The organism is Pseudomonas sp. FP215 (assembly GCF_030687795.1).
In the GTDB taxonomy this organism is placed as follows: domain Bacteria; phylum Pseudomonadota; class Gammaproteobacteria; order Pseudomonadales; family Pseudomonadaceae; genus Aquipseudomonas; species Aquipseudomonas salmasensis.
This window is the reverse complement of the sequence record NZ_CP117447.1, coordinates 3610884-3668554: the sequence shown is the minus strand read 5'-3', so window position 1 is coordinate 3668554 and position 57671 is coordinate 3610884. Positions and strand designations below refer to the sequence as shown.

Below are 57671 nucleotides of genomic sequence, written 5' to 3'. Positions count from 1 at the left end.
ATCGCAGGCAAGCCAGCTCCCACATTTGGATTGTGGGGTGTCAGGTAGATAAGCACCGGCTCTCAGGCCGTCGCGGGAGCAAGCTCCCTCGCCACAGGTTCGGCGTCATACCGAAGTATCACGGTGCACTACACCGTTACCGCGTTCGAATACGCCTGCGTGGTACTTCTTTTTGCCAGGCTCCCCCACCTCGGGTTTTGGAGCCCCAACGGACAAAAAGGACGTTTTCCATGCCTCGCAACCTACCGCTGCCACCCCCCGACACACTGATCGCCAGAGCCGTCGGCACGCAGTTCATGCATCACCCCACCTTGATCTCCGTCACCGGCCAATGGCTGGAAAAGGGCATCAAGGAGGCCTATCCCAACCTGGACTTCAACCTAGTGACCACCAAACTGGCCACCCCCAATGCATTGGGCGGGTGGGACCTGCGGGTTTTGCTCAATGTCGCGCTCGACTACCTGGGCAACGGTACTTCGCTGGATTTTTCGACACGCTACAACCGGGATCACTTCCTGACCAACCAGGCGCCCACACCGCTGGCCCTGGCGGACGAGGCGGCGCCGGCCGTGGATATGCGCGTGATCGAGCAGGTCATTCGCGAGCTTGCTGACGTGGTCCCGACGGCGTTTCAGCAGGCGTTGATTGCCTATTGGGACCAAGGAGGAGGGGATGGGACGAGCCGTTGGCGCGGGCTCAGCGAGCTGCTGCGCAGTAACTTGATCCACACGGCCATCACGACGGCATTTGCCGAGCCCGCCCGTGCCGTCATTCAGCAGGTCACCGACTACCCGGATCGGCTCGACCGTCAGGCGGCGATGAAAACCAAGGCCGTGCACATCTATGTCATGGAAACCACGCTGACCCGAGCGGGGGCCTCGTTTACCCTGTTATCGCCAGACCTGCTGCTGGTCAACGCCTCGCTGATCCTGCTGTGCCCGCTTTCGGGGGCGGTTGAGTCATTCACTTCCCATGATGCGTTCGATCAGTATTGGGCGGCGAAGCTCGACGCTGCTTTTGTCGCGGATGCGATGACGTGGAAGCGTTTTGAGCCCAACGGCAATGTGTTTCAGGTTCAGGCCGCGGCGGTGCTCAATCAGCAACTGCAGGACTTGGCGGCCATCGCGTTACCTTCTGGCCGGGGGCTGCATGCGCTGGAGCAGCAGTATGACGCCGTGAGCGATCCATCCCCCTTGTTTGTGAACCCGGCGCCGCACTCAGCGGGGCCGACCGACCTGATGGAAGACCGGCTGCCCGACTGGCTGAAGGACGCTGCGCAGAATCAACGCCTGGCTTATCGCACCCATGTGCTGGAACTCGCCAGTGCCAAGGCCCGAGCTGGCGGGCAGTATTTTCTCGACGGCGTGAGCGACCTGCGTACGTTTGCAGCGAAGGCCCTGCATGCGCAGATGCTGGTCGATCAACCGATAGCCCCCGGCTACAACCCTGACGAATTGGAACTGACCTTTGCCGTGGCGGCCGGGTACCCAGGCGGCGCGGGGATTATCCAGCGCCAAACCCTGTCATTGACCGACCTCGCCCTGTGCAACCTGGTGGGCAAGCCCAAAGGCCCGATGACCATTCGGCATACGGGCGGTCAATTGATCCAGGACTGGACCACCCCCGATTACCTCACGGATCTGGTCCAGCGCGTGGACATCGGCAAGGCCTACCCTGACTACCTCAAGCGCCTGCTGCTGGCCGATAGCGACGACACCTTGCAACGCCAGCGGCTATTTGGCGAGCAACTGCGGGCGCAGTTACCGTTGCAGGCGTTGACGCTGGCGATCCAGGGGCAACAAGGGTTTACGGTGTTGGGCTATCGCTATGTCGCAGCGCTGATGCAACGCAGCGCTGCTGAGCGGGTGGTCGAGGGGCGCAAGGTCGTCATCCGTGCGCTGGCCCTGCTGCGCAAACCGGGGGCCGAACCGGACAAGGCCGACAACCTGTTTGTGATCCAAGCCCAGGACCTTGAGCCGGGCCCGGTGATTCTTTATCGCCCGCTGTATGCTCAAGCGTTGACGCAGTACGCCAGCCGCGAGGCGTTGCTGGCGGCGATTGCCCAGCCTGGAGCCCTGCAGGACAGCGTGCTGATGTGGCTTGGCGAACCCGCGCGGCCGGTGTATGCCAACGGTGGGTTCACTGAGCCGCATATTCTGCGTTTCGGCCTGGGGGCTGAGTTTGACCGGCTGGAAACGCCCAGCCCCGCGACCTTGGCCGCCGATGAGGGCAGTGAGCAATTGCTGCAACACCAACGCAATGACCAGTTATTGGCGTACCTGTTTGGCGAGCATGTGCGCGCACTGGTGGACTTGGCTGAACGCGAGTCGGTGTCCAATGCCGAAAGTCGCTGGGCGCTGTTGCTCGAAGGTGGCGGGCTGTTGCTCAACACCTTGCTGTTGCCCTTGTTGCAAGGCTCGACGATGTCGATCGCATGGTTGCTGCTGCTGACTCAAAGCCTGCACCAGGACATTCCCGCCCTGCAGAGTAATGATCCGACTACCCGCGAGCTGGCCTGGGTAGACCTGCTGAGTAGCCTCAGCCTGGCGCTGTTGCACATCTCTGCGCGCGCCATCCCTGAACAACCCTTGATCGCCGCAGACCTGAGCAGTACGGCCGTGGCCCTGGCGCACTTGCGGCGTCCCGCTGGAATGCTGTCCAGCGCAGCCAAACAGCTGGCCGGCCCGGTTATGTTGCCTGCCGTGCCGATTGCCGAAGGTCGCACCGCCTTTGACTTCTCGTTCTCCAATGCGCTGAACGGCCTTAGCACCAGCCAGCGTGCCTATATCCAGCGTTTTAAAGTGCCGCGTCCCGCAAAACTGCCGATGCCGGTGATGACCGGGCGTCTCCAAGGGCTTTACCGCCTGGACAGCGGGCTGCACGCCTTGATCGGCAATGACGTGTACCGCGTCAGCCGCGAGTCGAATCGCGTATTTATCGTGGATGCGCTCGACACCTCACGCAGCGGCCCGTGGTTGAAAAACGATGGCAACGGCCGATGGAGCCTGGACCTCGCGCCAAAACTGCGGGCGGGTGCGCCGGGTGACCAGATCAAGGCGCAACAACAAAAAAATCGCGCTGCGAAAAAGCACATGAAAGCCGAACAAGCCCGGCTTGATCTGCAAACGGAGCGCGAGGCGGATGTAATGACCACCCGTTTCGACAGCGTGAAAGCGCAGCGCGATCTGTACCTCTCAGCCAGAAACAAACTCAGGAACTGGTGGGCACTGCTTGAGCAAAATACCGATGAGCGAAAAGTTGCCTTCCTGAAAAAACAGCACGAAGACGAACAGGCCAACTGTCAGGCACTGCTGCAATCCTTCAACCAGGCCCTGGAAGCGTTCGTCGTGCAGGCGGGACGTTTGATCGAGGCACGCCGCACGCTGATCAAGGCGATCAAACCCGCAACGGCGGCGTTGGAAACCAGCGACTTCGAGAAGGCTCGTTCCACTGAGTATGGCGCCATCAGCGCCACGCAATTGCTCATCCATAACCTGCACTTGGCGCTGGCCATGGACAGCAGTTTTTCACCACGAGGCGAGTCGGTAGGGGCGATCGCCCAGCGTATCGACGTGAATACGCCGGCGCGAACACCCGAGGCTTATCAAGACCTCATCGCGCGTATGGTGGCGATGAACGACCACGAGCAGCAATTGCTGGAAGACACCTACGCCCTGGAGGCCACCCTGAATGAGCACGCGCAGGACTCCACCCGAGGGCTGGGGGAGAGTCGGGCATTCATCCAGTCGCTGCCCACCCAGGAGATGGCCGACCCCTTCAACGTGGCGCTGAACAATCTCAACTTGCTCAGAACCTTGAGCATCGACAACCTCGCGCTGACCGACGCGCCCGCGGTCCAGCATTTTTACCAATTGCTCAACGAGCAGGGCCTGCGACTGGCGACGTCCTCCCACATCGCCCTGAGGACCTATGCGCATTTTTCGGTGAGCGAGCGCAAGGCGGTGCTGGCGACCTTGATCAACCAGTACGCGCGCCTGGCGAGTGCATCCGAAGCGCTGCACGAGCTTGACCCAGCGTTGAGCCGCCCGCTGTATCAGGCCCGCTTCCTGGAGCGGCTGGATCAAGCGCGCCAGAGCGCCGAGGCCGAGCTGGCGGCGCTGGTACGAGAGGAGGAGGGCATTGCCATGCCAAGCCGCGCACCTGCACTTCGAGCCCCCAGGCGTTCCAACCATCGAGCCTTTAAAACCCAGCGACGCGGCACGTTGATCGGCGATGTGCGGGCGGCGCAATCGGCCGAGCAGGTGGCGATCATGGAAATTCGCGACCCGTTCAATCAACAAGCGGTTGGCCGTTTTGTCGAGCATCCCAGCGAAGGGGTATGGAAGGACTTGGTGATCGCCCGCCCTGAAAAGCCGACGCCTGTGCCCCCTCAACGCTCTTTGGCAACGTTGAAACGCGCTGCCGATCAACTGACGGCGCAAAAGCAGGGCATCCGGCGCTCTATCCAGTTCCAGATGAAAAAGCTGCAGGACCAGACGCGCCGCGAACAGGTCGACCCAAGGGATTGGGAGGTCATGCTCACGCAGCACGCCAATAAGCTCAGCGACATCATCCGGGAAATTGAGGCGGACCATGCGGACAAGCCCGGTGTGCCGACGTCGCTCGATCACTACCGGGCCGAGGTTGCCAGCCTGCTCGAAGAGGGGCGCGACTACCGCAGCACCGGGTACAAGGCGCAACGCCCCTCCCAGGAAAACGTCGATTACCTGTGGACCCATCGCCAGGTCGATATCAACCTGGTGCATGGGCGCCAACTCACCGCCAGCGGTGACTATGTGGCGGAGTTCGCCGTGCGCGAAAAAAACGCCTCCACGGTGCTCTGGTATGCCCACTTTCATTATGCCGACACTGAGGTGGCGGACAGTGCCTACCGTGTTGCCCATCTCAAGTTGGCCCACCAGCGCTTCCTGCGGCAGAAGGATCTGGTGCGAGACGCGGGCGCCAACGACAGGGCAGTGTTGAAGGTGATCTATGCCGACGTGACACCGCCATTGGATCAAAAGCTGTTTCTGGGGTTGTTGGTGGGGGACTGAGTACCTGGCCGGTACAGCTTTGATGCATTACGTGCCCTCAGCCAACGGTGATGGGCAGGATAACTACCTATCTGACGGTCCACGGTCCAAAATGTGGGAGCTGGCTTGCCTGCGATGACGGCCTACCAGCCGACAGCTATCCACCTGACGCCCCACGGTCCAACTGTGGGAGCGGGCTTGCTCGCGAAGGCGGCCTGACAGGCGACACTGTTATACCGAGTAAATATCCATTCCTGCGGTAACGGCCACTTAGGGTTCCGCCTGACGGCGGCTCACTTTCGAAAAGCGCGAAAGTAAGCAAAGCGCTCTTGCCCCACCACTCGGCACCTCGCTTGGGCTCGGTGTGCCCGAACGCAGGCTTGAATCCGTACCCACGAATTCAAGCCTGCGTTCGGCCAGCGTGGTTTAACGGGGCGCCTAAGATCAAGAGCAGATCAAGATCAAGAGCGACTCGCTTCGCATCGTGGTTACCGGTGGTTGTGGCGAGCTGCACAGTGGGGTGAGTGCCTATGTGCATTCGCTCGACTGTCAGGCCGCCACAGGTGCGGGTTTGCCATGTATTCAAACCCGCTGCCTCATAGCCTCCGTTTACTTGAGCGTGACGTCGAGCATCGGCGGGATGTAGCCGTAGTCATACTCGGCGACCACGAACGTTTGCTGCCCTTTGATCTTGATGCCCACCGTCGGTGCTTCGGTGCCACCGATACGGATCTGCGTGCCGGTGTCGTCGGTCGGTACGCTGTCGATGAAGGAGGTCACCAGGCCGTTGGGCATGACGCAGTGCGAGTAGGTCTGGAACGGTTGGGAGGACGGGTTGCCCAGTACCAGGCCAGAGCCGTTCAACGGTACATACGGGCCGAACAGCGAGTCGGCGACGAAGCCGTACACGCCGTCCGGGCCGGTCACGCCGTCGGCGTAGGTAAAGGTGTGGCTGATGGTGAACAGGTAGTACTTGCCGTCCTGAAACACGAAGTGCGGGCGTTCGGTCTGGTCGTTGACGCCGACTGCGGTCAGCAGCGGCGGCAGCATTTCCCAGTCGTCGCCGTCTTCGTCACGGGCCACGGCGATCCCGACGCAGGCGGTCTGGAAGCGTGAGTTGCCGACGTCTTCATAGCCTGGCGGCACGTCGCCGATTTCGGCTTTACCGACCTTGTGCGAACCGCGTTCGCCGGCCACGTTGCCTTCGAACAGCATGTACAGCTTGCCGTCCTTCGGGTCGCGGAACGGCCATGGATCGCGAAAGCCCCAGAAGGCGTTTTGCGCTTCGGTCTGGTACATCTTGCCGTCCGCTTCGAACAGCGGCTTGACCTTCTCGAAGCCCACCAGGCTGACGCCATGCTCGGTGGTCACCACGCGGCCACGCACCTTGACGATGGTCGCGCCGGGCGTGACGGCGGTGTAGTACAGGTCCACTTCGCCTTGCTCGTTCAACAGGATCGGCGTGCCGGCCCACTCGCGCACGGTGGGCGAAACTCCTTCAGCCATTACCCGGCCGCCGAGCTTCCAGTCTTTGCCGGTGCGGGAGAACCAGTAGTACATCTTTGCCCGGCCATGGCGATCGTTCCAGTCGCGGATGACGTCGTAGTTGCCATTCTGATCGAGGTATTGCGGGTCGTTCGGGTGGCGATCCGCAGTGAGGGTGAAGATCACCGACCAGCCGTCAACGGAGGTGATGTTGCCGTCGATATCACGCAGCGGCATGGTGTCCCAGATAAAAACCTCGTCACTCAATACCGGGAAGTTCGCACTGACCAGTGGCTGGGTGGTGGTGGGGTCGTCCGCATGGACTTTGAGCGCATCGGCGCGGGTCCACAGGCTGGGTTGATGGGGTGTTTTACCAAATTTCTCAGGGGTGCTTTTCATAGTAAGCCTCGTCCATGAAGGGATTCAAAATACTGTATTCATATACAGTTATTTGAATTTAAAAGACTCGGCTTTCTCGGTCAAGGATAAAAATGCATTTATGCATAAAATGTGTTTTTTGTGAGACTGATACGTTTCATCTCGTCTCGTTTCTAGACGTTCTGTCCTCGAGCTATCGGCGTGGTCGGGTGGCGACCACTGGCGAGCGCTTGGTTAGATCAGGCCTCGCTTGAACTGGTCAGAGATCAAGTCAGCCAGTATCCGCACCGGTTCGGTGAGGCTTTGGCGAGAACGGTGTATGAGCCCGATATCACGATGAAAGGTGTGTATGCCCAGATCGAGTGTTCGAACACCCATAGGCCACTCCGGATCTCTGCACGTTTGCGGCACCAATGCGACGCCTACGCCCTTTTTAACCAACTGGAGGATGGCTTCCAGCTCATCCAGTTCGCACACCTCATGCAGCGCGAAATGCATTTGCCGCACAAATCGATCAACCTGCCGGCCGCCGAACGATGAGCGGTCATAGCGAATGAAAGGATGGCTGGACAGGAGCGCCGACCAGTCTTCACCCGGCACTTCGCTCGGTACTATCAGCCGGTAGGGCTCCCGCGCCAGCGTCGTCCAGTGCAGGTCACTCTGAAGCGAGAAGGGGGGGCGAATGATGGTGGCCATGTCGATCTCGCCAGCGTCGACGAGGTTGACCAATTCCATCGACAGCCCTGGAATGATTCGCGTGCGACATTGCGGGCATTGCTGGTGAAACCTAGCCAGCGATTCGGGCAAATATGAGCGCTGCACCGACGCGATTGCGCCGATAGTCACCCGCTCGTTGGTGGGTTGTCCCATCGTCGAGGAACCCAGGTTGTCGTAAAGATTGAGCAGCTCCTGAGCTTGCAAGAGTACCTGGTGGCCCATTCTATTGAGATGCGCAGAGCGTCCTTTTCTGTCGAAAATTTCGACGCCCAGTTCAGCTTCGAGGCGCTGGATTTGCGCGCTCACAGCGGCCTGGGTCAGGCCGATTCTGTTGCCGGCAGCGGCAAAAGTGCCTTCCCGCGCAACAGCGATGAGTGTCTTGAGTTCTTTGATCATTCATAAATATTAATTGTGTTTCTAAGAAATATATATTGATTTTTATGTTGGGTTTTCCGTCCTACGATGTTTTCCATCCCCGGCAACGGCTGAGCCAAGCGAGGCAATGACGGGGGAATGTTCGCCAAGCCCACAAAAAAAGCACTGGAGATCTGATGAGCCTCTCGCCATTCCACCTCGCAATACCTGTTTACGACCTGGCTTCAACACGGACCTTCTACGGTGAGGTTTTTGGTTTAGAAGAAGGGCGGTCCAGCACTCAATGGGTCGATTTCAATTTCTATGGTCATCAACTGGTGATTCACGAGCATCCCAAAACCGCCTCTCAAGAAAGTGTTCATAGCAATCCGGTCGATGGTCATGATGTTCCTGTTCCGCACTTCGGCATCATTCTGGGTTGGGAGCAATGGGAAGCGCTGGCCGAGCGACTGAAGTCGTTTGGTACCGAATTTGTGATCGAACCGTACATTCGTTTTAAAGGTCAGGTTGGCGAGCAAGCCACCATGTTCCTGTTTGATCCTTGCGGCAATGCCCTTGAATTCAAGGCGTTCAAGGATATGGGCCAGCTCTTCGCGAAATAAGAACACCCATGGCACAGCTGAGCTGTGCCATGGGTGCTCACGTGAGCTGCAAGCTCATGACTCTAGCAACTGCTGATAACGCAGACCTTTCATACCAACAAGAAGGCTAGACATGAAACGTATTCCCTTGGTGTGGCAAATCGTTGCCGGGCTGTTGCTTGGCGTGCTTGTCGGTTGGTACTTCAATACCCATCCGCACTATCAGGCATGGGTCAGCGTGCAGGTTCTGAAACCGCTTGGTGACATCTTTATCAAGATGATGAAGATGGTCGTTGTGCCAATCGTGTTCTGCTGCATGATTCTGGGCATTGCCGGTGGCCCAGACAGCAAGTCATTTGGCCGCATGGGTGTGCGCTCGCTCGGTTATTTCTTTGCGATTACCGCGCTGGCCGTCGTCATAGGCTTGTGTTTCGCAAATCTCTTCGAACCGGGAACAGGTACCGATATTTCCGGTGTTTCGCACGGTGCCGCATCCATCATGCTGGAGCCGCCGAAAGGAGCGCTGGTAATATTGCAGAACATCGTGCCCGATAACGTATTGGCTGCGATGTCCGAGGGGAAATTGCTGTCGGTGTTGTTTTTTGCCGTGCTGTTCGGCTTGGCATTGAACGCCTTGCCGAAAGAGAAAAACGCACCGGTCATCGCACTGCTTCAAAGTGTTTGCGATGCGATGTTCAAGGTTGTCTCCATGGTTATGGCTTATGCGCCTGTGGGTGTGTTCGGCATGATCGGCGCGACCGTGGCGACGTTTGGTTTCGCTTCTTTGTTGCCATTGCTCAAGTTGATTGGTGTTGTGTACCTGGCGCTGATTGTTTTTGCGTTGGTGGTACTTGGCGGTATTTGTTACTTGATAGGCGAAAACATTTTCAAGTTGATCCGGTACTTGCGCGATGAGTTGATGCTCGCGTTCTCAAGTGCCGCCTCGGCCGCAGTGATGCCGCAGTTGATGACAAAGATGGAAAGTTACGGCGTGCCGCGTCGGATCGTCAGTTTCGTGGTGCCGGTGGGGTATGCGTTCAACCTCGATGGTGCGTCGATTTTTCTTGGGGTGGCGACGATCTTTGTCGCGCAACTCCATGGCATCGACCTGTCGTTATCCCAACAGATGCTGTTGGTGGTGACCATGGTGCTGACTTCCAAGGGCGCAGCAGGGGTGCCAGGTTTCGCCATCATCATCTTGTCAGCGACATTGGCCTCAGCAGGTCTTCCACTGGAAGGCGTGGCGTTGATCGCTGGCATTTTCAGGATCATCGACAGTGGAACCACTACGTTGAACGTGTTGGGCAATGCCATTGCCCCGTTAGTCATCGCCAAGTGGGAAAAGGTCGAGCTCAGACCTTCAACGGATTATCCAGCCGCACGGGCTTAGTCGTTTGCAGGAGCAACGATAGGCGAGAACGCAGGAGGTCATTCGTCAGGTATTGCTAATGTTTTGTAGACGACCGGTCTAGTTTTGGATAGGCTCTCGTCATTATGAAAAAATCTAATCTGGACATGCGACAGCACATCATCGATGTAGCGAAGACACTGATGACCCACAAGGGCTATACCGCCGTCGGTCTTATGGAAGTATTGACGACGGCGGGCGTGCCCAAGGGCTCGTTTTATCACTACTTCCGCTCCAAGGAGGAGTTCGGCCAGGCACTACTGGAAGAGTATTTCCAAGAGTATATCGGTCGGGTAGACATCGTCATGGCAGCGCAAGGGACTGGCGCCGAGCGGCTGATTGGCTACCTGAGTTACTGGGCGAAGACACAGGCGTTCGATCATCCCGAGGAGAAATGCCTGGTGGTGAAGCTCGGCGCAGAAGTGTGCGACCTCTCGGAGGACATGCGCAGCGTACTTGAAGAGGGCACCGCGCTGATTATCCAGAGGATCACCCGGTGTATTGAACAGGGGATGGCCGATGGCTCCATCACGTCGACCCAGAACGCCGAGACATTGGCTGAATCGTTGTATCAACTGTGGCTTGGGGCTTCACTGTTAGTGAAGGTGCGAAACACAACGGCTGCTTTCGAAACAGCGCTGAACACGAGTAAGCGTCTGCTGGCATAGGGGCGTTTTTTTTTACCACTTTACTAGACGACCGGTCTAATTTATCGAGAGGCTTTATGACCGATATCACCACGGATACCGACCTTTTTTCTCCCATGCATCTGGGGGCGCTGCAATTGGCTAACCGGATAGTCATGGCGCCCGTCACACGTAGCCGGATGGCCGACGACGGTGTGCCAAATGAAATGCACGCCACTTACTACGCTCAACGTGCCAGTGCCGGCTTGATCATTGCCGAAGCGACGAACATTTCTGCCCAAGGACGTGGCTATGCCATGACTCCGGGAATCTGGTCGCAAGAACAGGTGGCCGGCTGGAAAAAGGTCACCGACGCAGTGCACGCGGCGGGCGGCAAAATTGTCAGTCAGTTGTGGCACGTGGGACGTTTTTCCAGTGTCGAGTTGCAACCCAACGGCGAAGCGCCGATAGCGCCTTCGGCGATCAAGGCTGAAGGTAGCACCTACACCGAAAATGGCTTTGTCGAGGTGTCGACGCCTCGTGCGCTGCAAACCTCGGAGATCCCAGGGATCATCGAGCAATACAAGCGGGCCGCCGAGAACGCCAAGCGAGCCGGTTTTGATGGCGTAGAAGTGCATTCGGCCAACAGCTATCTGCTCGATCAATTCCTGCGTGATTCCACTAACAAACGCACCGATCAATACGGTGGCTCCATTGAGAACCGGGTGCGACTGACCTTGGAAGTCACCGAAGCCGTGGTTTCGATATGGGGTAACGACCGTGTCGGTATTCGCCTTTCACCGGTGACCCCTGATGCCGGTAATACGCCTCCTGACAGCAATGTCATGGCGACTTATGGCTACCTGATCCAGCAGCTCAATCAATTGAACCTGGCGTACCTGCATTTTGTTGAGGGCGCCACGGCGACCTCCCGCACCGTGCCCGAAGGCGTGGACCTGGATGCACTGAGTGCCCAGTTTGAAGGGCCATTCATAGGCAATAACAACTATGACCTGGCGATGGCAATCGAACGCCGGGCGCAGGGCCGGATCGATGCGGTTGCATTTGGTCGCTTGTTCATTTCCAACCCCGACCTCGTCGAGCGTCTGCGTCGCGGTATTGAGCTGACCATCGCTCCACGCGAGAGTTACTACGGCGGGGGTGCAAAAGGTTACATCGATTGGCCAACCGCTGACGCCTCACTAGCAAGGTCCCGCGCTAATTAAGGCGCAGGCGTCGCAATAGCAGTCATTGCAAAAAGGTATTGAACATGAATTACCTGCAAAACAAGGTAGTCATCGTCACGGGCGCATCCTCAGGCATCGGCGCGGCAACCACCCGGGCGCTGGTAGCGCAAGGTGCGCGTGTGGTTGCCGCCGCCCTTGATGAAGAGGCGTTGGAGTCTTTCGTCGCTGACCTGCGCGAGGCCGCAAGTGAGGTGGTCGCGTTTACTACTGATGTGACTCAACCGGATCAAACCCAGGCACTTGCCAGGTTTGCCCGTGAAACATACGGCGCCATCGACATTCTGGTGAACAACGCTGGCCTGATGCTTTTTTCCCGTTGGGTTGATCTGGCCGTGCAAGATTGGGAAAAGATGATCGATGTGAACATCAAGGGTTACCTCAACATGACGGCTGCAGTATTGCCGTTCATGTTGGAACAGAAGTCCGGGCAGATTCTCAATATGGACTCTGTTGCAGGGCATCAGGTAGGGCCGTCTGCGGGTGTCTACAGTGCGACCAAGTTTTTCGTCCAGGCCATGACCGAGTCCATGCGCAAAGAACTTGGCGTGCAGCACGGTATTCGCGTTAACACGATCAGCCCTGGCGTCATCAATACAGGGTGGGCGGACAAGGTCAGTGATCCGCAGGGGCGCAAGGCTGCCCAGGCGCTGAACCGGATTGCAATTGGGCCTGACGATGTCGCCCGTGCAGTGATTTACGCGCTCAACCAGCCGGAAAACGTCACCGTCAATGACTTGATCATCTCGCCGACGCGCCAGGATTGGTAACGGGCGGCGGTCATTGACTCATTCAGCAAGACCCCTCGGCTATGTCAGGCGAGCGGTGTGGCATCTCATCCCCTATGAAAGGAAAAACAAGCATGTCAAAGAATATCAAGGCAGTACCCACCCACGCGTACGACGCTGTCATCGCCACAGCCAATCAGTACGTGGAAGGTCTGCGTACCGGTAATGCTCAAAGCGTTGCACAAGCCTTCCATCAAGACGCAGTGATGTATGGGTTCACCAATGGCGAGTTGCTCGGCGGCCCGATCAACAACCTGTTTGATTTCGTTGCGAAGAACGGCGGCGCCCCCCAAATCACCACTCGCCTTGACGTATTGGCAATTACGCCGAGCACCGCAGTAGTACGTGTCGATATGGAAAACGATGCGATTGGCGCCGATTACAACGACTACCTGACACTGATCAAAATTGAGGGTGTCTGGAAGGTGATTGCCAAGGTGTATCACCAGTTCGACGCGTAAGCATCAACCGATCCCGGCACGCCTGATGCCGGGATCGCCGGGCTGTCTATTCAAAGGGTCATACGATGCCAATGGTTGAATTCTCCGCTGTTTTGAACGCCGTGCACAACGCGCCTGGAGCGTGATGAAGAAGTTTGGTGAGATCCAGCAATGGCACCCTGCGATTGTCAAAAGCAGCCTCGAAGACGGCGAGTCCGATGGGGCTGTTGGGTGTCTACTTGCTCAGTGTCGATGAGTCCAACGGTAGGCCCTTAAAAATAATGAACCCTGCCTGCGCCTGTGCACCCAAAGTTACATAACCTGGAGGTGCATCATGCAAACCACTTACTTCTGGATAGGCCTGGCAGTGATCCTCGTACTGCTTGATGCGTGGATCATCAACAGCATCTGGCGCAGCGATAACGCCTCGGCGAGCAAGGCAGGCTGGAGTGCGGTAGTCGTGGTCGTGCCGTTCTTGGGCGCCGCAATATGGGCGATTGCCGGCCCAAGGGGTGTCACCAAGGGGCCGTCTTCTCCCGAGCACAGCAAGGGCTGAGTCCGGGCCGCGCTATGAACAACCCAGGCCCCGACGACTTACACAGCCGCAATTATCCGGTGCAGGAAAACATGGCCTTGCAGCGCAAGGTCTGGCGCTTTGAGCGGGTGGGTTGGTACGCGCTGCTGGCGCTGATCGGCTTGAGCTTGGCAGGCTTGTTTTCCAGCGGGCCGCTGAGCAACCGCGAAGTGCGCAGTGCCGATGGGCAGTTGCGCGTGGAGTACCAACGCTTTTTGCGCAATGGTGCCTCCGACGGGCTGGTGATTCATGTGCAAGGCAAGGCCCAAGAACCCCTGGAGGTCGAGTTGAGCGGTGAGCTGCTGCGCGGTTTCAATATCGAGATGCTGCAGCCTCAGCCGCTCAAGGCCAGGGCGGCCGGGGAGGGCGTGAGCGTCTGGATGCAGAGTGACAACGCCGGCCACGCCGTGTTGTACCTGACCTTGCGCAGCGACACGATGGGCAGTGTGGAGACCCAGGTGTCGCGACCAAAAACGGGCGCGTCCGTGCGCTTTTCTCAGTTCATCTACCCTTGAGCGCCTGCCCTACGCCTAAGGGCGTGAGCGGCACAGTTTTTCGATCAAAGTGATGAGCGAATCATGGCCTACGGGTTTGCTGACATGCGCATTAAAGCCCGATTCAGTCGCCTTTTTCTGGTCATTGCCAGCGCCGTAGCCGGTCAAGGCAATAGCCGGAGCCTGTCGAAGGTGGCCTACTTTGCGCAGCTTCTGCATCAGCTCATGGCCATTCATTTTCGGCATGCCGATGTCCGAAATAATCACGTCGTAATGGGCATCCCGGGCTGTTTCAAGCGCGCTCAAAGGGTCGCTGAAGGCGCTCACTTGGGCGCCTTCCATTTCCAGCAGCATATTCAGTACTTCAAGCACTTCGGCTGAATCATCGACCAGTAACACCTTGAGGCCATTGAGGCGCTGATCTTCGTGCTGGGTAGCGCCGCTATCCAGCAGATGATTCTGTTGTTCGCACAGCGGCAACCAGATCGAGAAGGTGCAACCAAAGCCCAACCCTCGCGAGTGCACACTCACCGAACCACCATGGGCCTCCACCAACTGCCGTACCAGCGACAAGCCAATGCCCAGGCCTTCACGCTGATGGGTCTGATGCTGGTTTTCCGCTTGCCCGAACAGGTCGAAGATTTTCTCCAGGCTGTCTGCGGCCAGGCCTGCGCCGCTGTCGATGACGTCCAGTTGCGCGCGCCCGTCCGTTCGGCTGACCACCAACTGCACCTGGCCGTCCTCGGGGGTGAATTTCAGGGCGTTGTTGACCAGGTTCCAGATCACTTGCTCGATGCGCGTGGGGTCTACGTCAACGATCAGTGGGCCCGGCACCGAAGGAGTTTGAAGGCTGACCTGGCGACGGTGGCCGTCGGCAAGCACCACGCTATGAATGTCCTTGAGGGTGCGAATCAGGTCGATCGGTTGCTTTTTCAGCTTCAGCTTGCCCGTGCGAACCCGGGCGACGTCCAGCAGGTCGTCAATGATCCGCGCCTGGCTGGACACCGCTTCGCAGATGGTATTGACCGCCTTGATGGCCGGGCCCGCAACCTTGGTGGCGGGCAAGCGCCGCAACAGTTCGGCGTTCAGCTGGATCAGGTTCAACGGATGCTTGAGTTCGTGGGACATCACCGCGAAGAACTCATCCTTGAGGTGGCTGTTGGTCTGGGTTTCCTTCAAGCGCTGATTCTGTTCATCTTGCGTGCGCTTGTGGCCGGTAAGGTCCCGGGCAATCTTGACGTAGCCGCGCAAACTGTTGCTCTTGAGCTGGGTGACCTCGCCACTGCAATAGAAGCGGCTGCCGTCCTTGCGCACGTGCCAGCGTTCATCTTCGCCACGCCCATGTTCGCGGGCGGTGCGCAGTTCGCTCTCCGGCACGCCAGCGGAGCGGTCTTCCGGGGAGAAAATCAGGTCGTAATAAGCGCCCAGCACCTCGTCCTTGGTGTAGCCGAAGATCAGTTCGGCACCGGTGTTCCAGTCGGTGATGGCGCCATGATCATCGAGGATGATGATGGCAAAGTCATGGGTGCTCTCGGCGACCAGGCGCATGCGTTCCTCGCCCAGGCGCAGTTCCTCTTCGGCCTGGCGCCGCTTGGTGATATCAATGAAGGTCAGCACGGTGCCGTCAATGTGATCTTCGCTGGAGCGGTACGGCAGTAACCGCGCAATGTACCAGCGGTCGTCGTTGCTGCTGATTTCCCGCTCGATCATGCTCAGCGACTCAAACACGGTGGTGGCGTCTTCGGTCATTTGCGGGTAATCGAGGCGGTGGGTGATGTCCAGCAGCGAACGCCCGGTGTCCACCGGCAGCATGCTGAAAATATCCGTGGCTCGCGGTGTGAACCAGCGAATGCGCATGTTGCGGTCGACGAAGACCGTGGCAATGTCGGTGGACGCGATCAGGTTGGTCAGGTAATCGTTGACCTTGTCCGTCTCTTCCACCTTGGTCTTGAGCTCGAAATTGACGGTCAGCAGTTCTTCGTTGATCGACTGCAGCTCTTCCTTGCTGGTTTCCAGCTCCTCGGTGGCCGAGCGCAGTTCTTCGTTGACGGCCTGCATTTCTTCGTTGGAGGCCTTGAGTTCCTCGCTGGAGACTTCCGCCTGTTCGATGGTGTCCTGCAGGTGCAACTTGGTGCGTTGCAGCTCGCGCTCCAGGTTGCTCATGATCGCGTTTTCGGCCTGGCTGACGGCGTCGATGTAGGGCAGCAACGGGTCGACGGCGGTTTCCTGGAAGATCACCAGCACGTAGTCGTTTTCGGTCGCTTCATCGCGGTAGGGGCGGGCGCTGATGTCCACCAGGAAGGGGCCTTGCTCGCGTTGGATGCGGATCTTGCGCGAAGACACCGGGTTATTCGATTGCTGGACCTGGAACAGCGTGGTGCGAATATCCAGGCGCAAATCGGGGTGCACCAGCGTCAGCAGGTTGTGCGTCACCTCGCCGGCCACGTAGCGCAGGAATCGCCCGGCGCCTTCACTCATGTGCAGGATATCGGCCTGCATATTCACGATGACGCTGGGCGGCGCGGCTTTTTCCAGGGCGCGCAGGTGGATATCCGCGAACGAGACCTTGTTGGGCGCCTTGGTTTCAATCGTCAGTGTCGTGGTGCTCGGGCGCAGATAGCCGCCACGTGGCATGGTTGGGGCGCGGCGTACGGCGGATGAGCCGGCACGCACCCTGAAAATGCGGTTGCGCTTGTCCACCGGTACGAACAGGTCCAGGCAGCCGTCGGCCGACTCCGAAGAGCCGAGGAACAGGTAGCCACCGGGGCGCAACGCGAAGTGGAACATTTGCAGGATGTCGCGCTGCACTTCGCGGTCCAGGTAGATCAACAGGTTGCGGCACACGATCAGGTCGATCTGCGAGAACGGTGGGTCGGCCAACAGGCTGTGTTTGGCGAACAGCACCTTCTCGCGAATTTCCTTGCGCACCCGGTAGTGCTGATTCTTCTCCTTGGCAAAGTACTGGCGCAACCGTTGAGGCGGTACGTCGGTGATGATCGCTTCGGGGTACACACCATTGCGGCCATGGGTAATGGCCCGCTCATCAATATCGGTGGCAAACACCTGCATCTTTGCGCCGCTGGCATCCAGCGCCAGTTGCTCGGCCACCAGCATCGCCAGGCTGTAGGCCTCCTCGCCGGTTGAGCAACCCGCCGACCAGATACGCACCTCCTCACGGTGCGGCACGCTGTCTTCCAGTGACTTCACCAGGTTGGGGATCACGTCTCGCTCAAGGGCTTCGAAGGCCTCGCGGTCGCGGAAGAAGTTGGTCACGCCAATCAGCATGTCGCCCAGCAACGCCTTGGTTTCGTCCGGGTTGGCCTGGAGGAAGTTGTAATAGGTGGCCAGGTCGGGTTGAGCCGTGACCTGCAAGCGCCGCTCGATACGACGCAACACCGTGGCGCGTTTGTAATGCTTGAAGTCATGCCCGGTACTGGCGCGCAGTTGGATCAGAATATCCAGCAACAGTTGTTCGGCCACGGCGGCATCGCGTTCGGAGCTGGGTGGGGTGGTCTTGATCTCCGGGTCGTTGGCGGTGGGCAGGACAATCGACTGGGCATTGCGCCACAGTTCCAGCAGCTTCTGCGGCATTTCCACCACAGGCAGCACCAGGTCGACCATCTGCGTTTCGATGGCCGCCAGCGGCATGCCATCGTACTCGGCGTCTTCCGGGGCTTGCACCAGGGTGATGCCGCCTTGCTCTTTGATCCGTGACAGCCCCACCGCGCCGTCTGAGCCGGTACCGGACAGGATCAGGCAAAACGCGCGTTCTTTATGGGTGTCTGCCAGGTCGCGAAAAAACAGGTCGATGGCAATGTGCGATCCACCATCGCGCACGGCAGGCGAGACCGCGAGGTAGCCATCGTTCATCTTCAACAACTGCGCCGGTGAGATGACGTACACGTGGTTCTTTTCGATGGGCGTGGCGTCATTGACCTGCGACACCGGCATGCGGGTCGTTTCCTGAATGATCTTGTCTGCCACGCTTTGATGGTCGGGCGAAAGATGCAGGACCACCACGAAGGCCATGCCGCAGTCTTTGGGCATGTGCTCAAAAAACGCTTTCACGGCTTGCAGCCCGCCCGCCGACGCACCGATACCCACCACCGGGAAACTCAGGTTGCTGGGGGTCAGATCTTTGCGTTGCGGTACGTTGGGGGACCGCGGGGGGGCAGACTTCATAAATACCAACCTTGGTTAACGGCGCACAGGAAGACGGGGTGTAGAGGGAAGAACTTGAACAACGAGGGCGAGGGCTGAACCGACAGTGAAATATAGCTGAAAACCTGCTGCCAACAAAAATGCCTTGAGGCCACCCGGTTATTCGACGGACCACTACGCCCCGGTTGAGACGCGTAACCGTCGGAAGGTTTAATCAAACTGACGAGTGGCCACCGTGGGTGCACGGTTATCCGATTTTCTGAAAATCCGTCTGAACTTCGCTTGCTGGCAAACCCTCGCAAAGAGAAACCCACCCAGGAGAAGCTCTGATGAACAGCTATCCAAAACCACCGTTCCAACCCCAGCAACAGTCCGTACCCGGTGAGCAGCGCAAGATGGACCCGATGCCCGATTGCGGTGAGCAGTCGTACCAAGGCTCGGGCCGGCTCGCCAATAAAATCGCCTTGGTCACCGGAGCCGACAGCGGCATCGGGCGGGCCGTGGCCATTGCCTTCGCACGTGAAGGCGCAGACGTGGCGGTGTCGTACCTGGATGAACATGAAGACGCCAAGGAAACCGCACGCTGGGTCGAGGCGGCGGGTCGTCAATGCCTGTTACTGCCCGGCGACCTGGGCAATGCGGATCACTGCACGGCCATCGTCAACGACACCGTGGAGAAGTTCGGCCGCATCGATGTGCTGGTCAACAACGCAGCGTTCCAGATGACCTATCAGTCGCTGGAAGACATCCCCGACGAGGACTGGGTGAAAACCTTCAACGTCAACATCACCGCGATGTTCCGCATCTGCAAGGCCGCGCTGCCGCACATGGCCGAGGGCAGTTCGATCATCAACACCAGCTCAGTCAACTCCGATATGCCCAACCCCAGCCTGTTGCCCTATGCGGCCACCAAGGGCGCGATTGCCAACTTCACCGCCGGCCTGGCGCAGATGCTCGGCGAGCGCGGGATTCGCGTCAACAGCGTGGCACCGGGGCCCATCTGGACACCGTTGATCGTCTCGACGATGACGCCGGACATGGTGAAAAACTTTGGCGGCAACACCCCAATGGGACGCCCCGGCCAGCCGGTGGAAGTGGCGCCGATCTATGTACTGCTGGCGTCGGATGAAGGCAGCTATATTTCCGGCGAACGCTACGGTGTGACGGGTGGCAAGCCGATACTTTGATCAGTGAGGAAGGAGGGGGATATGAGCGAAGCCTCGAAGCGCCACGAACCGAACCACTCCGAGCGAAAGGTGCGCCCGCCGGCGGCTAAGCGAAACGATAAATCGCAGTCACCGGCAGGCGGACAACACGGGAAGGAGCAAGGCGGTGTCGCCCCTGGAGGGCCTTCGAAAGATCCCGAGTCAGGGGCATGAACGCGAGGGGTATTCGCCGGGCCTGACATCCTGAGCGGCTGTCAGGCCGCTATCGCAGCATAGGTATCGACACAATTTTTTAGCTTGTAGCAGCACCCAACGGTAACCACGATGCGAAGCGAGCCGCTCTTGATCTTGATCTGCTTTTGATCTCAAGCGCCCCGTTAAACCACGCTGGCCGGAATTCGACAGGGATTTGGGGGGTAAACCGGCAGGGATGCCGGTTTAGCCGCCCCGCGCCATGGATGGCGCGTGGCGGCGGCCCCCCAAATCACTGGCGGATTACGGGCACACCGAGCCTAAGCGAGGTGCCGAGTGGTGGGGCAAGAGCGCTTTGCTTACTTTCGCGCTTTTCGAAAGTGAGCCGCCGTCAGGGCGGAACCCTAAGTAGCCGTTACCTAAATAACGGATATGTACCCGGCCCCACTGTGTTGACTGTTAGGCCGCCATCGCAGGCAAACCAGCTCCCACATTTGGATCGTGGAGTGTCAGGTCATGCGTGCCCACTGACGTTATTTTCGCTTGGAACGATGAATCCGCATCCACTCCCGATAAGCCACCGTACGCTGCGCATCCGCACGTTTCTTCGCCTCGGTAAAGCGCGCCCACGTCTGCGCATCGCCGCTGTAGGACTCGATAATCTCGTACGCCAAGGCATCCAATCGATCCGCTTCAAAAAACATCTCGGCGTTTCGCGCGACCTCATCGCCCCGCCTGTTTGTCGTTGTGTAACCAAGAGTCTGGCTGTTCATCCTCTGAGGCCCTCCGCCCATTGAATCTGTGCCGCGCCACTCCAGCGCACCTGGGTAATGCCGTATTTCTCCGCCATCGGTTTGGACACACGCTTGAAGGTGTGTTGCCCAAATTTGGGGATCACCGCCACACCAGCGTCACAACTGGCCCAATGCCAAGCCTCGGCATTGTCCATGCGCGGCGCGCGCACGATGAAAGACTTGGGCTCGCCGTGCAGCTGGTACTCGATAGTGAATAGGTCGTTGTGTTTCATGAGGCCTCCTTGATACTCATGAAGTACAGATATTTGACGTCAAAAATAATTCAAATAAGTTGTCCGACAATTCGATGACTGGGCGCAGGGCGTGGATGAGGCCTAGTCATCTACCGTAAAGGTGACCCATCCAGGCCCATCCGCCGGGCGTTTGAGCTCGGCGATAACCCCGCTGACAGAGGAACCGTCAGGCAAATTGACGGTAATAAAGTTGGGATTGCCGGGCCAATCCAATGGCGTGTCAAAGTCCAAGCGCGCGATGGTCGGTTTACCGTTGCTGGTCATTTGGATGTTTTTAGACTCATTAAGGCGTTCATCTGAGGGTGTTCCAAGATGGCGCGAGGCAGTGATGACACTGGCAGTACCTTTGTAATCGTAAGACATGCTGGGTTACCTCATGTAAAGGGGGCAGTCGCCCCCGTGTTCATTTGTGACGAGCTGAATATTTGCGCGCAACGACAACACCGCCCACTAGCAGCGCAGCGCCTATTGCGACCACCCCATAGGGTGTCCGGCGGGTTTGCCGCCAGCCGCCTTCCACGCGACGTTCACCGCTTGCCGGGGTGTAGAGGTTGCCCGTAGAGGTCGCGGCGCTCTGGCTGCGCTCCAGGCCGAGGCGGGTGAGCCAGCCGGATAACCGGGCAAAGCCAGGCAGCAAAAAATGCGCGACGCGGGCCACGGTGGCAGCGCTGCCTACCGTGGTGCTGTCCCTGGGTTGCAGGGCACAGGCCACCATCGCTTGCGCGACTTTATGTGGGTCATAGACCGGTGGCGGTGGCGTCAACTCGTGGCCGGTAAAATTGCCGCCATCGCGAAAGCCCGGTGTGTCCATCACGGCGGGGTAGATGTCGCACACATGAATATCCGGGTAATCAGTCAGCTCGCCACGCAGGGCTTCAGTCAGGCCACGCAGGCCATATTTACTGGCTGAGTAGGCGACGGCATAGGGCTGGGCTACCCAACTGCCCAGCGACAAGGTGTTGATCAGAATGCCGCGGTGCTGGGCTTTGAAATAGGGCCACACCACGTGGGCGCCGCGCAGGTACCCGAGCAGGTCGGTTTGCAGCACTTGTTCGTGGGCTTCCAGGGGCGTGTTCTCGAAACTGCCGACCGCGCCAACACCAGCGTTATTGATCCAGATATCGATGCGGCCATTGCCGAAGGCCGCTGCCTGTTCGGCCAATGCGCGCATCTGGTCGCCATGGGTTACGTCGGTTTTAACGGCGATGGCCTCGGCGCCGCGCGCAGCGCATTCCTCGACCACCTCTTCCAGGGCTTTTTCATCCCGGGCCGCCAATACCAAGCGGGTACTTTGCTCGGCAAAGGCCTGAGCAGCCGCGCGGCCAATGCCACTGGAGGCGCCGGTGATCACCACGGTTTTGCCGTGCAGTTTCCCTTTGGCCTGCACGACGCCAGGCGAATCCTCGGGCACGTGGACGGGCACCGGGTGCAGTTGTAGGCGGGCGCCGTCAGTCAGTATCAGGGTCAAGTTTTCGAGGGTGCCAGCGACGCGGTCGGGAAACACCGGTTCGCCTGTGGCATCGAGCTCATCGTAGATAAACGTCTGGCCCTCAAGCCATCCGACTGCCGTCATCAGTTCAGGGCCCAGGTAGTACTTTCCGTCCAGGAAAAACCCGCTGAAGTTCGGTGTGCGCTCCAGGTTTTCCACGGCGTATCGCTCGCCAGGCCTCATTCCGGTTGCGGTATCAATCATCATGACATCCTCCTTTGGCTGGTCTTGGGTAGAGAAGGGTCCGCAAATGATCGTTCAATCCAGATGACTGAATGGCGGTGTCAGTGCCGGTGGGCCTTTTGGGTTGGGTCGGCGATCTGGATAACCGTGCCCTGGCGCCACGCGTCTGCACCGGGTGCGATGGGCGGCGCGGGGATATCGGCGCGAGTCTTTTTCTTTTCGGTACTGTCGATGCCCAGGCGTTTATCTCGCTCGGCGACCATACGCGGGTCGGCCTGGCCATCAGCGGTAAACCCCATCATCAATTGCGGGACACCCAGCGGCAGGCGTTTATCCAGATCGGTATGCCAGGTGTGCCAGGTCTTGCCATAGGTGTGCACCAGCTTCTCCATCAGTGCATGCTCCGCCACCTCTGGGATCCCCGGAGCCACCAGTTGCCCTGACTTCACTTCATGCACATGGCTATGCCACAGCGCCTTCTCCGGCGCGGGCAGCGTGTTGAATTGCGCCTCGCTGATGATGTACTCCACGCCCATCAACTTGGCATCCTTGTGGTTGCCGTCGTAGATCACGCACTGGATGACCTCCTCGTTGAGGATTGCGCAGTAGTGATGGGCTTCCATTTGTACATCGGGATGGCCGTTGTAGAAGTGAAAGCCGTCCAGGTAAGCGTTCAGTGCGTCAATCGGTGGGCGAGATTGAAGCAGGGCGGCGCCGGCTTCCAGCGTTAGGGTCGAGGGCTTCGTGGGTTTTCCGGGGGCTTCGACATTCGAGGGGGAGTTGTTGCCAGCGCACGCGCTGAGCAGGGCCAGTGTCATTGTTGCGCAGAGGGATTTTGTCATCCGGTGGGTTGGGTTGTCAGTCATGGTCGGCTGCCTCCTGTTGCCGGTGGGTTGATCAAAGCCAGGGTTAATCCTGTTCTCGTTGGAAAGACCAGCGTACGGCGCGTTCAAAATGCTTTGAGTTGAACACTCACTCATGTGGGAGCTGGCTTGCCTGCGATGACGGCCTCACAGCCGGCCCCTATCTATCTGACGCCCCGCGATCAAACTGTGGGAGCGGGCTTGCTCGCGAAGGCGGCCTGACAGCCGACCGGGATGTTGGATCAGATCGAGTACATATCCGTTATTTAGGTAACGGCCACTTAGGGTTCCGCCCTGACGGCGGCTCACTTTTGAAAAGAGCCCAAAAGTAAGCAAAAGGCTCTTGCCCCACCACTCGGCACCTCGCCTAGGCTCGGTGTGCCCGAACGCAGGCTTGAATCCGTGGGCCGCCGCCACGCGCCATCCATGGCGCGGGGCGGCTAACCCGGCGTCCTGCCGGGTTACCCACGAATTCAAGCCTGCGTTCGGCCAGCGTGGTTTAACGGGGCGCCCAAGATCAAAAGCAGATCAAGATCAAGAGCGGCTCGCTTCGCATCGTGGTTACCGGCGTTTTTCAAGGTAGTTGTCGCGTCCACCGTCGCGCTACGCGATTTTTATTACCACGGTCAGCTCCTTTTCGGGGTTCAGATACACCGTCCCGATAGGGTTCCAGTTGCGTGTCTCTCCTGACCATCGTTCCGGTCTTTTCTCTCTGGCCTGCCGGTATATCGCATCTCGACGAGCCAAGATTTCTCGGTCTTTTCCTTCATGACGTTGAGCCGGTGTTACGAAGCGGATCCGGCTATGACGGTGCACGGTGTTGTACCAGGTCATAAAATTCCTCACCCAGATACGCGCATCATCCAGGCTGGTAAACCCTGCCTGTGGCCACTGCGGGCAGTATTTCAGTGTCCTGAACAGTGATTCCGAGTACGGGTTGTCGTTGCTAACCCGTGGTCGACCGCGAGACGGCGTGATGCCCAGGTCATACATCTTGGTCAGTAACGTCACCGATTTCATTGGTGCACCATTGTCCGAGTGAAGCACCAGCGGCTGGCGCCAACACTTCTCCTGAGTCACGCTTCGTTGCAGCAACGCTGCCGCCTTTTCCCCGCTCTCGGCTTCATAAACTTCCCAGCCCACGGCTTTTCGGCTGTAGATGTCTTCGATCAGATAGAGGTAGTAAAATTTCCCGCGAACCGGGGACGGCAAGTAGGTGATGTCCCATGACCACACCTGATTAGCTGAAGTCGCTGCGTAAGTGGTCGGTGCCTCATGGCGATGCGGTCGCTTGGCTCTGGATCGGTGATGCTGCTGACCTGCCGCATGCAGCACACGATAAAAAGTCGCCTCCGAGGCTACATATCTTCCTTCATCGGCCAATTGCGGCACGATCTGGCTTGGCGGGAGGTGCGCATAAGCTTTGCTGTTGCACAGCGTCACGATGCCTTGTCGCTCAAGCTCACTGAGCGCGTTGTTCGGTATCGGCCTGAGCGTCGTCGTGCGTCCATCTGCCAAGAGTTCTTGCGGCAAGCTCCAGCGTTGCAGCGTCCTCAGTGAAATGCCTACCTCCTGACAAGCAGGCGCCCTGCGGGCGCCCGCCAGAATGGCTTCATTAAGCCAATCAACGAGTAAATACCGTTCTGGCAACAAGGTCAGGTGGCCTCGTCGTCGCTCCCCCAGTAGGCATTGAGCTTTTTTCGTAGTACCAGTAAGGCCGCTGTTTCAGCCAGGGCTGCATCTTTGCGGCGCAACTCACGTTCAAGTTCACGGATACGATTTTTATCATCCCGTGACTGTCCGGAGCTTGCAGTTTTCGCGGTTGACTGTTTCGTGCTGCCGGCGATAAAAGCGTTGCGCCAATCGGTTATTTGCTCGGGAAAAATACCTTTTCGTCGGCAGTACTCACCGATTTCCAGTTCCGATAGCGAACCTGTTTCTATGATGATCGCCAGCTTGGATTCGGCTGACCAATTTTCGGCCGGTTGCTTGGCATCGGACAATTGCGTTCCTCTGGCGGCAGCTTGTTTGCGCCAATAATGGAGAGACATATCGCTACAACCTTCGCGCCGAGCGACCTCCGCCGCCGAGAGGCTCAGGGGCGGAAGCATCATTTTCAGCAGCGCAGCTTTACGTTCTTCTGAATAGAAAGGCATGACCATACTCTTGCCGCCCCCGGAATGCTTTTCAAAAAGCGGGGGACACGACAACTACCCTGACACCGGGGGTTACCATCGATCGCTGCACGCAGACCCATGTAGGCCTCAGATTGGGCCACTAGAAGCACCGGAAGAATCCGCCTCCCGCTCGCTGTCATCAACCGCGTTAGGCTGCCCCAACTTGCTGTATTGCTCGCGCAATTTCTGCAGCTCTCGCGACCCGAGCTTATCCAGGCTCAACGCCGCATTGTGGGCTTCTTTGGTGGCACGAATCAGCTCGTCCAGTTTCAGATGAAGAATATCGTTGTCGCGGTTCTGGGTATTCTGGATCAGGAACACCATCAGGAAGGTGATGATGGTGGTGGAGGTGTTGATGATTAACTGCCAGGTGTCGTTGTATTGAAAATAAGGCCCGGTGAGCGCCCAAACAGCAATCAAGCTGACGGCTGTCAGAAAGGTTTTTGAGCTGCCCGCCTGGTTGGAGAGTTTTTGGCAGAATTTCGCGAACTTCATGGTGCTGTCTCCTGGGGGATGTTCCTCTGTAGACCCCAGCAGATTTTCGAAATTCTTTTTTACAAATCGATTTTTTTTGACAAAAATCAATCAGCAACACCCCTCTGCACAGGAGCGTTCAGCATGTCGGTCGCTGCTTCTATCGTTGAATACCTCAAGCACCATCAATTGGTCATCACGACGGCGGAGTCGTGTACCGCAGGCAAGATCATCACCTTGCTTTCCCAGGTCGACGGCAGCGGTTCATGGATCGAAAGCGGGTACGTGGTGTATTCGCCAGAGGCGAAACAGCGGCTGTTAAACGTACGCCCTTACACCATCGAAACGTTCAACCTCACCAGTTGTGAGGTCGCCCAGGAAATGGCCCAAGGCGCGCTGCGCGACAGCCCCGCCGATGTGGCGGTCGCCACCACTGGCCTGCTGGGGCCGGATGGGATGGACGGCATTCCCCCAGGCACTGTCTGTTTTGCCTGGGCTTATCGAAACGGCGGGGCTCTGAGTGTGTTCAGTCGCAAGGAACGCTTTATGGGCTCTCGTGAGCAGGTACAGTTGGCCGCGTCTCTTCACGCGTTGAAATGGCTGCCGCATTTTCACCAGCGGGCGTTGGCGGGTGAACGCGCCTAATGCTGCCAAGTGCGCGCGTTTACGGCTGCGGTTCGATGTCCAGCAGCAAGTCGCCGTTGGTCAAGGATTCAGCCGCCTGCACCACGCCACGATAGGCCTGACCGTTCCATTCAAAGCTAATCCAGTGGGCCTTCAGCAATTGCGCGGGCCATGGTGGCGCAAGTTGCAATTGCACACCGGGCGCAGCGCGCACAAGCTGCGCCATGCACTCGCTGGCGAGCGTGTTCACACCGAACAGCGTGTCTTGCAGGTATTCAATGTTGACCGGTTGCAGCGTTGCGTCAGTAGCGTCTGGCATATCTGTTACCCCACCGATGACAGCCAGAAAGACTGCCTGGCGATGACCATTTCTTCACGTATTTCCCGCACAAGCCGGTTGATCCCCGAAACACCGTGGTAGTGGGCGCGGTTGATGTTGGCGATGGTGAATTGGTCCATACCGTGCGCCGTTACAGTGACTGAAAGGCTGCCGTCCGGGTTGAGCGCGCACTTGACCGCGCACTTGGGAAGGCGAGCGGAAAGGGCCGTTTCGATTTCGGCTTTCGTTAACGTATCCATGAGTTCACCGCATAAAGGACTCAGCGCGTTAAGGCTAGCTCAGAATCAGTTGGCGTAAATACTGGCAAGGTAATGGCTGCTGGGGCAGATGTTCTACCTTACATATTTCTGGCCCTTTCTAGGAGCGTTCCTAAATACGCCGGCTGAAGGTCTGCCGATAATTCGCACATCCCCACTTATGTGTGCTCTGCCATGTCCTTCCTACCTATTCGTGTTCTGGTCATCGAAGAACACCCGTTCAAGCGGCTTGTTGCCATCCAGGTGTTTCGGGAGGTCGGGTGTGAAGAGGTGGCCGCCGTTGCCGATGTCGCGGCGGCCGTTGAGTTGCTCGAGCGTACCGGGCCTGTCGATATCGCTTTGTGCAACTTGAAGGACGAGGGCGCACACGGCTTGAGGGCCATCGAAGTGCTCGGCCGTGGCCACTTGGCTAAAGCGCTCATTATGTTCAGCGCCCATGGCACGGACCTGCACGATGCAATTGATCGCATGGCAGGCCTGTTGGGCATCAGTGTATTGGGTTATGTGGACTTCCCGGTGCCAGCAAGCGCCATTGCGCCTATGCTCAGCCGCTACCTGGAGAGGATTGGCGCGCCGACAAAGCAGGCGCGCCGAGGCAGCCGGTCTGGGTTCTTGAGCAAGGCTTGCGTAGCTGGGGGTTTTTCAAGGCATGAGTTCAAGGCGTTTTTCCAGCCCAAGTTCAATTTGAGCACGGGGCAGGTGCGCGGTTTTGAAGTGCTGGCGCGTTGGCAACATCCACAGTACGGCCTGTTGTATCCGGCAGATTTTTTGCCGCTGCTCGCTCAAGTGGGCGCGTTGGATGAACTGTTCTTCGCGCTGTTGCAACAAGGCCTTGAGTTCTTGCAGCAGTCGGCAGAGCAGGAGCAGTTCCTATCGCTGGCGTTTAACCTGGAGTCCGACCAGCTCGGTCATGGCTTATTACTGCCGCGTCTTTGCGACTCACTCCAATCCCACGCCATTGCTGCGTGTCGTCTGACGTTTGAAATCACTGAATGCGGCCTGCTGGAAGTTTCTCCCGCCGTGCTCGACACCCTGATACGACTGCGCATGATGGGCGCCGGCCTGTCGATTGATGACTTCGGCACCGGCTATTCCTCGCTGGAGCGCCTGTGCCAGTTGCCGTTTACCGAAATCAAACTGGACGCTGCATTTACTCGCGACCTTGAAAACAGTGCGCGCAACCGTGCCGTGGTCAGTAGCACATTGGCACTGGGCGAGGCACTGGGCATGCGAGTGGTGGTGGAGGGCGTCGAGAACGAAAACCAGCGCCAGGGATTACTGAAGCTGGGATGCAACGAGGCCCAGGGCTATCTCTGTGCTCGTCCCATGAACGCTGCGCGCGCGTTGGCCTGGCTGGCGACCCAGTTGAACTCGCGCAGCAATATTTGATGTCAATCAGGAGGGCTTTTATGTCCAATCCACGTTTGCGGATCGCGTTGGTAGATAGCGATGCCACCCGGCGAATGAGTATTGAAAAAGACCTTGGCCATTTGGGATACCACCGCGTTGTGCCTGTCGATTCCCTCAAGGTGTTGATTACGTTATTGGATAACGCAAGAGATGTATTCGATCTGTTGGTGATCAATGAAGAAACCGTGCACGCGGCGGGCGCACAGTTTAAGCAAATGCTTGAGGAGTACGCGTGTGTCAGGCATTCATTGATTTATCAGGGCGTGACCCTGCAAGCGTTTCCCGATAATCCAGTCACGGCGCAACGCTGCGGCTTTATTGCCTCCGGTGTTCCGGACCGATCGATTCTGGCGCGCGTCATGGATCGGGTGGATGTGCAAATAAAACAGCGCTCGGGCAGACCGTTGCTGGAATCCAATTAATCCTGGTGTGAGCTATTGCACGCTTTTCGCGGGGCCCACCACCGTCTCAGTTTTATGCTTTTAGTCCCATTCCTATTTGCTTCTTTTTAGGCACTGATAAGCTTTTTCGCTGAAACAATCTCGGGAAATTCTTTGTCATGATCTTAAATGCCGCCGTGCCTAACGAGTTCAGCGCCCTGCGCGTGATCACGTTGGCAACCGACCCTGCGTGTGTCTTGCGCCTCGCCTCTGCGTTGGGTGGCATGGGGGTCACGCCGCTGGCCACGGTCGCCTCGCTGGAGGCGCTGCAGGCGTGGTTAAGCGCGCACCGCGTGGACATCATCGTGTGCGAAATCCGCTCCGAGTGTGGCGATGGCCTGATGTTGCCAAGTGTGCTCAAAGCACTGCATGACGCGGGTACGTTAATGCAGTTTCCGAGTATTTTCTGGACCGGCGAAACCACCCTGAATGTGCAGGAAAATTTGATCGAAGCAACAGTTACACCGGCGTGCGAAGCGCCTGCTAAGCAATTGTGGGTCAAGCACATGGGCGGCGTAGCCGTCAGCGCACTGGAATCCCATTCGCGCCTGGCGCAGTCGGCGGGAATCAGCGTGCAGATCTTGCGTGACGGTGGCCCGCTGGAGCTGGGCGATGCCTTGCGCACGGTGCTGCTGACCCTCGCTCAACCGGACCCCAAGCTGCAGGCCATGACGTTTGAGTCGCTGGCTGAGGATGAAGTCATCAACGCCCTGACCACCGGCGAGGGATTGCGCTTTGTCTTTCAGCCACAGTTCGAGTTGCTGAGCCGGCGCATTGTCGGCGCTGAGGCGTTGGTGCGCTGGAAGCATCCGCGCTTTGGTGAAATTCCGCCTGCGGTGTTGATGCCGCTGGTCAACCGTCTCGGCCTGGACCTGTTGCTGTTCAGCCTGGTGGAGATGTGGACTCTGCGCGTGATGCTGGCGTTAAAGCGCGAAAACATTACGATCCCTATCGCGGTGAATGCGTCGGCCAAGACCCTGTGCACCCCCAATTTTGCCGAACGCCTGGCCTTGCGTATGCGCCAGGCAGATCTGCCGAGCCGCTTGCTGAAAGTCGAACTGACCGAAGATGTGCAGGAGCCGGATGAGCTGCATCTTTCGGCGTCATTGACGACTATTCGCGCCAAGGGTTTTCAGGTTTCGCTGGATGACTTCGGCAGCGGCGCAGCCACTTTCAAGCTGTTGGCGAACCTGTCGTTTGATGAAATGAAAATCGACGGCTCGTTTGTGCGCGGTGTCGAGCAACACGCCTCGTCACGCAAGGTGATCGCCGGCATCGTCAACTGGGCACGTCTGCTCAACCTGAGTCTGGTGGCGGAGGGGATCGAGGACGAGTCCACGATCCCACTGCTGCACCGTCTGGGTTGCCGAGTAGGGCAGGGCTATGCGCTTGCGCGCCCGATGGAAATAGACGCCTTCTTGAACTTTGTGATGGAGCGGGAAAAGAACGGCTGATGTAAGGTTTAGGGTGGGTGAGTAAGTATTGAAACTTGATATGTGTAGGTCGGCACTTGGTTTTTAGGAGTTTTCTTATATTAACTTTGTCGCGAATCTATTAAGTTTTATACCGTTGTTATTGTGAAAGATTGACGCATTTTTTAAATGCGATGGTGAACCTGTGCGCGTTAAGTTATAGGGGGGTAAGCGTGTGGCGTGTGATGTTCAGTTGCACGGATGTAATTGATGAAATGGATGAGTCTGAGAGGACCTTAACTTATTCAGAGTGAGGCAGCGCTGTTGTCCATTTTTTTGCACGCTATACAGAGTGTTCCGTCATTTATGAAACGCCTACAAATTGCTTTGCTGGATGATCATGCAATCGTGCGGCATGGTTTGGTCAATCGGTTGGTACAGGAACCTGATTTTGAAGTGGTGGGGGTCTACGCTCGCAGTCGTGAGTTGATGGCCGGCCTGCTGACACACCCGGCCGAGGTGTTGTTGCTCGATTTTGTGCTCGGCCCTCATGAGCTGGATGGCATCCTGCTGATCCGTGCTCTGCGGGTAAAGTACCCGGGCTGCCGAATCCTGGTGTTTTCCACTCACCATGACGCGGCCACGGTGATTCTTGCCCTGCGCGTCGGTGCCCGTGGGTTTATCGGCAAGGGTGAAGACATGAGCCAATTGATCAGCGCAGTGCGGCTGGTGGCCTCGGGCGCTGTCTACCTGAGTGCCGACATGGCCTATCGGGTGGCCGAAGCCACGGCGGTCAACTATGACGGTGAGGAGCAATCACGCGATGACGCGATGCGTTTTGTCAGCTTGTCTGCGCGGGAGCAAGAGGTGATCCGCTGTTACCTGTCGGGCATGACCATCACCGAAATTGCTGAAAAATTCAGCCGCAGTATCAAGACCATCAGTTCGCAAAAGGCCTCGGCTTTTCGCAAGTTGGGCGTGATGTCCAACAACGAGCTGTTTCGGATCAAGCACATCATCGAGAGTGTTTAACGCTAAACGCAGGCCACGCCGACGCGCGCAAAAACAGCGGTAGGCGGGCGTGCCCTTTGGCGGTTGTTGCATATACTCCTTGAAGTGCCGTAATAGCTGTCCCTGTTGTTTGACCGCGCCACCTAAGCGGGGCCAAGTGGGTTCGAATACGATGAAACCTGTACGCATTGCTCTATTGGACGACCACGCTGTTGTTCGGCATGGGCTCGCCAACACCTTGGCGGCCGAGGCCAACTTTGACGTGGTTGGCATTTATGAAAAAAGCCGCGACTTGCTCGCCGGCCTGGTCAGCGCTCCGGCTGACCTGCTGCTGCTGGATTTCTCCCTGAGCCCCGACGAGATGGATGGCGTATCGCTGATCCGCGCCTTGCGGGTCAAGTTTCCCAGTTGTCAGATCCTGGTGTTGTCCGCCCATCATGACCCGGCTACCGTGGCTCTTGCCATGCGGGTCGGTGCCCGTGGCTTTGTTGGCAAGGGCGAGGACATGACGCAAGTGGTCAAGGCCATTCGCAAGGTGGTCTCCGGCGCGGTGTACCTGAGCACCGACATGACGTATCGCCTGGCGGAAACCGTCACCAGCGAGACGCGCAAAGACCCCAGCGAAGCCTCGGATGCCCTGGTCCAGGCCGAGCTGACCAGCCGTGAGCAGGAGGTGATCCGCTGCTATCTGGCGGGCATGACCGTGAGTGAAATCGCAGAAAAATTCAATCGCAGCATCAAGACCATCAGCACCCAGAAAACCTCAGCGTTTCGCAAATTGGGGGTCACCTCGAACAATGAACTGTTCAAGCTCAATAAAATCATCGGCTCACCATGAGGCGATGGCGACCGGGTGCCCTCTTATTCATGTTGCTGATGCTGGATGCCGCGCTTGCCTGTGCGGCGCCGGTTGAGCTGACGGAGCAGGAGCGGCTGTGGATAGCGCAGCATCCGGTCCTTCGAGTGGGGGTGATGGAAAACCTGGTCCCCTTCGAGTACATGAGTAATGGCGTGCTGCAAGGGCGGCCGGTGCAGTACCTGCAATATGTGCGCGATGCCACGGGGCTTGAATTCACCTATGTGCCGGTCAAGACCCGGGCTGCACGTGAGCGCATGCTGTTGGATGGCCAGGTAGACCTGCTGTCTTCGCACTTTCGCTTTCGTGACGAGCCGCCTATCGAGGATCTTACCGCGCTGGTCTACGACACTACCGTGCCGATCATCGTGACCCGTGTCGACGACGCCGATATTTTTGACCTTGACCAGCTACAAGATAAAATCGTCGTGATCCCCGATGTGGAGTATTACGAGCAGTTGCTCAGAAAAAGGGCACCCCGAGCCACTCTGATCAAAAGCCCCCAGGCCTTGGTCATGCTGAACACCCTCCGGGACGGTGGTGCCGATGCAGTCGTGGCCTCCGAAGCCTTCTTGATGCCCTATTTGTATCGACAGTTTCAGGGCGTGCTGGAAATTTCTGGCGTGGTGGGCAGTAGCATGTTGGATGTGAACATGGCGGTGCGCACCGATAACGCCATGCTGGCCTCGATCATTGGCAAAGCCCTAGGCTCGATCAGCCCCTCACAACAGAATGCGATGTACGAGCATTGGTACCGGGACCTGGAGGTAGATGCGCCGACCCTGTGGGACATCGCCAGCCATTACTTGCACCTTTTGATCCTGGGCATGTTGGCGTTGATTGGCTTGTGTGTGCTGGTCTATCGCGGTTACCGCCAGCAGCGGCAGGCCGAGCGGAACGAGCAGGAAAAAACCATGTTCCTGGCGGTGATGGGTCACGAAATACGCTCGCCAATGAACGCCGTGCTGGCGGCCATGGAGCTGCTGTGGCACACCCGACTCAATGACCAGCAGCGCCACTTCGCGCACTTGGCCAACAGCGGCGCCAATATGCTGGTGCGCTTGCTCGATGATGTGCTGCACCGGCCGGATTCAGGGGCCAAGGCGTTACGCCTGACACTTGAGGCGACGGATGTCATCGCGCTGGTGCATGGCGTAGTGGGCTTGCATCGCCTGCGTGCCGGGGAAAAGCACTTGAGTCTGAATGTGAGCGTGCAGACACCCCTGCCGTCGTTGTGGCTTGACCGTTCGCGGCTGACGCAGGTGTTTCATAACCTGTTGTCCAACGCCATCAAGTTCACCGATACCGGCGCTGTTGACATCACCCTGCGCCTGGAAGACTTGCTGGACGGTAAGCATCAGTTGCAGGTTGAAGTCCGCGACACCGGCATCGGTATGGGCGAAGCGGTGCAGGCCTCTTTGTTCCGGCCTTATGCCCAGCGAGTCAGTCCTACAAGCGTGCGGGAGGCAGCGGCCTGGGGCTGATGATATGTCGGCAATTGGTCGATTTGATGCAAGGCTCGCTGACCCTGCGCAGCGAGCCGGGAGTGGGGACGTGTATCAACCTGTACTTGCCCGCAACCCTTGCCCCTGAGGCCGCTGAACCGACGCGAGCCCCAGCCCCAATGCCTTTGCATGTCACCGGTGGTTTGCAGCTGCTGGTGGTGGAAGACACCCTGGCCAACCAGGAAGTGCTGCGGGCGCAAATCAGCGGGTTTGGTTGTGTGCCAGTGATTGCCGCCGATGCGGCCCAGGCCCGCGTGCGGTTCGCTGAGCGCGCTTACGCGTTGGTGCTGATGGACTGCGACTTGCCGGATCAGGACGGCTACAGCCTAGTCTGCGAACTGCGGGCGCTCGAACAGCAATGGGGGCGAGCGCGCTGCCCGATCATTGCCATTTCCGCCTTGACCGGCGAGCAGCACCTTCAACGCTGCCTGGCGGCGGGCATGGATGGGGCGTTGAGCAAGCCCATACGCTTGGGGCAGTTGAGTGACGTGATCGAGCAGTGGTGCGGCGTCACGTTGGCGGCCCCGCGCGCCAGCTTAATGGCCCCGAGACTTGATCAGGCCGCGATCAACCGTGAGATGGCGGCCGACCTGGGGAGCCTGCTCAGGGCGATGGCGCTCTGTGATCGCCCTTCGGCCATCCATGTTGCCCATCGGTTACACGGCGCGGCACTGATCATCGAATGGCCGGCCCTGGCCCAGGCGGCCGCGCACCTGGAGAACCTGTTGCGGGCAGAGGAGGGCTGGGGCAACCCGGTTTACGTGCACACGCTTCAGGCGTTGGTTCAGCACTGGCGTGCCGTGAGCGAGGAGACCCCGCTGGACATGCTGGCCATGGTCGCGCCGCCGCCGATGACGCAACCATGAGGGTTGCACGGTTGCGCCTGCTGCTGGGGTGGTTGCTGCTGGCAAGCGCGGGCCTGGCCGATGCGCAGGCCGACCCGCCGTCGATGACCTTGACCCAGCAAGAGCGTGACTGGATCGCCGCCAACCCCGTGCTGCGTGTCGGTGTGTTCGACAACCTGCTGCCCTTCGAGTACATCAGCGACGGCCAGTTGCGTGGATTATCGGCCAAGTACCTGGGGCTGATTGCGGCGCGTACCGGCCTGCATTTCCAGTCGGTGGTCACCGGCAATCGTAGCGCCCGCAAGGACATGCTGATCAGCGGCGAGGTGGATATCTTGCCCACCCGGCGCCGCGATGACGATCCGGTCAAGGACCTGGGCATGCGCTATACGACGCCCTACAACACCAGTTCCACCATCCTCGTCAGCCGCTTTGGCCAACAGCCATTCGTGGACCTGGAACAACTTGCCGGCAAACGCTTGGTGATGTTGGGGCGCGAGGGGTATCAGGCGTTTTTGCAGCAGAAAGTCCCCGGCATAACGGTGATCTCCGGCCAGAACGCTGTCGACATCATGGCGATGGTCAAGGACGGTCGCGCAGATGCGGCCATCGCTTCCGAGTGGTTACTGATCCCCTATCTGTCCCGGCAATACCAGGGGGTGTTGCAGGTATCCGGGGTGGTGCCGCAATTGCATACCGGCGTGAGCATGGCGGTGCGTGACAGCGACGAGATCCTGTTGTCGATCCTGGAAAAGGTACTGGGGTCCATCAGCAGCGATGAGCGCAAAGCGATCTATGACGCCTGGTTCGATGACATGAACCTGGACATTCCGACGATCAAGGACATCGCCGAGCATTTCCAGGGTGAGTTGTGGCTGTTGCTGTCGGTGGTGCTGCTGTTGATCGCGTTCGCCTGGCAAAGCCGTCGTCAGCGCCGCCAGGCCGTGCAGAGCGAGCGGGAAAAGGCGATGTTTTTGGCGGTGGTCAGCCATGAAGTGCGTTCGCCGATGAACGCGGTGCTGGCGGCTATCGAGTTGTTGGAGCACACACCGCTGGACGAACAGCAGCGCCACTTCACTCAATTGGCCAACGGCGGCGCCAATACCTTACTGCGGCTGGTGGATGACGTGCTGGACATTTCCAGGATGGAGGCCGGGCAACTGACCCTGACCCTGGAGCCTGTGGACCTCGGGGCCTTGGTCCAGCAGGTGGTGGAGGAGTATCGCGCCGGCGCCGAAGAAAAAGGCCTGTTGCTGACATTGAGTGGTGAACGCCCCAGCGGCCCCTTGATGCTGGAGGGCATGCGCTTGAGTCAGGTGCTGCGCAACCTGATCTCCAATGCGGTCAAGTTCACTGAGGTAGGCGGGGTGGAGGTGCAGCTCAAGGTGGTTGAATGGCCAGAGGTTCCTGTGCCGCACGTGCTGATCCGCATCATCGACAGCGGCATTGGCTTGTCACAGCAGGCGCAGGCCAGCCTGTTTCGGCCCTATGCACGGGCCAAGCACTCTTACAAACGTACCGGTGGTAGCGGGCTTGGCCTGGTGATTTGCCGTCGCCTCGTGAGGCTGATGTCGGGTGAGCTGACCCTCAACAGCACCCAAGGCGTGGGTACTGAGGTTGAAGTCAAACTGTCTGTCGAGTGGGCCAAGACCCTGGATATACCCCAGGCTGAAGCGGCGCAGGCCCAAGTGGAGGGTAACGGTGTACACGTGTTGGTGGTGCAGGCGCCTGTGACCGGCCAACAGACACTGCCTGCACACCTGCAAGCGCTGGGTTGTAGGGTGTTGCTGGCGGTTGATGGCGCCCAAGGGTTGACGCTATTCAATGTGCGACGGGTCGATATGGTATTGATCGATTGCGACTTGCCAAACAGTGAAATCGAGCCGCTGGCGGGCGCCTTTCGTGAGTTGGAGCAGGTGTTGCAGCGTGCCCATTGTCCGCTTGTAGCTGTCGCGGGCTTCAGCGATAACGAGCACCTTGAGCGTTGTTTTGATGCGGGGCTCGACGGGGTGCTGGTCAAGCCGGTTACACCGGCCAAGTTGCAGCAGATGATCGAGCTTTGGTGTGACATGCCGCAAGGTCCGCTGCCGGCAATGCCCAAGGAAGAGTCAGAGGAGGAGTCGCATATCCTGCGCACGGCCTTCAACGACTTGATCGAGGCACTGGCCTTGCGCGAGCGAAGCCAAGCGTTGCAGGCAGTTCAGCGTCTGCACGAGGCGGCGCTGGGGCTGGAGCGGGACGACTTGGTGGGCACTGTCGAAAGCCTGGAACGGCTATTGCGCGATGAGCGTGACTGGCCCGCGCAGCAGATTGCCGAGCGTCTCAGCGTGCTGCTTGGTCAAAGGCCTGCGCCAGCATAGCCTCGTTGCTGTACCCGCTCGTTCTCACAGGTGGGGCTTGCCTTAATGCCGTTCAGTTAAGCGTATATCGCCCTCTGTAGGAGCGAGCTTGCTCGCGAAAAACGTCAACGATAATGTGTGCTTCCTGAATGAACGCGGCGCCTGTGAGTTTTTCGCGAGCAAGCTCGCTCCTACAAAATGCCTTAACTGAACGGCATTAGAGCTTGCCTGCGATAGCGATGGGTATCTATACAACTCTGTAGCGCTCAATGGTAACCACGATGCGAAGCGAGCTGTTCAGGCGGCCCCCAAATCACTGGCGGATTACGGGCACACCGAGCCTAAGCGAGGTGCCGAGTGGTGGGGCAAGAGCGTTTTGCTTACTTTTGCGCTGTTCAAAAGGGAGCCGCCGTCAGGGCGGAACCCTAGGTGGCCGTTACCGCAGGAACGGATATGTACCCAATCCAACTGTGTTGACTGTCAGGTCGCCTTCGCGAGCAAGCCCGCTCCCACAGTTGGATCGCGGGGCGCCAGGTAAATAAGCGTCGGCTGTCAGGCCGCCACGGGTCCAGCCTAACCTCGAAGTTGTGTAGATGCTTAGGCTGCGATAACGGTGGGTCAATCAACATCTGATGATCAGAATAACGATGACCCATTATATAAGCTGGATTTAAATATACCGTTCAGGCGCGCTTTTAGGACCACTCCTATAGACGCTTTGTCTGTTGGCTTATTAAAGCCAGCCCACTATGGTGGGGGGCTTTGTTTGTTGCTTTTAATCGCCTGTTTATAAGGTAATTTGCCCGGGTTATTTGTTTTTCAGAGCACTCCTATTTTGAAAATTAAGTGCGCTGCTTACACTTCACTTCGCAACAACGCAGAAGTGTTTCCCGTCCAGGGAACTTCAAAACTTAATCAAGTCTATCGTGCTCTCGGAGTTACTCATGAATTACAAAGCTCGCGCCCTCGCTGTACTGGTCGCTGCCACCGTCTCTTCTGCTGCCATGGCTTCGGACGGCAAAATTGATTTCAACGGTGAGCTGAAAGCCGAAACCTGCCAAGTGGCCGTCAATGGTGCAGCAGCTTCCGGCGCGACCACCGTCACCTTGCCAACCATCTCCACCGCTTCCTTGGCTTCCGCCGGGCAAGTAGCTGGCCAGACCGGTTTCAACATCGAACTGAGCAAGTGCTCTGCTGCGATCAAAACCGCGGCGGCGTTCTTTGAGTCGGGCGGTGGCGTGGATCCGGCCAGCGGTAATGTGAAGAACATCAGCGGTTCAGCCACCAAGGTCCAACTGCAGTTGGTGGATGCCACCAATGGCAACGCGATCAAGGCCGGCAACACGTCTCAGGTTACCTCCACCAGCCGCGTAACTGTTGACCCAACTGCCCTGACCGCTGTGCTGCCGTACGCCGTTCAGTACTACGCCCAGTCGGCTACCACGCCGGGCACCGTTGTGGGCTCCGTGACTTACTCCATCAATTATCAGTAAGTCGCAGGCTTTGGACACACGCCCTGCTCGGTATTGAAGGGCGTGCATCCAGACGGTAAAGGGATTGCTCTATGTCGTGCACACGTGCATTCAAACCACTGCTGCTGATCGGCCTGGCCACACTGATGTGTTCCCATGCATTCGCTGCAGTGGTGATTACCGGTACGCGCCTGGTCTATCCGGCGGACCAGAAAGAAATCACCGTAAAACTGAACAATAACGGCACGTTGCCCGCACTGGTCCAATCATGGATCGACACCGGCAGCGTCGAATCGACACCCACCAGCTCCAAGGCGCCGTTCCTGCTGTCGCCCCCGGTGGCGCGCATTGACCCGACCAAGGGCCAAAGCTTGCGAGTGCTCTTTACCGGCGCGCCTTTGGCGCAGGACAAAGAGTCGGTGTTCTGGCTCAACGTTCTCGAAATCCCGCCCAAACCCGAGGCGGGTGCAGACCTCAACACGCTGCAAATGGCTTTCCGTTCGCGCATCAAGCTGTTCTATCGCCCGGTCGGCTTGCCTGGAAATCCCAATGAGGCGGTTGAGCAGGTGCAGTGGCAATTGGTTACGGCACGCGATGGCCAAGGCCTGGCGCTGAAGGCGTACAACCCGTCGGCGTTCCACGTCTCGCTGATCGAGTTGGACCTGGTGGCGGGTAACCAACGCTATCGCAGTGAGGACGGCATGGTCGGCCCTGGGGAAACCCGGCAGTTCGCGCTGCCCACGCTCAAGGCCATGCCGTCGAGCCAGGCACAAGTGGAGTTCAGCGCCATCAACGATTACGGCGCGTTGGTCCCGACCCGCAACACGCTGCAGCCCTGATCCATTCCTGACGTTTTTACCCGCGAGTCATCTATGTCGACCTTTTCTTGCTCCAGGCTTTTTCTGCGGGCGCGGCCTCGCTTCGCCTTGAATCCGCTCACTGCCCTGATCCTCAAGGCATTGGCCATTGCTCCAGGCGTGTGGAGCATGCAAGGCGCGTTGGCGCAAGAAGTGCAGTTCAATGACGCCTTCCTGCCCGAAGACTCGCGCAATCTTGACCTGAGTGCCTACCAGGCCGGCAACCCGGTGATGCCCGGTCAATACCGAGCCGACATCATCCTCAACGGGCAACTGAACAACCGGCAGGATATTCGCATTGACGCCCAGGCCGACGGCAGCAAGCCGGTGGTGTGTATGAACCGTGGCTTGCTTGAGCGCCAGGGTGTGCAAATGGCCAGCCTTACGCCCGAGGCCAGCACGATGCTCGACAGTCAGGCGTGCCCGGCAGTGTGGCAGGTAATCCCTGGCGCTACCGCGAACTTCTCCCCAGAGAACCAGGCGCTGGACCTGAGCATTCCCCAGGTGGCGCTCAAGCGTAATGCGCGGGGTTACGTCAGCCCGCAGTTGTGGGACCGTGGCGTGACGGCCGCCATGCTCAGCTACAACTTCAACGCCAATCGTAACCGCACCCGCAGTGGCAACTCCGATTCGGCGTTCATGGGCCTCAACGCGGGCCTGAACCTGGGGGACTGGCGCCTGCGCCACAACGCGTCCATGAGCTGGCAGTCACGTTTGGGCAGCCGGTATCAGGCTCTGGACACATACGCTCAGCGTGATATCACCGCGTTGAAAAGCCAACTGACGGTGGGTGAGTCCAACACCACCGGCGAGATCTTCGACACCTTGTCCTACCGTGGCGTGCAACTGTCCACTGACGACCGCATGCTGCCTGATTCGATGCGCGGGTATGCGCCGGTCATCCGGGGTATTGCCCGCACCAATGCGCGGGTAACCATTCGCCAGGCCGGCAATATCTTGCTGGAAACCACCGTGGCGCCCGGCGCGTTTGTGATCGATGACCTGTACTCCACCGGCTATGGTGGCGACCTCAGCGTGAGCGTGGCCGAAGCCGACGGCACTGAGCAGAACTTTATCGTGCCCTACGCCTCGGTCAGCCAGTTGCTACGCCCCGGCACCTCGCGGTTCAGCCTCACCGCGGGTGAAACCCGCAACAACTTCGTCGACGATCAGGCGCGCCTGCTGCAAGGGACTGTGCAGTACGGCTTGAACAATACCTTCACCGGTTTTGCCGGTCTGCAATCGAGCGATGACTACACGGCGGTGCTCACCGGCCTGGCGTTCGGCACACCCATCGGTGCGATGGCCGTGGACATCACGCACGCCCAGACCGACCTGGCCGGCGGCGCTGCCAAGGGCCAGAGCATGCGGGTGTCGTACAGCAAGAATGTGCTCAGTACCGGCAGTAACTTCTCGCTGGCGGCCTATCGGTTTTCCACTCAGGACTACCTGGATTTCAGCAACGCCATCCAACTGCTGGATGCCGAGAAAAATGGCTGGGATTCGAGCATGTTCGGTCGCCCGCGCAGTCGTTTTTCGGTGACCGCCGACCAGAACCTTGGGGCTTGGGGGCAAGTCTCTATCAGCGGTTACGCGCAAAACTACTGGAATCAGCCGGGCAGTGATGTGCAGTACCAGTTCAGCTACAGCAAGCAGTTCAACCGCGTCAGCTTCAGTGTGAATGCCAACCGCAGCCGCATGGGGCTGGGCGACATGGAGAACAGCTTTTTGCTGACCATGAGCATGCCCCTGGATTTCGGCGCGTCGGGTAACACTCCGCAAATAACCGCGCAGGTGGGCCGCGATACCCAAGGCAATTACAGTGAGCAGGCCGGTATCAGCGGCACCGCCGGCCAAGACCGTCAATATGGCTATAGCGCCAATTTCGGCCATGACGGCGCCAACCACAGCAAGAGCGCCGCGCTTAACGGTCAGTACACGGGTGGGCGAGCCATGCTCAGTGCGGCACTGGGGCGTGGCGATGGCTATACCAGCGCCTCGATGGGCGCCAGCGGCACCGTGGTGGCCCACGCCGAGGGTGTGACCATGACGCCGTACCGCGGCGAAACCATGGCGGTGGTCAGTGCGCCGGGTGCCGCGGGCGCCAAGGTTTCGGGGTACCCCGGCCTGACGCTCGACAGTCGCGGCAATGCCGTGGTGCCGTACCTGCGGCCTTATGAGCTGAACGAGGTGGCCATCGACCCGATTGGCAGTTCGCTGGATGTCGAACTCAACGAGACCAGCCAACAAGTCGCCCCACGCGCTGGTGCCGTGGTGCATCTTAAATACACCACTAATCAGGGCCGTGCGGTGCTGCTCAATGTGCGCCTGGACGATGGCAGCAGCTTGCCATTTGGCGCAGGCGTGACCGACGGCGAAGGCGCCTCGGTGGGGATGGTCGGGCAGGGCGGTCTGCTCTATGCCCGGATCAAGCCAGAAACCCGCCAGTTGTTGATCAACTGGGGCAGCAAGACCCATCAACAGTGTGCCCTGATGATTCCTCCCGGCCCCGGCGAGGGCCAGCAATTGCAGCAGGTGGACGCTATTTGCGCCGCCGGCAAACAGGTCGCGGGCAGCACGCCGCCCAACAACATGCAAAAGGTACCGTTATGAACATGGGCGCTTTGATCAAACCCAGCCTAGCGCTGGCGGCACTTTGGGCGATGGCCGATACGGCCATGGCAGTGACCTGTACATATAACAACGGTATCCAGGCCGCAGTGGGCAACATGCCATTGCAGGTCTCGGCGATTACCGTCGGACGTGATGTGCCGGTGGGCGCCGAAGTCTATCGACAGCGCTTCAGCATGGCCTTGGGCCAGGCACCCGAGCTGGACTGCCGGTTTGCTCCGTTTCAACAGTGGACCGAGTTGACGGTCGAGGCGACTTCTGGCTTAGCCAATTGGTCCAGCGGCCCCTATGCCAACAAGGTCTACAGAACCCGAATTCCAGGGCTGGGGGTGGTTATCAATAGTCTCGGCGGCGTGCTGCCCAGGCAAACCAACAAATCCTGGACTGCCTGCACATCGGGCTCTCGCTGCCTGATTCCGTTTGATGGACCTTCGAACTTCGAATTGATACTGATCAAACTAGGGGAAGTAACGCCAGGTGTATTGGCGGGCAGCTCATTGCCGGTCGTGAGCCTGTTTGGCAACTTCGGCGATGCCAGGATGCAGGGTTTCAGGATGGGCATCTCCGGCAGTATCCAGATTGTCTCGCGCACCTGCAGTACGCCGGATGTTTCAGTGCCGATGGGGACGCACTTGACCAATAAGTTCACCGGGCTTAACAGCGCCACAGGGTGGACAGATTTTTCCATCAACTTGAATGATTGCCCGGCGTTCCATGGCACCTATTCCACCACCGGACCTGGCTGGCTTTCGCAAAGTGGTAATTCACCCACCGGCGTTGGCTCCGGCGGAACCCTAGCGGGTAACACCCTGCAATTTCGCATCGACTCCTCGCGCCCGGCGATCAATGCCAGTACGGGCGTGCTGAGCATTGATCCCACAGGCACAGGTAATTCGCCTGCCGCAAGCGGAGTCGGCATCCAAGTAGCGACACTAGACAGTACCCCGGTACCCCTGGGGATGAATCGGGCCAGCGGTATTAACCCACTGTCCTTCGAGTCCAGCTACAACATCCGCTTGCGTGCCCGTTATCTGCAAACCGCCAACCGAGTCACGCCAGGCTCGGCCAATGCGTCGGCGACGTTTACGATTATTTATCAGTGATGAATATGTCACTTATGTTCTGTGCGTTTGGTTTGAAGGGGCAGCCAGGCTGCCCCTCCCACCGTTACTCAAGAACCCGACTTCCGACCGCCGCCATGGCTGTGCTGCCCACCTTTACGGCCGGCTTCCGAGGCTTTTTCACGGTCGTTGGCGAAGTTGCCGCCCGACGCCTGGCCGCCTTTTTTACCGGCTTCGGAGGCTTTTTCGCGATCATTGGCAAAGTTGCCCGGGTTTTTATTACCTGTAGTCATGATAGTTCTCCAATCGCTAAGTTAGCGTTTCGTTAGTTGGCCGTTTCGCAACGGACACTTATTCCGATATTGGCTTTTTGGGAAATGTTTTACCGATTTTTCTAACCGGCGACGAACGGTGATTTCGCTGAAAAAGTTATACAGGAACTTGGTTGATGCGCCGCTTCGTATAACTTTTATTGCCGGTCAGCGCTTCGGTATTAATAAGATCGAAACTGCCGGCTTAGTTTAGGGTCCTGCCATTCGTCTTTTTCGTCGCACTCCAAAAAAAGGCGTCGTTCCAACGAGGTTCCTAACCTGTGAACGGGAGCATTTCAGCCATGAAGCCCAACCCATCCAACCCACAGTACCGGCCGCTTGAGCAACCAGACGCACCCAATGAAGACGGTTGCGTGATTGGCACTGCCGGGCGCGACGAAGACCCCAACGCGACCACCGATTGGGACCATCCCGACAGCGCCGCGACACCCGCTGACGCCAGCATCAAACCCGCCAGCGGTACGCCCGGCATCGACGTCGTGCCCGAGTCGGAAAACCACGGTGCCGATTGAGAGAGCTGCGCTACAAGCGCCGTTTCGCTTGGCCTGCAGCGTATTACCGCTGGTCGTGAGGCGCCGGTTTATTTTGAAATTTTCCATGCGCAGGCCACTTCCCATGCAAGGTAGGCGCGCATTCCAGCAGGGCGCCTTTTTCCGTAAGCCTGAGGAGATTTGTTCATGTTTCTACATAACAAGCGACTTCAATACACCGTGCGTGTCGCCGAGCCCAACCCGGGCCTGGCCAACCTTTTGCTCGAGCAGTTTGGCGGCGCTCAAGGTGAGTTGGCCGCCGCGTCCCGTTACTTCACCCAAGCCTTGGCGGAAGACGACCCGGGGCGCAAAGATTTGCTGATGGACATCGCCACCGAAGAACTCAGCCATCTGGAGATCGTCGGCTCCATCATCGTCATGCTCAACAAGGGCGCCAAGGGGCGGATGGCCGAAGGCGTGGAAGAGGAGGGCGAGTTGTATCGTGCCCTCAATGGCGCCGGCAATGACTCGCACATCACCAGCCTGCTGTACGGGGCGGGCTCGCCGCTGACCAACTCTGCTGGTGTGCCGTGGACTGCCGCCTACATTGACACCATCGGTGAACCCACCGCAGACATGCGTTCGAACATCGCCGCCGAAGCCCGGGCCAAAATCGTCTATGAGCGGCTGATGAACGTCACCGATGACCCGGGAGTAAAAGATGCGCTGGGGTTTTTGATGACGCGGGAAATCGCTCACCAGATATCCTTCGAAAAAGCGCTGCATGCCATTCAACCGAATTTCCCCCAAGGCAAGTTGCCGGGCAAGCCGGAGTTCACGCAGGTGTACTTCAACATGTCCCAAGGTGCGGAAAACCTGCGCGGGCCCTGGAACCAGGGTGATGGTTGGGAGTTCGTGGAAAACCCACAACCGGCAGTCGATGGCGGTGACGGCACCGCCAGCGTGCAGTTGGACGCCGACGAGGAAGCGGCGCTGAGCGCGATGAAGATCCGCACGCTCTCGGACCCCACCAGCGACCCCACCACCGGCGCTGACCTGGGCAGGGGGCTGCAGCCAAAACCTGAGCCATGACCCAGGCTGTACGGTCGCGCGGCGCCCAATCACGGGCGCCGCGCCCTTTGATGGCACTGCGCAGCATTTTCACGGTCCATGGAACACATACCACGTATCTGGAGGTGAACCTTGGCGACAAAGAAGAAGCCTGTGGTCGAGGGTATGGAATTGGCGATGCTGTCTGCCAGCCGCAAAGACCTGTTCTTTGCGGCCATGCAAGCCAGCCACAGCGCAATGATCGTGACCGACCCCGCCGAGCCGGATAACCCGATCATCTTTGCCAACCAGGCGTTCCTGACCCTGACAGGCTTTGAACTGGACGAAGTGATTGGCCGCAATTGCCGGTTCCTGCAGGGGCCCCAAACCGACAAAAACGCGCTGCACCAGGTGCAACGCGCAGTTGAGCGGCACCATGAGGCCTGTGTCGAGGTGCTCAATTACCGCAAGGACGGCTCGACCTTCTGGAACGAGCTGTTCATTTCGCCGTTGTTCAACGAACGTGGGCAACTGGTGTATTTTTTCGCCTCGCAGCTGGACGTGAGCCGGCGCCACGACGCTGAGCAGCGCGTGCGTCGCGCACAAGATTTGGAAGCGCTGGGGCAACTGACCGGTGGCATCGCCCATGACTTCAATAACCTGCTGCAAGTGATGATGGGTTATCTCGACTTGATCCAGCAGAGCGCCAAGCGCCCCGGCAGCGATCCGCAGCGCATCGTCAACAGTGCCAGCCGTGCAAGGGCGGCGGCGGAAAAAGCGCAAACCCTGACTCAGCAGTTGCTGGCGTTTTCGCGCAAGCAACGGCTCGACAGCCGGGTGATCAACTTGAACAGCTTGCTCGGCCGCCCGGACTTCATGGCCCGTGCGCTGCGGGGCGTCGCGTTGCAGGTGGAGCTTGCCGACGAGCTGTGGAATTGCCGCATCGACCCGGTCCAGGCGGAGCTGGCGGTGCAGCATCTGTTGTCGAACGCCCAAGATGCTTTGCACGGGCGTGCTGATCCGTCGGTCACCGTCAAGACCTGCAACGTCCAAGTGCCCGGCGATATCGATGCCGAGCGTGAGGGGTTGGCCGAGGGCTGTTACGTGAGCATTTCGGTCTCGGATAACGGCAACGGCATCGACGCAGGTATTCAGGACAAAGTCATGCAACCGTTTTTCACCACCAAGGAAGAAGGCCAGGGCTCGGGCCTGGGGTTGTCGATGGTGTACGGCTTCGTCAAGCAATCGGGCGGCACGGCGCGGATTCATTCCGACCCGGGTATCGGTACGACGATACGCTTGTACTTTCCGGCCGATGACAGCCAGCTGTGGGTTGAGCAGACACCCACGGCCACCTCACCGCAAGGTAGCGAGCGCATCCTGATCGTGGAAGACCGGCCCGAGGTGGCTGAGTTGGCGCAAGTGATCCTGTCTGACTACGGTTACCACACGGCCATCGCCCACAACGCCGCCGAGGCTTTGGGCATGCTCAAGCAGGCGACGTATGACCTGGTGTTCAGTGACTTGATCATGCCCGGTGCGATGAATGGCGCAGCGTTGGCGCGGGAGGTGTCGCGCTTGTATCCGCACATCAGGATCCTGCTGACCACCGGCTATGCGAAAGACGCGCTGGCCCGCGCGGATATACAGGTGCATGAGTTCGAGTTGATTCCCAAGCCGTATCAGCCTGCTGATTTGCCGCGCAAAATCCGGGCGGTACTCGATGCCAGACAGCCGACGACGATATGACCTTCTGTAGGAGCGAGCTTGCTCGCGAAAAACTCACAGGCGCCGCGTTTATTCAGGCAACCCGCGTTATCGTTGACGTTTTTCGCGAGCAAGCTCGCTCCTACAGGGAGGGCGTCGCCCGCAGAGCTACCTCAGCACCGCCAACGCCAGATCAAGCGCCAGCACCAGCACAATCGAAAACCCGAATAGCCTGCGCGCCCAGCCGGTCGGGTCAGCGAGGCGTGTACCGCTGGCCGCGAGGGTTAGCCAATAACCCCCCAGCCCTAGCATCACCACAAAATACAACGCCGCCATCTGCGCCACCGCGCCCAGCATCAGAGCGCAGGCGAGGAAGGCCAGCATGTACGCCTGTATCTGCCGATGGGCTTGGGCCAGGCTCAGCAGCGGCAGGCCTGCGGCGCGGAAATCCTCGCGGCGCATCACGGTGATGGCGTGTGAGTGCGGCATCTGCCAACAGCAGAACACCATAATCAGCAGCAACGCCGTGAGGTCAAACCGCCCGGTGACCGCGCAATAGCCGATCACCGGCGGCATCGCCCCGGAGACGCTGCCGATCAAGGTGGCCCAGTGGGAGCGCCGCTTGAGCCAGTAGGTGTAGACCCCCGCATAGATCACCAGCCCGACCATCGCCAGCATGCACGCCAACGCATTGCTGCCGGCCCACAACAAGCCAAAACCGCAGGCGCCCAGGACGATCCCATAGCCTGCGGCAGTGGACACCCTGATGGTTCGCAGTGCCAATGGCCGATGACAGGTGCGCACCATGCGCCGGTCGATGTCGCGGTCAATGCAGTTGTTGATGACACACCCGCACCCGATCACCAGGGCCGTGCCGAGCAGGGTGGCCAGCCCGTGCGTCACCGAGGCCACATGCCCGCTGGCGGCGAGCAGGTAACCGCCCAGCACCGAGGCGAGGTTACCGACAATAATGCCCGGCTTGGTGAGTTCGATGGCGGTATTGAACAGCCCTCGCCAGTGTTTCAGTGCGCCAGCATGTTGTGATGAATACTGTCCATGATCCATAACGAAAGCCCCACCAACAGAAGAATGATGACCACCGAGAAAATCAGCGCAATCAGGTTCCAGCGTTGTTCTTCGGCCGTGTCCAGGTGCAGGAAGAACTTGAGGTGGACCACGATTTGTATCGCGCCCAGCGCCACCACCAGCCACGCGGTGAAGGTGCGCGGCAGTGACGGGAACATCACCAGGCCGAACGGGATCAGGGTGAGCAGGACCGACACCAGGAACCCCACTAGGTAGGAGCGGCTGCTGCCATGACTCGTACCGGCACTGCTGTGAAGCGAGCTTTGCTTGTACATGTCACACCACCCCCAACAGATAGACCACGGTAAAGACGCAGATCCACACCACGTCCAAAAAGTGCCAAAACAGGCTCAGGCAACTGAGCCGGGTGGCGTTGGTGCTGGTCAGGCCGCGTTGCTTGACCTGGACCATCAGTACCGCCATCCAGATCAGCCCGGTTAACACGTGCGCGCCGTGGGTGCCGACGAGGGTGAAGAAAGCGGTCAGGAAGGCACTGCGGTCCGGCCCGTAGCCCTCTGCGATCAAGTGGTGGAATTCGTTGATCTCCATGGCGATAAAGCCCGCGCCCAGTACGAACGTGAGCCCCAGCCAGCGCAACACATCGCGTTGCTTGCCGTGGTTCATGGCGAGCATGGCGTAACCGTAGGTGATACTGCTCAACAGCAGCAGCATGGTTTCGGCCAGCACATAGGGCAGTTCGAAAATATCCATGCTCGACGGCCCGCCCGCCACGCTGTCGCGCAACACGGCGTAGCCGGCAAACAAGGTCGCGAACAGGATGCAGTCGGTCATCAGGTAGATCCAGAACCCGAACAGGCTCAGGGAACCGGCGTCTTCATGCCCTTGTTCGTGGGTGTGGGCGATGTCTTTTTCCATAACGATATTGGACATGGGTCAAGCCTCTGCCAGGTCTTTGAGACGTGCCGTTTCGATTCGCGCGACTTCCTGCGCGGGCACGAAGTAATCGGTGTCTTCGTCATAGCTGCGCACCACGAACGCCACCACCGAGGCCACCAGGCCGAACGCCGCCATCCACCAGATGTGCCACACCAGCGCAAAGCTGCAGACCAGCGCAAACAGGCTGATCACCAGGCCCGACGCGGTATTGCGCGGCATATGGATGCTGCGATAGTCGGTGTGGCTGAGGGTGCTGACGCCGCGCTCCTTCATGCCCCAGTACGCGTCCAGGTCATTGACCTTGGGCTGCTCGGCGAAGTTGTACAGCGGCGGCGGGGACGCGGTGGCCCATTCCAGGGTGCGCCCGTCCCATGGGTCGCCGGTGAGGTCGCGGTATTGATGACGGTTGCGGATGCTCACCAACAGCTGCAGGGCCTGCGTCGCCACACCGCAGAGGATGATTGCCACCCCCACCAACTCCAGCAGCAGCCAGGGCCGCCACTCCGGGTTGTCGAAATGATTGAGGCGGCGCGTCATGCCCATGAAGCCCAGCACGTAGGAGGGCATGAACGCGAAGTAAAAGCCCACCAGCCAGCACCAGAAGGCGATGCGCCCCAGCTTGTCGTTCAAGCGGAAACCGAACGCCTTGGGGAACCAATACGTCAGGCCGGCCATGTAGCCGAACACCGCGCCGCCGATGATCACGTTGTGAAAGTGCGCGATCAGGAACAGGCTGTTGTGCAGCAGGAAGTCGGCGCCCGGCACCGCCAGCAGCACCCCGGTCATGCCGCCGATGCTGAAGGTCACGATAAAGCCCAGGGTCCATAGCATGGGCGTTTCGAAACGCACGCGGCCGCGGTACATGGTGAACAACCAGGTGAAGATTTTCACCCCGGTGGGCACCGCGATGATCATCGTCATGATGCCGAAAAACGCGTTGACGTTGCCCCCCGCGCCCATGGTGAAAAAGTGATGCAGCCACACGATGAACGACAACACGGTGATCGCAATGGTCGCCCACACCAGTGACACGTAGCCGAACAACCGCTTGCTGCTGAAGGTGGCTGCGATCTCGGAAAACACCCCGAACGCCGGCAGGATCAAGATGTACACCTCAGGATGCCCCCAGGCCCAGATGAGGTTCACATACATCATCGGGTTGCCGCCGGCCTCGTTGGTAAAGAAATGCATGCCCAGGTAACGGTCCAGGGTCAGCATCAGCAGGGTGGCGGTGAGGATCGGGAATGCCGCCAGAATCAGCACCGAGGTGCACAGCGCATTCCAGGTGAACACCGGCATCTTGAACAGCGTCATGCCTTCGGTGCGCATCTTCAGGATGGTGACGAAGAAATTCACCCCCGTGAGCAGCGTGCCGATGCCGGATATCTGCAATGACCAGATGTAGTAATCCACGCCGACGCCGGGGCTGTACCCCAGCTCGGATAACGGCGGATAAGCCACCCAACCGGTGCGCGCGAACTCACCCACCCCCAGCGAAATGTTCACCAGCGCCGCACCCACCACGAACAGCCAGAAACTCAGGGCGTTGAGAAACGGATAGGCCACATCGCGAGCGCCGATCTGCAACGGCACGACGATGTTCATCAAGCCGACCACGAAGGGCATGGCCATGAAGAAGATCATGATCACACCGTGGGCAGTGAATATCTGGTCGTAATGTTCCGGCGGCAGGTAACCCGGCCCGCCGCTGGCGGCCATGGCTTGCTGGGTGCGCATCATGATCGCATCGGAGAACCCGCGCAGCAGCATCACAAGCGCGACGATGATGTACATGCAACCGATCTTCTTGTGGTCCACCGAGGTGAACCACTCGCGCCATAAATAGCCCCACTTGCGTTTCCAGGTGATCGAGCCCACCAGCGCCACCCCGATCAGGCCGACGACGGCCAGGGTGTACATCACAATGGGTTCAGTGGTTGGGATCGCGTCCCACGACAGTTTTCCGAACATGGTTACCGCTCCTCAGCCAGCAGACTTGGGTGTTGATCGGTGCGTTGTGCAGCGTCGCTCAAGGGCGAGCGCCGGGGTTTATTGGCCTTGTTCATGCCTTCGTATTTATCGACGATGTCCAGGAACAGGCGCTCCTGTACCGCCGAGTAATAGGTCACGGGGTGCTTGAGGGTGGGCTTGGCCAATTGCGCGTAGGTGCTGTGGTCCAGAGGCGTGGCCGCGCCCTTGACCTTTGTCACCCAGGTCTGGAAGTCGGCAGCGCTCAGGGACAGCGTGGTGAAATGCATGTCGGAAAAACCGGGGCCGTTGTAGTTGGCGGCAATCCCTCTGAATTCACCGGTCTCGTTGGCGATCAGGTGCAGCTTGGTCTGCATGCCGGCCATGGCGTAGATCTGCCCGCCGAGAGCTGGAATAAAGAACGAGGTCATGGCCGCGTCGGAGGTGACGGTGAAACTCACCGGCGTGTGCACCGGCAGGGCCAGCTCGTTGACGCTGGCGATGCCCAGGTCAGGGTAGATAAACAGCCACTTCCAGTCGGTGGCCACCACCTGCACATTGATGGGCGGGGTGTCTGACTCCAGCGGGCGATACGGATCGAGTGCGTGGGTGGTCTCCCAGGTCACCCATCCCAGGACGATGATGATCAGCAGGGGAACGCCCCACACCACCGCCTCGATTTTGTGCGAGCTGGCCCAGCGGGGGGAGTAGCGGGCTTTTTTATTGGTGGCGCGGTAGCGGTAGGCGAAGACGAACATCATCACGATCACCGGGACGACCACCAGCAGCATCAGGCCGGTGGCGAGAATGATCAGGTCGCGCTCATCGGTTGCTACTTGCCCCTTGGGGTTGAAAACCACCAGGTTGCAACTGGTGAGTAAGAAGAGGCTGGTGATAGTGACCAGGCAATAACCCATCGCTCGTTTCATGCCTTGCTCCTGTGTTGGAAACTTGCGTTTTGCTGTGCCGAATCTGTGCCCGCGCGTTAACTAAGCGAAGCGCTTATTAACACCAGGAGCCATCAGGTGATAAACATTCGGCAATAAGATGCCGTCAGTAGATAAAGTGCGTCTACTGCCCGGTTCTATTGGCTTTTGCTGCCGCTCTGCGGGGCGCATTTCGCCGCGCTCCCGAACATTTTGAATAGAGCCCTGTGGGTTGGTTTAACAATTTGTTTCCTCGCCTGACGAACGGTTTAACAGGCGAAGCGGTAAAGGGTTTTTATCGGAGCATGATGGAGGTGGCCTTGGAAAAAAAGTCTGAATTCTGGTGAACAAGTTCAGTCGTTAGTTGATGGCCAACCCCACTAATGGTTTTGGAGAAGAGCTATGTTTATCCGTGGCAAAACCTATGAAGCCTGGGCCGCCAAGGCGCTCGACGAAGAGTGCTTTACCCAGGAGGTTGAAAACGGCTGCCATATCGAAGTCAGGGCCCGGGAGCGGGAAGATGGCGATATTGAAGTGCTGCTGTGCGTCTACACCGCGACGGGGCAATGCGTGGTTGAACGTACCAGGCAATTGCCGGGTGCCGAATGGACGGTGCGCGATGCGCTCAAGCGCGGCATTGATCAGGCGGAACGGATTGCTGGTGGTGAGTCCGGTCGACTGCCCTGTGCTGATGCTCACTTGCACGACGACGATTGAAGTTCGCGGCCGACAGTCGAGGCCTAAATGAGGCCCCGCGCTGCAAATGTGGGAGCTGGCTTGCTCGCGAAGGCGGCCTTACAGCCGACGCCTATCTACCTGACGCCCGCAATTTAATGTGGGAGCTGGCTTGCCTGCGATGGCGGCCTAACAGTCAACACAGTTGGATTGTGTACATATCCATTGCTGCGGTAACGGCCACTTAGGGTTCCGCCTGACGGCGGGTCACTTTGGAAAAGAGCCCCAAAGTAACCAAAGGGCTCTTGCCCCACCACTCGGCACCTCGCCTAGGCTCGGTGTGCCCGAACGCAGGCTTGAATCCGTGGGCCGCCGCCACGCGCCATCCATGGCGCGGGGCGGCTAACCCGGCGTCCTGCCGGGTTACCCACGAATTCAAGCCTGCGTTCGGCCAGCGTGGTTTAACGGGGCGCTTCAGATCAAAAGCAAGATCAAGAGCGGCTCGCTTCGCATCGTGGTTACCGTCGGTCGCTACGTCGCGGGAGCAAGCTCCCTCGCCACAGGGTGTAGCGCCGCCGCAAATAAAAAAGCCCGCACGGAGTGCGGGCAAGACAGGAGTTTTTACCAAGAGCCTGGAGTGAGCAGACTCACTATTAAGAAACAAAAGAAGCATGAACCGTTTTATTTTTTTAATGCGAGGCCGACGAACGGTAGTGCAACGGCAAGTGCATGTTTGTCGTCACTCAAACATTAAAAATTCTGAACCTTCGTTCTGAGCAAATAACAAAAAATCAGAAGGAGAGGTTATGAAAAATTCTTTATATGTCATCGAATACGAATACCACCACGAGCCTAAGTCTTTCATTATAAGAGCGGAGGTAATGAATAATGCAGAGGCCTGGCATTGGGCCTGTTGCGATGCAGGTATAGGCATTATTCCTAGATCGCGTAATGAAAAGATCAAGCGCATCAGTAAGCCGCTGGCCGAACGCTACGGTCTTGAGAATGTAAGGTGGCGTCCGTCTGGGAGTATTCCCTTTATTGCGAAACCTTATGTGCCACCGCCACCCGAATGAATGTGTTTTTGATAGATGATGTGCATTCGGGTAGCGTTAGGAGCGAGGCAAGTGCCTACTGTTTTTTGCGTCGCTCCTGCAACATGCACAATTTTTGCACGCTGCGTTGCAGCGCCTCTTTCATGATGTCGGCTGCATACTGTTGCTTGCACGCCGGGCACAGCATGTCTGACGCTGGCGACATCAGGTAGTCCGGGTCATCCAGGGTTGATTCGTAAGGTTGTTTGCAATGCAGGCAACGTCGGTTCGCTTGTAGATGCGTCACATCGATTCCTCCCTGAATGGAACGGCCACTCTCAATTAAGAAGTGGGCGTTTTCAACTGCTAAAAAGGAAGAATTCAAACAAGCGCTTAGTTGATGTTTTATTGCCAGTATTTTGTGGTGATAGCTGGGTAGTTGCGGGCGCGTGCGCCCGCTCGGTTCGGGGGTTGAGGTTTTTGCCGTTCTGCTGCGTACTTTTTGTGCAGTTTTTGCCTGATACGCCCTAGGAATGAATGAAGCTGCTCACGAATTCCGCCTTGATTACCGGAAGTTCGATCCCATGGATCAAGCCGGCGGTGAGCGCTTGTTGCGGGTCGAGAATGCGTGGCGCGGCGATCAAGTATTTTTCGGTCTCCAGTTTTTCGACGGCATCGGCGGTGCGCTCGGCCACGATGCGTGCATACAACTGCAAGTCGTAATCCAGACTCATCGCGTATTCAGACATGCGCGAGTGGTCAACCGCGCCTTGCACATGCCAATGAAAGGGGTGGAACAGAAATTTACTGTGCTTGCAGGCGGTCCTGCGCTCGCCGGCCAGGAAGATGATATTGCCCATGGATTCCACGGTGCCGAGGTTATGGGTATGCACCGGAATCGGCAGGGACAATAAAAAGTTGTACATCGTAAAGCCGTAGCTGCATTCACCGCCCATGGTGGCGATATTCAGTACCAGGCCCTGGGCATCTTGTTGTACGGCCAACGAGGCTTTTTCGATCAGTTGGCTGCACGTGGAGGCGGTGACCGGTGCGGTGAAGTTGATAATGTGTAAAGGCATGGTGTCCCTCATCAATGAAAGCAGGGGAGCATGGCTCCCCTGCATCAAGCACATCAGCTTTTGCGCCCGCCGCCGTGGCTGTGTTCGCCACCTTTACGCCCGGCTTCGGAAGCTTTTTCGCGGTCGTTGGCGAAATTGCCGCCACTGTTCTGGCCACCTTTGCTGCCGGCCTCGGCGGCGCGTTCGGGGTCATTCTTGAAATTGCCCCCGCTGTTCTGGCCGCCTTTGCTGCCGGCTTCAGCAGCGCGTTCGGGATCGTTCTTGAAGTTCCCGCCACTGTTTTGGCCACCTTTGCTGCCGATCTCCTGGTAGAACTCTTTGTCATGGGACGCAGAAGTGGCTTCGCCGCCTTTTTTACCGGCTTCGCTGACGCTCATGTTGCCTTGCTTGTCTTGAGTAGTCATGTTCAGTTACCTCGTCGTTATGTCGGTAATGTAACGTTCACTTTGATTGTGCTGGAAACTTGCACTCAGGGCGTGCGTTAAGGTGCACGGTTACAAGTGCCTCTCACACAAGGGTGGCGTTTTAGATGCACTGATCGTCGCTTCAGCTTGTTCAGCAAGTTGCTGATGTTCGTAACACGCGGACGTATTAGAACGTAGGCCGGTTCTTGCTTTAGTTTGCACTTCTACAATCGGCCTGCGAGATAACTCGCCGCGCTGATTATCAATTGACGCACGCATGATGAATGCCCTTTGTTAACAAACGGAACAGCGGTACTGGCCGCTTCGTCAGGACTTACGTCCACCACCATGGCTGTTCTGGCCGCCTTTACGCCCGGCTTCCGAGGCTTTTTCGCGGTCGTTGGCGAAGTTGCCGCCAGAGGCCTGCCCACCTTTCTTACCCGCCTGCGATGCTTTTTCGCGATCATTGGCAAAGTTTCCAGGGTTTTTATTGCTCGTCGTCATAACAATACTCCCAGTTTTGAAATGTCGTTTCGCTAGTTGCCCATTTATGCAACGGACATCTTTTCTGATAAGGGCAGGTGCGCAGATGTTTTGAAATTTTTTTAAAAGGGCGATGAACGGTAGAGGGGCAGGCGAAACTTGTACAAGTAGGCCCCCATAGTGCCGCTTCGTATAAGTTTTGCTGCCTCGATTGATATTGAATTAGTGGCGACCTTAACGGTTCGTTTAGCATTCAATACGCTGCTTGATAGTGGTCATTAAAGCCGCTTGCTCCTCTGGCCGGCGCTCAGCCGCACACTCTGTTGCTGCAGCCTGCACGGACTGCTTGTATGCTGGCACTCTGGAACCGGTTGCCCCTGTGAGTACCGACGTTCGAATGATGGCTGGAATGGAAACCGGACTTCCTTAAGGTGCTGACGTGAAGCGTGATACCCGTCTTGTGATGCTGTTGCTGTTGGTGATCGGCTGTTCCCTGACTTCGTTGACGATTTGGAAAGTCCTGTCTTCCCGCGACCGTGCGCTGGCGGAAGTGGATGTGCATGGCTTGAACCTGACGCAGGCGCTTACCACCTATACCGAAGGCATCGTGCGGCAAAGCTCGTTGTTGTTGCTGGGGCTGGTTGAGCGTTTGGAAACCGAAGGCAGTGGCCCGGTGCAAATCCAGCGAATCAGTACGCTGATCAACCGCCAGCAGCCGCTGATGCCGCAGCTCAGCGGCATCACCATTTATGATCATCAGGGCCGGTGGTTGCTGTCTTCCAATCGCGCGATCCCGGAGGGCGCCAATAGCAGTGATCGGGCCTATTTCATCCACCATCGCGACGATCCGAGCGCTGAACCTTTTATTGGCCCGCCGATTCAGAGCCGTGCCAACCATGAATGGGTGGTGACCATCAGCCGCCGTTTCAACGACGCGGCGGGCAACTTCGCCGGCGTGGTCGCTGTGACCCTGGGAGTGGAAAACTTTCTGCGGGTATTCGGCAAACTCGATGTAGGCCAGGAGGGTGCCATCGGCCTGTCCTACGCCGACGGCACGTTGCTGGTGCGCTACCCCTTCCGCGAGCAGGACATGGGCCGCAACTTTTCCTCCTCGCCTATTTATTCCAAGTACCTGGTCGACCAACCGGTGGGTACCGCAGCCTATACCTCCAGCCTGGACGGGGTAGAGCGGCTCTATGCCTTTCGCAAAAGCGAAACCCTGCCGCTGATCACCACCGTCGCGTTGGGCAAGCACGAAGCCCTCGCGGCGTGGCGCATCGAGGCGGCGCTGTCAGCGGTCGTGGTGGCGGGGCTGTTGGGGCTGACAGGTCTGATCGGCTGGTTCCTGATCTTGGATATTCGCAGGCGTACGGCGGCGGAAGAGGCGTTACGCGTCGCCCAGCAGCAGTTGCTCGACTCCAATCGGCAGTTGGCACTCTTGGCGAAGAAGGACGCGCTGACCGGCCTGGCCAACCGCCGCTGTTTTGATGAAACGCTGGCCGTGGAAGCGCGTCGGGCGCAGCGCGAAGGTACGTCGCTGGCATTGCTGATGCTCGATATCGACCATTTCAAACGCTTTAACGATGCCTTTGGTCACGTCGCGGGAGATGCGTGCTTGCAGGCGGTCAGCACGTTGTTGGAAACGTGCGTGCGGCGCCCGTCGGACCTGGTGGCGCGCTATGGCGGAGAAGAAATGGCGATCATCCTGCCCGCGACTGACAACGCAGGGGCTGCGGTGGTCGCGCAACGCATTCTTTCGCGTCTGCAGCAGGAGAACATCACACACCCAGGCAGCCCCTTCGGGCACGTGAGTGTGAGTATCGGTATCGCGACGAGCGTGGGCTCACGGCTGGAGCCGGTGTTGGGTCTGGTGGAGGCTGCGGATACAGCGCTTTACGGCGCGAAAGCGGCGGGGCGCAATGGGTTCAACGTGCACCCCGCGGACCGACTCACATCCCCAGCGTCGGGATCATGAGTTCCCCGCACTCCATCAGTTGGCCAGCGGTGACTTGCAGCTGCGGGGTGGGTTTTGCCGCATAGCCTGCGATAAAGCCCGCACTTAGCAGTGCGAGGCAGAGGACGGCTTTTTTCACAAGCATGCGCAGGGTCTCGATCGGTTCAAAAGGGTGAACCACAGATTGCCCATTCAAGAAAAGGTTCCTGCCCGCGCAGAAGGCTTTCTGCTTTCTGTAGGAGCGAGCTTGCTCGCGAAAAACCTCAACGATAACGCGTGCTCCCTGAAGAAGTGCAGTGCCTGGGAGTTTTTCGCGAGCAAGCTCGCTCCTACAAAAGGCATTGCCTGAGGGTCAGCGAATGAACTTGACGTACACACGTTCAGGGTCGTTATCGTCCAGATTCTCGATCTGCCCGCTGGGGATAAAGCCGGCTTTCGTCAGCAGGGCCTGGGACGCGCCGTTGGAGGCATTGGTCGACGCGAACAGCTTGGGCGTCTTGCAGGCCGCTTCGGCCGCTGCCAGCAGACGAAGGCCGACGCCCTGGCGCTGGTACAGCGGTGAAACCACCACCAAGGCAATAAACCCGTGGTTGAAAAAATCGTGGGTGAGCACCAGGTAGCCGGCGCACACGTTAGCGTCAGCGGCTACC

The 57671-nt window shown here is 58.6% G+C and carries 53 protein-coding genes (1 of these 53 only partly in view); 29 read left to right on the top strand and 24 right to left on the bottom strand.

Going from position 1 to position 57671, the window contains the following annotated elements:
- The first annotated feature begins 230 nt into the window (after positions 1–230).
- Positions 231–5054: a dermonecrotic toxin domain-containing protein gene (locus PSH76_RS16450; protein WP_305492596.1), complete on the top strand. Its 4824-nt coding sequence runs from the start codon at positions 231–233 to the stop codon at positions 5052–5054.
- Between the two features lie 588 nt (positions 5055–5642).
- On the opposite strand, the gene PSH76_RS16445 is transcribed toward PSH76_RS16450, so the two are convergent.
- Together PSH76_RS16445 and PSH76_RS16440 are read right to left on the bottom strand one after the other, a co-directional pair.
- Complete coding sequence (locus PSH76_RS16445; protein WP_032892378.1) at positions 5643–6917, bottom strand: glycoside hydrolase family 68 protein; 1275 nt, start codon at positions 6915–6917, stop codon at positions 5643–5645.
- Positions 6918–7130: 213 nt separating this feature from the next.
- Positions 7131–8009, bottom strand: a complete 879-nt coding sequence (locus tag PSH76_RS16440; protein WP_305492595.1) for a LysR family transcriptional regulator — start codon at positions 8007–8009, stop codon at positions 7131–7133.
- Positions 8010–8164: 155 nt separating this feature from the next.
- Between PSH76_RS16440 and PSH76_RS16435 the strand changes: the two genes are divergently transcribed.
- From PSH76_RS16435 to PSH76_RS16400, 8 genes are all read left to right on the top strand, one after another.
- On the top strand, positions 8165–8590 hold the full coding sequence (locus PSH76_RS16435) for a VOC family protein (RefSeq protein WP_014718007.1): 426 nt from the start codon (positions 8165–8167) through the stop codon (positions 8588–8590).
- A 112-nt stretch (positions 8591–8702) separates the two neighbouring features.
- Positions 8703–9959 carry a cation:dicarboxylate symporter family transporter gene (locus tag PSH76_RS16430; RefSeq protein ID WP_032892374.1) on the top strand — a complete coding sequence of 419 codons (1257 nt, stop codon included), beginning with the start codon at positions 8703–8705 and terminating at the stop codon, positions 9957–9959.
- 104 nt (positions 9960–10063) lie between these two features.
- Positions 10064–10645 (top strand): TetR/AcrR family transcriptional regulator, encoded by a 582-nt coding sequence (locus tag PSH76_RS16425; RefSeq protein ID WP_032892373.1) that lies wholly within the window; start codon positions 10064–10066, stop codon positions 10643–10645.
- Positions 10646–10701: 56 nt separating this feature from the next.
- Positions 10702–11829 carry an alkene reductase gene (locus tag PSH76_RS16420; RefSeq protein ID WP_032892371.1) on the top strand — a complete coding sequence of 376 codons (1128 nt, stop codon included), beginning with the start codon at positions 10702–10704 and terminating at the stop codon, positions 11827–11829.
- Between the two features lie 44 nt (positions 11830–11873).
- On the top strand, positions 11874–12617 hold the full coding sequence (locus PSH76_RS16415; protein WP_032892370.1) for an SDR family oxidoreductase: 744 nt from the start codon (positions 11874–11876) through the stop codon (positions 12615–12617).
- Between the two features lie 92 nt (positions 12618–12709).
- Positions 12710–13096, top strand: a complete 387-nt coding sequence (locus PSH76_RS16410; protein ID WP_032892368.1) for a nuclear transport factor 2 family protein — start codon at positions 12710–12712, stop codon at positions 13094–13096.
- Between the two features lie 313 nt (positions 13097–13409).
- Positions 13410–13631 carry a PLDc N-terminal domain-containing protein gene (locus tag PSH76_RS16405; protein ID WP_305492594.1) on the top strand — a complete coding sequence of 74 codons (222 nt, stop codon included), beginning with the start codon at positions 13410–13412 and terminating at the stop codon, positions 13629–13631.
- A gap of 14 nt (positions 13632–13645) precedes the next feature.
- A complete protein-coding gene (locus PSH76_RS16400) occupies positions 13646–14164 on the top strand; it encodes a hypothetical protein (protein ID WP_098952003.1) in 519 nt (172 codons plus the stop codon).
- A 15-nt stretch (positions 14165–14179) separates the two neighbouring features.
- Here the strand turns inward: PSH76_RS16400 and PSH76_RS16395 are convergent, their stop codons facing one another.
- Positions 14180–18325 (bottom strand): CheR family methyltransferase, encoded by a 4146-nt coding sequence (locus PSH76_RS16395; RefSeq protein WP_305492593.1) that lies wholly within the window; start codon positions 18323–18325, stop codon positions 14180–14182.
- 308 nt (positions 18326–18633) lie between these two features.
- On the opposite strand from PSH76_RS16395, the gene PSH76_RS16390 reads away from it, so the two are divergent.
- Positions 18634–19491, top strand: a complete 858-nt coding sequence (locus tag PSH76_RS16390; RefSeq protein WP_138762640.1) for an SDR family oxidoreductase — start codon at positions 18634–18636, stop codon at positions 19489–19491.
- Between the two features lie 704 nt (positions 19492–20195).
- On the opposite strand, the gene PSH76_RS16385 is transcribed toward PSH76_RS16390, so the two are convergent.
- The 7 genes from PSH76_RS16385 to PSH76_RS16355 all read right to left on the bottom strand — a co-directional run bounded on the left by PSH76_RS16385 (position 20196) and on the right by PSH76_RS16355 (position 25917).
- Positions 20196–20435, bottom strand: a complete 240-nt coding sequence (locus tag PSH76_RS16385; protein ID WP_305492592.1) for a hypothetical protein — start codon at positions 20433–20435, stop codon at positions 20196–20198.
- A complete protein-coding gene (locus PSH76_RS16380; RefSeq protein ID WP_003190423.1) occupies positions 20432–20689 on the bottom strand; it encodes a DUF6555 family protein in 258 nt (85 codons plus the stop codon). The genes PSH76_RS16385 and PSH76_RS16380 overlap by 4 nt, the downstream gene beginning before the upstream one ends.
- Positions 20690–20791: 102 nt before the next feature.
- Positions 20792–21073, bottom strand: coding sequence for a hypothetical protein (locus PSH76_RS16375; protein ID WP_305492591.1), 282 nt, complete (start codon positions 21071–21073; stop codon positions 20792–20794).
- Between the two features lie 40 nt (positions 21074–21113).
- Positions 21114–22403 carry an SDR family oxidoreductase gene (locus PSH76_RS16370; RefSeq protein WP_305494472.1) on the bottom strand — a complete coding sequence of 430 codons (1290 nt, stop codon included), beginning with the start codon at positions 22401–22403 and terminating at the stop codon, positions 21114–21116.
- Positions 22404–22483: 80 nt separating this feature from the next.
- Positions 22484–23248 carry an OBAP family protein gene (locus tag PSH76_RS16365; RefSeq protein ID WP_305492590.1) on the bottom strand — a complete coding sequence of 255 codons (765 nt, stop codon included), beginning with the start codon at positions 23246–23248 and terminating at the stop codon, positions 22484–22486.
- Between the two features lie 600 nt (positions 23249–23848).
- A protein-coding gene (locus tag PSH76_RS16360; protein ID WP_305492516.1) for an IS3 family transposase occupies positions 23849–25401 on the bottom strand; the annotation gives its coding sequence in 2 pieces (ribosomal slippage) (positions 23849–24939 and positions 24939–25401; 1554 coding nt in all).
- 108 nt (positions 25402–25509) lie between these two features.
- Positions 25510–25917: a low affinity iron permease family protein gene (locus PSH76_RS16355; protein WP_057710102.1), complete on the bottom strand. Its 408-nt coding sequence runs from the start codon at positions 25915–25917 to the stop codon at positions 25510–25512.
- 123 nt (positions 25918–26040) lie between these two features.
- Here PSH76_RS16355 and PSH76_RS16350 point away from each other — a divergent pair, with 123 nt between their 5' ends.
- Positions 26041–26541 (top strand): CinA family protein, encoded by a 501-nt coding sequence (locus PSH76_RS16350; RefSeq protein ID WP_034127098.1) that lies wholly within the window; start codon positions 26041–26043, stop codon positions 26539–26541.
- 19 nt (positions 26542–26560) lie between these two features.
- Here the strand turns inward: PSH76_RS16350 and PSH76_RS16345 are convergent, their stop codons facing one another.
- On the bottom strand, positions 26561–26839 hold the full coding sequence (locus PSH76_RS16345) for a hypothetical protein (RefSeq protein WP_138763216.1): 279 nt from the start codon (positions 26837–26839) through the stop codon (positions 26561–26563).
- 5 nt (positions 26840–26844) lie between these two features.
- Positions 26845–27099 (bottom strand): hypothetical protein, encoded by a 255-nt coding sequence (locus tag PSH76_RS16340; RefSeq protein WP_003190434.1) that lies wholly within the window; start codon positions 27097–27099, stop codon positions 26845–26847.
- A 192-nt stretch (positions 27100–27291) separates the two neighbouring features.
- Here PSH76_RS16340 and PSH76_RS16335 point away from each other — a divergent pair, with 192 nt between their 5' ends.
- The 12 genes from PSH76_RS16335 (at position 27292) to PSH76_RS16280 (ending at position 42998) form a co-directional block, all read left to right on the top strand.
- Positions 27292–28506 (top strand): EAL domain-containing protein, encoded by a 1215-nt coding sequence (locus PSH76_RS16335; protein WP_305492589.1) that lies wholly within the window; start codon positions 27292–27294, stop codon positions 28504–28506.
- Between the two features lie 20 nt (positions 28507–28526).
- Positions 28527–28949 (top strand): hypothetical protein, encoded by a 423-nt coding sequence (locus PSH76_RS16330; RefSeq protein ID WP_032892354.1) that lies wholly within the window; start codon positions 28527–28529, stop codon positions 28947–28949.
- Between the two features lie 137 nt (positions 28950–29086).
- Positions 29087–30421, top strand: a complete 1335-nt coding sequence (locus tag PSH76_RS16325) for an EAL domain-containing protein (protein WP_305492588.1) — start codon at positions 29087–29089, stop codon at positions 30419–30421.
- Between the two features lie 324 nt (positions 30422–30745).
- Complete coding sequence (locus PSH76_RS16320) at positions 30746–31411, top strand: response regulator transcription factor (protein ID WP_032892352.1); 666 nt, start codon at positions 30746–30748, stop codon at positions 31409–31411.
- A 151-nt stretch (positions 31412–31562) separates the two neighbouring features.
- The gene (locus PSH76_RS16315) at positions 31563–32228 is read left to right on the top strand and encodes a response regulator transcription factor (protein ID WP_003190442.1); all 666 of its coding nucleotides are present in this window, start codon (positions 31563–31565) and stop codon (positions 32226–32228) included.
- 29 nt (positions 32229–32257) lie between these two features.
- Positions 32258–33730: a transporter substrate-binding domain-containing protein gene (locus tag PSH76_RS16310; RefSeq protein WP_305492587.1), complete on the top strand. Its 1473-nt coding sequence runs from the start codon at positions 32258–32260 to the stop codon at positions 33728–33730.
- Between the two features lie 140 nt (positions 33731–33870).
- Complete coding sequence (locus tag PSH76_RS16305) at positions 33871–34617, top strand: response regulator (RefSeq protein ID WP_305494471.1); 747 nt, start codon at positions 33871–33873, stop codon at positions 34615–34617.
- The gene (locus PSH76_RS16300) at positions 34614–36956 is read left to right on the top strand and encodes a transporter substrate-binding domain-containing protein (RefSeq protein ID WP_305492586.1); all 2343 of its coding nucleotides are present in this window, start codon (positions 34614–34616) and stop codon (positions 36954–36956) included. Before PSH76_RS16305 ends, PSH76_RS16300 begins: the two co-directional genes overlap by 4 nt.
- A gap of 923 nt (positions 36957–37879) precedes the next feature.
- Positions 37880–38428 (top strand): fimbrial protein, encoded by a 549-nt coding sequence (locus PSH76_RS16295; RefSeq protein WP_003190448.1) that lies wholly within the window; start codon positions 37880–37882, stop codon positions 38426–38428.
- A 71-nt stretch (positions 38429–38499) separates the two neighbouring features.
- Positions 38500–39246, top strand: a complete 747-nt coding sequence (locus PSH76_RS16290) for a molecular chaperone (RefSeq protein ID WP_032892349.1) — start codon at positions 38500–38502, stop codon at positions 39244–39246.
- Positions 39247–39333: 87 nt separating this feature from the next.
- Positions 39334–41877 carry a fimbria/pilus outer membrane usher protein gene (locus PSH76_RS16285; RefSeq protein ID WP_310674202.1) on the top strand — a complete coding sequence of 848 codons (2544 nt, stop codon included), beginning with the start codon at positions 39334–39336 and terminating at the stop codon, positions 41875–41877.
- The gene (locus PSH76_RS16280) at positions 41874–42998 is read left to right on the top strand and encodes a fimbrial protein (protein WP_305492585.1); all 1125 of its coding nucleotides are present in this window, start codon (positions 41874–41876) and stop codon (positions 42996–42998) included. The genes PSH76_RS16285 and PSH76_RS16280 overlap by 4 nt, the downstream gene beginning before the upstream one ends.
- Before the next feature lie 68 nt (positions 42999–43066).
- Here PSH76_RS16280 and PSH76_RS16275 read toward each other — a convergent pair whose 3' ends face one another.
- Complete coding sequence (locus PSH76_RS16275; protein ID WP_003190457.1) at positions 43067–43249, bottom strand: general stress protein; 183 nt, start codon at positions 43247–43249, stop codon at positions 43067–43069.
- Between the two features lie 320 nt (positions 43250–43569).
- Between PSH76_RS16275 and PSH76_RS16270 the strand changes: the two genes are divergently transcribed.
- The 3 genes from PSH76_RS16270 to PSH76_RS16260 all read left to right on the top strand — a co-directional run bounded on the left by PSH76_RS16270 (position 43570) and on the right by PSH76_RS16260 (position 46557).
- A complete protein-coding gene (locus PSH76_RS16270) occupies positions 43570–43800 on the top strand; it encodes a hypothetical protein (protein WP_032892347.1) in 231 nt (76 codons plus the stop codon).
- Positions 43801–43965: 165 nt separating this feature from the next.
- Positions 43966–44850 (top strand): manganese catalase family protein, encoded by an 885-nt coding sequence (locus PSH76_RS16265; protein ID WP_098951993.1) that lies wholly within the window; start codon positions 43966–43968, stop codon positions 44848–44850.
- A 156-nt stretch (positions 44851–45006) separates the two neighbouring features.
- Positions 45007–46557, top strand: coding sequence for a histidine kinase famiy protein (locus PSH76_RS16260; protein ID WP_305494470.1), 1551 nt, complete (start codon positions 45007–45009; stop codon positions 46555–46557).
- A gap of 126 nt (positions 46558–46683) precedes the next feature.
- On the opposite strand, the gene cyoE is transcribed toward PSH76_RS16260, so the two are convergent.
- The 5 genes from cyoE to cyoA are packed head-to-tail and all read right to left on the bottom strand — an operon-like array spanning position 46684 to position 51395.
- Positions 46684–47580: a heme o synthase gene (gene cyoE, locus PSH76_RS16255; protein WP_305492584.1), complete on the bottom strand. Its 897-nt coding sequence runs from the start codon at positions 47578–47580 to the stop codon at positions 46684–46686.
- Complete coding sequence (gene cyoD, locus PSH76_RS16250; protein WP_098951989.1) at positions 47538–47876, bottom strand: cytochrome o ubiquinol oxidase subunit IV; 339 nt, start codon at positions 47874–47876, stop codon at positions 47538–47540. The genes cyoE and cyoD overlap by 43 nt, the downstream gene beginning before the upstream one ends.
- 1 nt (position 47877) lies before the next feature.
- Entirely contained in the window at positions 47878–48492 is a 615-nt protein-coding gene (cyoC, locus tag PSH76_RS16245; protein ID WP_020303216.1) for a cytochrome o ubiquinol oxidase subunit III, read from the bottom strand.
- Positions 48493–48495: 3 nt separating this feature from the next.
- Positions 48496–50469, bottom strand: coding sequence for a cytochrome o ubiquinol oxidase subunit I (gene cyoB / locus PSH76_RS16240; RefSeq protein WP_125969834.1), 1974 nt, complete (start codon positions 50467–50469; stop codon positions 48496–48498).
- Between the two features lie 2 nt (positions 50470–50471).
- Positions 50472–51395, bottom strand: coding sequence for a ubiquinol oxidase subunit II (gene cyoA, locus PSH76_RS16235; protein WP_370874583.1), 924 nt, complete (start codon positions 51393–51395; stop codon positions 50472–50474).
- 399 nt (positions 51396–51794) lie between these two features.
- Here cyoA and PSH76_RS16230 point away from each other — a divergent pair, with 399 nt between their 5' ends.
- Together PSH76_RS16230 and PSH76_RS16225 are read left to right on the top strand one after the other, a co-directional pair.
- Entirely contained in the window at positions 51795–52109 is a 315-nt protein-coding gene (locus PSH76_RS16230; protein ID WP_032892341.1) for a hypothetical protein, read from the top strand.
- Between the two features lie 764 nt (positions 52110–52873).
- Positions 52874–53143 (top strand): DUF6555 family protein, encoded by a 270-nt coding sequence (locus PSH76_RS16225; protein ID WP_003190473.1) that lies wholly within the window; start codon positions 52874–52876, stop codon positions 53141–53143.
- A 55-nt stretch (positions 53144–53198) separates the two neighbouring features.
- Here the strand turns inward: PSH76_RS16225 and PSH76_RS16220 are convergent, their stop codons facing one another.
- The 4 genes from PSH76_RS16220 to PSH76_RS16205 form a co-directional block, all read right to left on the bottom strand.
- Complete coding sequence (locus PSH76_RS16220; RefSeq protein ID WP_069558526.1) at positions 53199–53408, bottom strand: hypothetical protein; 210 nt, start codon at positions 53406–53408, stop codon at positions 53199–53201.
- Positions 53409–53628: 220 nt separating this feature from the next.
- Positions 53629–54180, bottom strand: coding sequence for an ATP-dependent Clp protease proteolytic subunit (locus PSH76_RS16215; RefSeq protein ID WP_019821492.1), 552 nt, complete (start codon positions 54178–54180; stop codon positions 53629–53631).
- A 53-nt stretch (positions 54181–54233) separates the two neighbouring features.
- Entirely contained in the window at positions 54234–54584 is a 351-nt protein-coding gene (locus PSH76_RS16210) for a general stress protein (RefSeq protein WP_019821493.1), read from the bottom strand.
- A 327-nt stretch (positions 54585–54911) separates the two neighbouring features.
- Positions 54912–55088 carry a general stress protein gene (locus PSH76_RS16205; protein ID WP_003190478.1) on the bottom strand — a complete coding sequence of 59 codons (177 nt, stop codon included), beginning with the start codon at positions 55086–55088 and terminating at the stop codon, positions 54912–54914.
- A 418-nt stretch (positions 55089–55506) separates the two neighbouring features.
- Here PSH76_RS16205 and PSH76_RS16200 point away from each other — a divergent pair, with 418 nt between their 5' ends.
- Complete coding sequence (locus tag PSH76_RS16200) at positions 55507–57042, top strand: sensor domain-containing diguanylate cyclase (RefSeq protein WP_098951981.1); 1536 nt, start codon at positions 55507–55509, stop codon at positions 57040–57042.
- Here PSH76_RS16200 and PSH76_RS16195 read toward each other — a convergent pair.
- Both PSH76_RS16195 and PSH76_RS16190 read right to left on the bottom strand, forming a co-directional pair.
- Positions 57017–57217, bottom strand: a complete 201-nt coding sequence (locus tag PSH76_RS16195; RefSeq protein WP_034134996.1) for a hypothetical protein — start codon at positions 57215–57217, stop codon at positions 57017–57019. The genes PSH76_RS16200 and PSH76_RS16195 overlap by 26 nt on opposite strands.
- A gap of 156 nt (positions 57218–57373) precedes the next feature.
- A protein-coding gene (locus PSH76_RS16190) for a GNAT family N-acetyltransferase (RefSeq protein ID WP_138763205.1) crosses the window boundary here: on the bottom strand, positions 57374–57671 show its 3' portion. Its footprint extends 158 nt past the window's final position; only the last 298 of its 456 coding nucleotides appear in the window; its start codon lies beyond the right edge, outside the window; it ends in the stop codon at positions 57374–57376.

Coding starts and splice junctions, on each gene's coding strand:
- PSH76_RS16450 (WP_305492596.1), top strand. CDS start 231: ATGCCTCGCAACCTACCGCTGCCACCCCCCGACACACTGATCGCCAGA.
- PSH76_RS16445 (WP_032892378.1), bottom strand. CDS start 6,917: ATGAAAAGCACCCCTGAGAAATTTGGTAAAACACCCCATCAACCCAGC.
- PSH76_RS16440 (WP_305492595.1), bottom strand. CDS start 8,009: ATGATCAAAGAACTCAAGACACTCATCGCTGTTGCGCGGGAAGGCACT.
- PSH76_RS16435 (WP_014718007.1), top strand. CDS start 8,165: ATGAGCCTCTCGCCATTCCACCTCGCAATACCTGTTTACGACCTGGCT.
- PSH76_RS16430 (WP_032892374.1), top strand. CDS start 8,703: ATGAAACGTATTCCCTTGGTGTGGCAAATCGTTGCCGGGCTGTTGCTT.
- PSH76_RS16425 (WP_032892373.1), top strand. CDS start 10,064: ATGAAAAAATCTAATCTGGACATGCGACAGCACATCATCGATGTAGCG.
- PSH76_RS16420 (WP_032892371.1), top strand. CDS start 10,702: ATGACCGATATCACCACGGATACCGACCTTTTTTCTCCCATGCATCTG.
- PSH76_RS16415 (WP_032892370.1), top strand. CDS start 11,874: ATGAATTACCTGCAAAACAAGGTAGTCATCGTCACGGGCGCATCCTCA.
- PSH76_RS16410 (WP_032892368.1), top strand. CDS start 12,710: ATGTCAAAGAATATCAAGGCAGTACCCACCCACGCGTACGACGCTGTC.
- PSH76_RS16405 (WP_305492594.1), top strand. CDS start 13,410: ATGCAAACCACTTACTTCTGGATAGGCCTGGCAGTGATCCTCGTACTG.
- PSH76_RS16400 (WP_098952003.1), top strand. CDS start 13,646: ATGAACAACCCAGGCCCCGACGACTTACACAGCCGCAATTATCCGGTG.
- PSH76_RS16395 (WP_305492593.1), bottom strand. CDS start 18,325: ATGAAGTCTGCCCCCCCGCGGTCCCCCAACGTACCGCAACGCAAAGAT.
- PSH76_RS16390 (WP_138762640.1), top strand. CDS start 18,634: ATGAACAGCTATCCAAAACCACCGTTCCAACCCCAGCAACAGTCCGTA.
- PSH76_RS16385 (WP_305492592.1), bottom strand. CDS start 20,435: ATGAACAGCCAGACTCTTGGTTACACAACGACAAACAGGCGGGGCGAT.
- PSH76_RS16380 (WP_003190423.1), bottom strand. CDS start 20,689: ATGAAACACAACGACCTATTCACTATCGAGTACCAGCTGCACGGCGAG.
- PSH76_RS16375 (WP_305492591.1), bottom strand. CDS start 21,073: ATGTCTTACGATTACAAAGGTACTGCCAGTGTCATCACTGCCTCGCGC.
- PSH76_RS16370 (WP_305494472.1), bottom strand. CDS start 22,403: ATGATTGATACCGCAACCGGAATGAGGCCTGGCGAGCGATACGCCGTG.
- PSH76_RS16365 (WP_305492590.1), bottom strand. CDS start 23,248: ATGACTGACAACCCAACCCACCGGATGACAAAATCCCTCTGCGCAACA.
- PSH76_RS16355 (WP_057710102.1), bottom strand. CDS start 25,917: ATGAAGTTCGCGAAATTCTGCCAAAAACTCTCCAACCAGGCGGGCAGC.
- PSH76_RS16350 (WP_034127098.1), top strand. CDS start 26,041: ATGTCGGTCGCTGCTTCTATCGTTGAATACCTCAAGCACCATCAATTG.
- PSH76_RS16345 (WP_138763216.1), bottom strand. CDS start 26,839: ATGCCAGACGCTACTGACGCAACGCTGCAACCGGTCAACATTGAATAC.
- PSH76_RS16340 (WP_003190434.1), bottom strand. CDS start 27,099: ATGGATACGTTAACGAAAGCCGAAATCGAAACGGCCCTTTCCGCTCGC.
- PSH76_RS16335 (WP_305492589.1), top strand. CDS start 27,292: ATGTCCTTCCTACCTATTCGTGTTCTGGTCATCGAAGAACACCCGTTC.
- PSH76_RS16330 (WP_032892354.1), top strand. CDS start 28,527: ATGTCCAATCCACGTTTGCGGATCGCGTTGGTAGATAGCGATGCCACC.
- PSH76_RS16325 (WP_305492588.1), top strand. CDS start 29,087: ATGATCTTAAATGCCGCCGTGCCTAACGAGTTCAGCGCCCTGCGCGTG.
- PSH76_RS16320 (WP_032892352.1), top strand. CDS start 30,746: ATGAAACGCCTACAAATTGCTTTGCTGGATGATCATGCAATCGTGCGG.
- PSH76_RS16315 (WP_003190442.1), top strand. CDS start 31,563: ATGAAACCTGTACGCATTGCTCTATTGGACGACCACGCTGTTGTTCGG.
- PSH76_RS16310 (WP_305492587.1), top strand. CDS start 32,258: ATGTTGCTGATGCTGGATGCCGCGCTTGCCTGTGCGGCGCCGGTTGAG.
- PSH76_RS16305 (WP_305494471.1), top strand. CDS start 33,871: ATGCCTTTGCATGTCACCGGTGGTTTGCAGCTGCTGGTGGTGGAAGAC.
- PSH76_RS16300 (WP_305492586.1), top strand. CDS start 34,614: ATGAGGGTTGCACGGTTGCGCCTGCTGCTGGGGTGGTTGCTGCTGGCA.
- PSH76_RS16295 (WP_003190448.1), top strand. CDS start 37,880: ATGAATTACAAAGCTCGCGCCCTCGCTGTACTGGTCGCTGCCACCGTC.
- PSH76_RS16290 (WP_032892349.1), top strand. CDS start 38,500: ATGTCGTGCACACGTGCATTCAAACCACTGCTGCTGATCGGCCTGGCC.
- PSH76_RS16280 (WP_305492585.1), top strand. CDS start 41,874: ATGAACATGGGCGCTTTGATCAAACCCAGCCTAGCGCTGGCGGCACTT.
- PSH76_RS16275 (WP_003190457.1), bottom strand. CDS start 43,249: ATGACTACAGGTAATAAAAACCCGGGCAACTTTGCCAATGATCGCGAA.
- PSH76_RS16270 (WP_032892347.1), top strand. CDS start 43,570: ATGAAGCCCAACCCATCCAACCCACAGTACCGGCCGCTTGAGCAACCA.
- PSH76_RS16265 (WP_098951993.1), top strand. CDS start 43,966: ATGTTTCTACATAACAAGCGACTTCAATACACCGTGCGTGTCGCCGAG.
- PSH76_RS16260 (WP_305494470.1), top strand. CDS start 45,007: ATGCTGTCTGCCAGCCGCAAAGACCTGTTCTTTGCGGCCATGCAAGCC.
- cyoE (WP_305492584.1), bottom strand. CDS start 47,580: ATGGATCATGGACAGTATTCATCACAACATGCTGGCGCACTGAAACAC.
- cyoD (WP_098951989.1), bottom strand. CDS start 47,876: ATGTACAAGCAAAGCTCGCTTCACAGCAGTGCCGGTACGAGTCATGGC.
- cyoC (WP_020303216.1), bottom strand. CDS start 48,492: ATGTCCAATATCGTTATGGAAAAAGACATCGCCCACACCCACGAACAA.
- cyoB (WP_125969834.1), bottom strand. CDS start 50,469: ATGTTCGGAAAACTGTCGTGGGACGCGATCCCAACCACTGAACCCATT.
- cyoA (WP_370874583.1), bottom strand. CDS start 51,395: ATGAAACGAGCGATGGGTTATTGCCTGGTCACTATCACCAGCCTCTTC.
- PSH76_RS16230 (WP_032892341.1), top strand. CDS start 51,795: ATGTTTATCCGTGGCAAAACCTATGAAGCCTGGGCCGCCAAGGCGCTC.
- PSH76_RS16225 (WP_003190473.1), top strand. CDS start 52,874: ATGAAAAATTCTTTATATGTCATCGAATACGAATACCACCACGAGCCT.
- PSH76_RS16215 (WP_019821492.1), bottom strand. CDS start 54,180: ATGCCTTTACACATTATCAACTTCACCGCACCGGTCACCGCCTCCACG.
- PSH76_RS16210 (WP_019821493.1), bottom strand. CDS start 54,584: ATGACTACTCAAGACAAGCAAGGCAACATGAGCGTCAGCGAAGCCGGT.
- PSH76_RS16205 (WP_003190478.1), bottom strand. CDS start 55,088: ATGACGACGAGCAATAAAAACCCTGGAAACTTTGCCAATGATCGCGAA.